This is a genomic window from Vreelandella arcis, assembly GCF_900103865.1.
GTDB classification, from domain to species: domain Bacteria; phylum Pseudomonadota; class Gammaproteobacteria; order Pseudomonadales; family Halomonadaceae; genus Vreelandella; species Vreelandella arcis.
Genome location: NZ_FNII01000011.1, coordinates 1 through 57,147, shown reverse-complemented (window position 1 = coordinate 57,147; position 57,147 = coordinate 1). Strand labels below are relative to the sequence as shown.

Below are 57,147 nucleotides of genomic sequence, written 5' to 3'. Positions count from 1 at the left end.
GGCTCTCAGCTGTCGGCGCCTGGGTTAGGCGCACTTCGTGGGGGCGTAGCAAGAGCTCTTCATGGCCGTCGGGCAAATCCACATGTAAATGCGCGTCGCCGCAGGTTAGTACCGCGTTATTTACTTTACCTTCCAGGTGATTAACATCGCCCAGGAATTCAAATACGAAGCGATTCGCGGGTGAGCGGTAGAGCGCATCAGGGGTATCAATCTGCTCAATACGGCCATTGCTCATCACCACCACGCGGTCAGATAACTCCAGCGCTTCTTCCTGGTCGTGGGTGACGAACACGCTAGTGAAATTGAGTTCGTCGTGCAGATGGCGCAGCCAGCGACGCAGCTCCTGGCGCACTTTGGCATCCAGGGCACCAAACGGCTCGTCCAGCAGTAACACCTCCGGCTCCACGGCTAGCGCGCGGGCCAGTGATACGCGCTGTTGTTGACCGCCCGAAAGTTGGGCAGGGTAGCGATTGGCAAACGATTCAAGTTTGACCATTTCGAGCAGGCGATACACTCGGGCGCGAATTTCACCGCTGCTGGGGCGATGCTTGCGCGAGAGTACCGTAAGCCCAAATGCTACGTTGTCGTAAACGCTCATATGCCGAAACAGTGCGTAATTCTGGAACACGAAGCCAATACGGCGATCGCGCACGTGTACGTGGGTGACGTCACGCTCACCGAATAAAATCTTACCCGGCTGGGCGGTGCGGTCGGCATTTTCCAGGCCCGCGATGATCCGCAGCAAGGTGGTTTTGCCCGACCCCGAAGGGCCGAGTAAGCCGACTAGTTCACCTTCGTTAATATCCAGGCTGATCGGTTCTAGGGCCTGGGTATTGCCAAAGTGCTTGGCGATATTGTCTAAGCGAATGCTCATGCAAATGCCTCCCGGCGCGCTGCGCGCCATTCCAGCCCCGCCTTGGCGGCAAGCGTTAGTAGGGCAATCAATGCGAGTAAGGCCGCGCAAGCAAAAGCCCCCACGGCGTTATAATCCTGATAAAGCTGCTCAAGGTGCAGGGGCAACGTGTTGGTTTGGCCGCGAATGGCGCCGGATACTACCGACACAGCGCCAAACTCGCCTACCGCACGGGCGTTGGTCAGGATGATCCCGTAAAGCAGCGCCCAGCGGATGTTGGGTAAGGTGACTCGACGAAACGTCGTCCACCCGGACGCCCCAAGTGTCACGGCGGCTTCTTCTTCACGGGAGCCCTGAGCCTGCATGAGCGGAATGAGCTCGCGGGCCACGAAGGGGCAAGTAACAAAAATGGTCACCATAAGAATGCCTGGCCAGGCAAACATCAGCTGGATGTCGTAGCTATCCAGCCATCCCCCGATCCAACCATTGCGGCCATAGAGCAGCAGGTAAATAAGACCGGCCACAACAGGCGATACCGCAAAGGGGATATCAATCAACGTTTGTAACAGCCGCCGTCCAGGGAAGTCGAAGCGCGTAACCAGCCACGCCAGGGCAACCCCGAAAACCAGGCACACCGGAATGGTTAACAGCGCAATCATCAGCGTTAAGCCAATCGCATGCAGGGTGTAGTAATCGCTTACATTGCTCCAGAACACGCTGACGCCTTGGGAAAATGCCTGGGCGAAGATAGCGACCAAAGGTAGCAGCAGAAAAAGCCCTGATAGCAGCACCGCCGCGGTAATCAGCAGGCGGCGAACGAGGGGCGCGTCTCCTATTCGTTGCATTACGCGTTTCCTCCGTGCAGGCGACGTACGAAACGGCCTTGCCAGATATTGATCGCCAACAGCAACGCGAGGGATACAAATAGAACCACCGATGCAATCGCCGACGCCCCGGCATAGTCATATTCCTGAAGCTTGACGAAAATCATCAGCGCGGTGATCTCGGTTTCGTAAGGCATGTTGCCGGCAATGAAAATAATCGCGCCGAACTCGCCAAGCGAGCGCACGAAGGCCAGGCCCGTTCCTGTCACCAGTGCGGGCCAAAGGTGGGGCATGATGACCCGCCGAAAGGCCACGCCGTCGGTGGCGCCCAGCGACATGGCTGCCTCGTCGACTTCGACGGGCATATCCTCAAGCACCGGCTGTACGGTGCGCACCACAAAGGGAATGCTGGTGAACGCCATGGCCAGGGCAATCCCGACCCAGGTATAGGCCACGTTGATGCCTATAGCCTCTAACCAGCTGCCCATCCAGCCGCTGCCTGCGTAAAGCGTGGCCAGGGTAATCCCGGCCACGGCAGTCGGCAGGGCGAAGGGGAGATCCATCAGCGCGTCGAGCAACCGCTTGCCGGGGAATTCATAGCGCACCAATACCCACGCCAGCAGCAAGCCAAACACTGCGTTAACCAACGCCGCGACAGCCGCCGCGCCGATGGTGACCATGTAGCTGGCAACAACGCGACCTTCGGTGATGATCGCCCAGTACTCGGCAAGGCTAAGCCCCGCAAGCTGGCCGAACAGGCCGGTGATCGGTAATAACAGCACCAGCGAAATAAACAGCACGCTGATACCCATGGAAAGACCGAATCCCGGCAGCACACGTGTGCTGCCGGAACGGCGAAGGGCGAATTGGCTCATAGCTTAACCCGACGGATCAAAGGAATTAACGGCGCTGAAGCTTATCGAGCATGCCGCCGCCTTCAAAGTGGGTCTCCATCGCTTCTGGCCAGCTACCGAACACATCCTCCACCTTGAGCAAGTCTGTGTCGGGGAATTGGTCGGCAAATTCGTCGACCACCGCCTCATGGTGAACGCGGTAGTTGAAGCCGGCGAGCAAGCGCTGGGTATCTTCACGGTAGAGGTATTCCAAATAGCTTTGCGCCAGGTCAGTGTTGCCATTGCGCTCGGCGTTAGGGCTGACCACGGCGACCGGGAACTCCGCGAGGATGCTGGTGGGCGGCACGATTACTTCGTAGTCGTCGCTACCGTATTCACTGCGGATATTGTTGACCTCGGACTCGAAGCTGATCAATACATCGCCAATGCCACGTTCGATAAAGCTGGTGGTAGCGCCACGGCCACCGGTGTCGAATACCACGACGTTAGCCAAGAAGGTGCGCATGAAGTCCTGGATTTGCTCTTCGTCACCGTCAAATTGCTCGTCGGCAAACCCCCAGGCAGCCAGATAAGTGTAGCGGCCGTTACCTGAGGTTTTGGGGTTGGGGAAAACTACCTCGACATCTTCGTTGACTAGGTCGTCCCAGTTTTCAATCCCCTTGGGATTATCCTTACGCACTAGAAACGCCGTAGTGGAATAGTAGGGGGAAGCGTTGTTATCCAGTGCCTGTTGCCAGTCCTCGTCAACCAGACCGGCGTCGGCGAGGACGTTAACATCGGTCACTTGGTTGAAGGTGACAACGTCGGCGCGTAGTCCCTGCATGATGGCGCGTGCCTGGGCCGAGGAGCCGCCGTGGGATTGGCTGACCTCGACTTGCTCGCCGTGCTCTTCCTCCCACCAGGCTTCAAACTTGGGATTGATCTCGGCAAACAGCTCGCGCGCAATATCGTAGGAAGAGTTGAGCAGTTCGCGCTCTTGAGCCACGGCGGGGCTTGAAAGTGTGGCACCAACGGCCAGCGCTAACAGGCTACGACGTAAAACAATAGATAATGGCATCACAAGCTCCTTGAAAAGGCTAAGCCAGCATTGGCAATTTAGTTAGCAAGGTTAAACCTTGGATTATGGAATTACAATTGTGTTTTATATTCTTTTTTAGAATATGAGTTGATGCAATTCACCCCTGTGCCCGGCATGGGTAAGCAACAAAGCGGACGCCACCCTCGGCGCGTGCCTTCTGCTAACATAGGGCCCTTCAAGCCCGCTGACCGCTACTGCCGGGCATTACTGCCGGTCAGTGGTGACCGCTAACTCACTCTTTTTTTTAGTTAATAAGTAGGAAGGCAATATGACCGCTGCGCGTGATTTTTTAATTGCTCCCTCGATTCTCTCCGCTGACTTCGCCCGCCTTGGAGAAGAAGTGGACAACGTTCTTGCGGCGGGCGCGGACATCGTGCATTTCGACGTGATGGATAATCACTACGTACCCAACCTCACCATCGGGCCCATGGTATGTAAGGCCTTACGTCAGCACGGCGTCACGGCGCCCATCGACGTGCATTTGATGGTCAAGCCCGTGGATCGCATGATCAGCGACTTTATTGAAGCAGGGGCGAGCTACATTACTTTTCACCCCGAAGCCTCCGAGCACATCGACCGTTCCCTGCAGCTGATCCGCGATGGTGGTTGCAAGGCCGGGCTGGTGTTTAACCCCGCCACGCCACTGTCTTACCTTGATTATGTGATGGATAAAATCGATATTGTGCTGTTGATGAGCGTCAACCCCGGCTTTGGCGGCCAGTCGTTTATCCCCGGCACGCTGGACAAACTGCGCGACGCCCGCGCGCGTATCGATGCGTCAGGGCGGCCGATTCGGTTGGAAATTGACGGTGGCGTAAAAGCTGACAACATTGCCGATATCGCTGCCGCCGGGGCGGATATGTTCGTTGCCGGTTCGGCGATCTTCAGTGCGCAGGAAGACAGCGACCCGCACGGCTATGATTCAGTCATCCGTCAGCTTCGAGCGTCGTTGGCGAAAGGCGCGGCGGGCTAAACGACCGTTCTAATGGAGCTTCATGCGTGGCTTAAGGTAGCGGTTGAGCTTATCCACCAGCCACGCCAGCGCGGTCTTGGGTGCGCCATGAATCGACAACTGGTGCATGCGGTAAAGCGACGCGTAGGCGCGGCGTGCCAGCCAACCCTCCAAAAATAACCCGCGTGACGCGGAGCTGCGCATCAAGCTGCCCACCGCATCGTAACGGGCCAGCGATACCAGGGAGCCGCGATCCCGATAGCGGAAGTCGGTAAGCGGCTTGTCTTCTAGCAGATTGACTAAGTTCTTGGCCAGCCGTTTAGCCTGCTGGTGAGCGGCTTGGGCACGGGGCGGCACGCTGCTGTCCTCGCCCTGGGGGCATTCGGCGCAGTCGCCGAGGGCGAAGATGGTGGGATCATCGATACTCTGTAGCGTTTTGGCCACCTTGATTTGATTCTTTTTGTTGGTGGAAAGGCCAAGTTCGGCGAGGAACGGCGGCGCCTTGATGCCTGCCGCCCAGACGTTGAGGTCGGTTTCAATGGTTTCATCATCGCCGGTAATCAGGCGGCTAGCATGTGCTTCTTTGACCGCCGTATCGACATGTATCGTTACGCCCATCTTTTCAAGCTCTTGCTGGACGGTTTGGCTGATACGCTCGGATAACCCCGGCAACAGGCGAGGTGCGGCCTCTAACAGGTGCACGCTGATCTGTTGGTGGTCGACCGCCGTAACACCATAGGCGTTGAGCATTCTTGAGGCGTCTAATAGTTCAGCGGCCAGCTCCACACCGGTAGCTCCACCGCCAACAATGCCAATGGTCAGTTGGGTATGCTGACGCATTGATGGGTCGGTGTAGCGTAGAAACGTATTGATCATATCGCGCTGAAAACCCCTGGCTTGCTGGGGCGAATCAATAAAGTGGCAGTGCTCGGCAACACCGGGCGTGCCAAAGTCATTGGACACGCTGCCCAGAGCCATGACCAGATAATCGTAGCTAAGCTCCCGGGCGGGAAAAACTTCAATGCCTTCTTCATCCACAATTGGCGCGAGACGCAGGCGTTTTGCCTCGCGATCGATACCCGAGAGCGAGCCCCGCTGGTAGCGGTAATGATGTGCCGATGAATGGCCACGGTAATCCACTTCATCCATGCTGGAATTCAGCACGCCGGTGGCCAGTTCGTGAAGTAACGGTTTCCAGACGTGGGTGGTGTCGCGGTCGAGCAACACAATATTGGCGCGCTCTGGCTTGCCAAGCGTGCGTCCTAGCTGCGTGGCCAGCGCTAAGCCGCCAGCGCCGCCGCCAACAATCACAATGGTGGGAGGGTTCATGTCTTACTCCTTGACGAAATGATCCTCATCATAGAAGTTTCTTGCGCGACTGACGAATGTGAACCGCGGTTTGACCCAGGTAAACTACTCGCCTGGAAAGCCTAAAAGGATAACCCTGTGCACCCACTACTTCGCGGCAAGCGTATGATTGCTTTTGATCTCGATGGCACGTTGATAGATTCTGTGCCTGACTTGGCGGTTGCGGTCGGCCGAGCCCTGAACGATCAGGGGCTGGCAACGCCCTCGGTAGATAAGGTGCGCGACTGGGTCGGGAACGGCGCGGCGATCCTGGTAGAGCGTGCGTTAACCTGGGCGCAAGGGGAGGCGCCTGACGCAGGGCTTTTTGACCGCGCCTACGCGGCGTTTTTAGACCATTATGCAGCGGCCCCCAACGCGCTAACGACCCTATATCCCGGTGTTTCCCAAGCACTCAACGCCCTTAGCCAAGCAGGCTTTATGCTGGTATTGATTACCAACAAGCCCAAGCGCTTTATCCAGCCTATTTTAGACCACTTCGGCTTGCAGACGTATTTCATGCTGTGCCTCGGCGGTGATTCATTGGCCGAAAAAAAGCCTGCCCCGTTACCACTGCTGCATGCGGCCAGCGTCTGTGGCGTAGTGCCTGCCGAGTGCATGATGGTCGGCGATTCACGCCACGATATCGCCGCTGGCAAAGCTGCGGGATTTGCCACCTTGGCGCTGCCGTACGGCTACAATCACGGTGAGCCGATTGCTAACAGTGCCCCGGATGGGGTGGTGAACGTACTAACCGAACTACTAACGCCCGTCCCTCATGCGACAAGGGCTCTCGACCATGACTCCTGAACACCAGCAGTAACGACGCATTGGCGTTATTCCTCTTCTCTGGCGCCGCCTAGGGTAGCGTGAAGCTTTTCGGCGTTATGGCGCAGCATCGCGTCATAGTTAGAGGCGGGGCCGTCGCTACTACTTAGCGCATCCACGTATAGCGGGCCCGCCAAGGGTAAGTCGGCATAGCGCGCCTGGGAGTCCATGTGTATTTCTGGCGTGGTGCTCTCAAAAAACAGCGCAGGGGGTCGCTCGGCGGTAAGCCGCTCCTGTAGGCGAGCCATGGCGGCGGCACTACCAAGCGTTTCGTGGCTAACCCCCCATAGGGCGTCGTAGGCAAATCCATAAGCATCGGCGAAATAAGCCAGCCCGTCTTCGCTGGTAACCAGCGCGCGGTTGGTCTGGGGAATACCGTCCAGACGCTCCTGGATATCGGCGTGAAGTGCGTCTAACGACTGCTTGAGGTCGCTGGCGCGCTTGTCGAAAGCGTCAGCGTGCTCTGGCGCGTGTTCTGCCAGTGTCTCGGCAATCACCTCCACGTAAGCAGCGGCTCCTTCAGGCGCCATCCATATATGCGGATTAGGATCGCCTTGATAACGACCGGTCGTCAGGGGCAGTGTGGGATAGTCCGCCTGTTCGGCAAGGGCAACCAACGGCAGATCGTTTGCAATAATGGCCTTTACATCGCGTAGCCAGGGCTCTAATGCGAGCCCGTTATAAAACACCAAATCGGTTTCTTCCAGGGCCAGGACATTAGGCGGGGTGAGCTCCCAACGATGCACATCTTCGTCGGCGGGAACGATAACATTGACTTCAACCTCGTCGCCGGCCACTTGTCTGACCAAATCAGCAATTACTGAGAATGAGGCCACCACCCGCAGCGGCGTTTCCGCCAGCGCCGGGGAGCTAACAAGCCAGAGTGCCAGCAAGAGCGTGTTACCTTGTACGATGTTTCTGCGCATCCCACGCTCCTGACGGTTTATAAAAAGCGAACGATAATAAAGACTGTGATACCGCGTTGCTAGTTTCTCCTCGCTGGGCGTTTGCTGGATGATATTCCGCAAACGCCACGTTATCACTATGCTAGAGAGATACAATTAATCAGCATAGCGTGATCCCCCATGTCCCACCGAGCCTCTTTATCGCCTCGACGCCAGCGTGGTCGTGATGTTTCTCCCGTTGCCTTGCTGGCGTTGCGTGCTTTGCTGGGGGATGAACGTGATAACCCAGGACTGCGCCAGCGAAATCTGTTGTTGGAGCACCTGCACGTCCTTCAGGATGCCCACGGCCATCTATCGCTAATAGAGCTGCGCGCGTTGGCCGCCTATATGAATTTGCCCATGGCGGCAGTGTATGAAACCGCCACGTTTTACGCCCACTTTGATGTGGTTCACGATCATCAAACGCCACCCCCTGATACCACTGTTCGCGTGTGCGACTCGCTATCCTGCCAGCTAGCCGGAGCCAGCGCGCTTCACAAGGCGCTCGCGGAACAGGTTGACCCTGACAGCGTGCGGGTCATTCGCGCGCCCTGCATGGGACGCTGCGATAGTGCGCCGGTGGTCGAAGTGGGTCACCATCACGTGCTGTATGCCACTGCCGAGGGCGTGGCAGCCGTGGTCGATACCGGGCACTTTCACCCTGAAGCGATACTTTGGCAGCACTTACCTACCTACCAGCAGGAAGGTGGCTTTGAGCTATGGCGGCATTGCCGCACTGGGCGGGTCAGCGTCGAAGCCCTATGTGCGTTACTTGAGCAGTCGGGGTTACGCGGGCTTGGCGGCGCGGGGTTTCCCACCGTCAAAAAATGGCACGCCGTTCGCCAAGCAGGTGGGCCGCGCTACTGCGTGATCAACGCCGACGAGGGTGAGCCGGGCACCTTCAAAGACCGCTACTACCTGGAAAAAGCCCCCCATCGGTTTTTGGAAGGTGCGCTGGTTAGTGCTTGGGCCGTTGAAGCCGAGCGGTTGTATATTTACCTACGCGACGAATACCCGGGCCTGCACCGGGTGCTTCACGAGGCGGTTGCTGAGCTGGAAAAGGCGAGTCTGGTAGCGCCTGGGTTTATCATCATTCGCCGCGGCGCAGGGGCCTATATATGCGGCGAAGAGTCGGCGCTGATCGAATCCCTGGAAGGTAAACCCGGCAAGCCGCGCAACCGTCCCCCCTATGTTGCGCAAGAGGGGTTATTTGGTTGCCCCACGTTGGTCAATAACGTCGAAACGGTATATTGGATTCCGCTGATATGGCAACGCGGGGCCGAATGGTTTGCCGGGCAGGGGCGCCATGGTCGAAGCGGCTTGAGAAGCTTTTCGCTGTCCGGCCGGGTCAAAAAGCCCGGCGTTTATCTGGCGCCCGCCGGTATTACGCTGCGCGAGTTAATCGATGAGTATGGTGGCGGTATGGCAGCCGGGCACGAACTGGCAGCGTACCTGCCGGGTGGCGCGTCGGGGGGGATTTTACCCGCCAGCAAAGCGGATATTCCGTTGGACTTTGACACCCTGCAGGATCACGGTAGTTTTATCGGCTCGGCGGCGATCATTGTGCTCTCACGGCACGACAACCTGCAGGCCGTCGCGGCCAATCTATTGGCCTTTTTTGCCGATGAATCCTGCGGGCAGTGTACGCCTTGCCGGGTGGGCACCGAAAAAATGCTCACCCTGTTGGAAAGCGACCACTGGGATGTTCAGGCGCTGACGCGTTTGGCGCAGGTTATGCAAGACGCCTCGATTTGCGGGCTGGGTCAGGCAGCGCCTAACCCCGTGCTTGGGCTGTTGAAGGATTTTCGCCCAGCGCTTTCCCAGCAGCAGATTATTGTCAGCGATGCCGAAGGGAGGACGCCATGACCGGTGCGTTTGCGTTAACCCTGGATGGTCATGAAGTGACCGCTTACCCCGGCGAGACCCTATGGCAGGTGGCCAAGCGCGCTGGGGAAACCATTCCCCACCTGTGCTTTAAAGACGCCCCCGATTACCGGGCTGACGGTAACTGCCGTGCCTGTATGGTCGAAGTCGAGGGCGAGCGTGCTTTAACGGCGAGCTGCCTGCGCGAAGCAGCGCCTAATATGGTAGTTCGCAGCACAAGCTCCGAGCGCGCCATCCAAGCCCGCGAAACGGTGCTTGAACTGTTAATGGCTGACCAGCCCCGTCGAGCACAAAGCCCGGATCGCGCCAGCCACTTTTGGGCCATGGCCGATCAGCTAGCGGTGGAAGAAAGCGCCGTTAAGGCGTGGCTGCCGCCGCGCCGCGAAGCCTCGGTATCCCATGCGACGGCAGCAGTTTCCTCTTCCGTCGGTACGCCAGATACCAGCCACCCGGCGATGCACGTCAATTTAGACGCCTGCATCGCGTGTAACCTCTGCGTTCGCGCCTGCCGCGACGTTCAGAGCAACGATGTGATCGGCTTGGCGCACCGTGGCGCGGCGTCCGCCATCGTGTTTGATTTTGATGATCCGATGGGTGACAGCACTTGTGTGGCCTGCGGCGAATGCGTGCAAGCCTGCCCGACAGGGGCGCTGATGCCGACTACGATGGTCAATGATCAAGGCGTCGGCGACTCGTCATCAATAGACAAACAGGTGGACTCCGTTTGCCCTTACTGCGGCGTGGGTTGCCAGCTTACTTACCAGATCAAAAACGACGCTATTGCCTACGTTGAGGGGCGCAACGGCCCGTCCAACCAGAACCGCCTGTGCGTGAAAGGCCGCTTCGGGTTTGATTATGTTCGCCACCCGGCAAGGTTAACCAAGCCGCTACTGCGCAAGCCCGGCGTGCCCAAAGCGCTGGATCCAAGCTTTGACCCGGCTAACCCGCTTAGCCACTTCCGCGAAGCTAGCTGGGATGAAGCCTTGGACGTGGCGGCCAAGGGGCTGATGGATATCAAAGCCCGCTATGGATCTCAGTCACTGGCAGGGTTTGGTAGCGCCAAATGTTCCAATGAAGAAGCCTGGCTGTTTCAAAAGCTGGTGCGCACCGGGTTTGGCAACCATAACGTCGACCATTGCACGAGGCTTTGCCACGCAAGCTCGGTAGCCGCCTTAATGGAATGCTTGGGCTCGGGCGCGGTAACCGCATCGTTTATGCAGGCTTTAGATGCGGACGTCGTGATGCTTACCGGCTGTAACCCAGCCGTAAACCATCCCGTCGCGGCGACGTTTTTTAAGCAGGCGGCCAAGGCAGGCACCGAGATTATTATTCTCGACCCGCGCGGTCAGGCGCTGGATGCTTATGCAAGCTTGAGCGTGCGCTTTTCTCCTGGCACGGACGTGGCGCTGTTCAATGCGATTCTGCAAGTGATTATCGCCGAATCGTTGTACGACGAGGCGTACATCGCCGCGCACACCGAGGGCTTTGAGTCACTTAAACAGAGCGTGGCCGGGAGCACGCCAGAGGCCATGAGCGAGCTCTGTGGCGTTGAGCCCGAACTGATCCGCGATATTGCCCGTCGCTATGCCACCGCCGACAAGGCGATGATTTTCTGGGGCATGGGAATTTCCCAGCACACCCACGGCACCGACAACGCCCGCTGCTTGATTTCGCTGGCGCTGGCTTGCGGCCATACAGGCCGCCCTGGCACCGGCCTACACCCGCTACGCGGCCAAAACAACGTGCAGGGCGCCTCCGACGCCGGGATGATCCCCATGGTATTGCCCGACTACCAGCCGGTAGGCGATGCCCAACTGCGAGCCGCCTTTGAGGAATTGTGGAACACGCCACTTAGCGATCAGCCTGGGCTGACGGTGGTGGAAATCATGGACGCCATCCATGCAGGGAGCGTGCACGGCATGTACATCGTGGGCGAAAATCCCGCCATGTCAGACCCTGACCTCCATCACGCCCGTGCGGCGTTGGGTAAGCTTGAGCATCTGGTGGTGCAGGATTTGTTTGTCACCGAAACCGCGCAGTTCGCCGATGTGATCCTGCCGGCCTCGGCGTGGCCGGAAAAAGACGGCAGTGTCACTAACACCAATCGCCAGGTGCAGCGGGGCCGTGCCGCGCTGCCCTTGCCCGGCGAGGCCAAACCCGACTGGTGGATTATCCAGGAAATCGCCAAGCACTTTGGCTTGGGCTGGCGCTACACGCATCCCCAAGACGTATATGCTGAAATGCAGCAGGGCATGGCATCACTTAACCATATTAGCTGGGAACGGCTGGAACGAGAGGGCTCGGTCACCTATCCGTGCCCCGCCGAGGACGCACCCGGTCAGGATGTGGTGTTTAGCGATGCCTTTCCGCGCGCCGGTGGACGCGCCGCGTTTTCGCCTGCACGGCCTTTACCACCGGATGAGCCCGTGGACGATGACTACCCCACGGTATTGACCACCGGGCGGCAGTTAGAGCATTGGCATACCGGCTCGATGACCCGGCGTAGCCGGGTGCTGGATGCGTTGGAGCCCGATGCGGTTGCCAGCCTGTCGTCGGGCGAGCTGCATCGCCTAGGCGTTGCGCCAGGGGAGAAGCTCACCATCACCACACGGCGGGGTACGATCACCCTGGCTGCTCGGGTCGATTCGAAAATTCCCGACGGCATGGTGTTTGTGCCCTTTGCCTACGCGGAAGCGGCGGCAAATCTGCTCACAAATCCTGCCCTCGACCCCGACGGCAAAATTCCCGAATTTAAGTATGCGGCTTGCCGCCTCACCAAGGAGGCCACTTAACCCCTGCAACGACGTGCCGGGTTGCGGTATGATCGCGTGGTGGCAATTTTGTAATAATAGGCTTACCAAGCGACGGGGCAGGCAGCCAATGGCTCAGGGGCAGGCAACAAGGCGCGTCCTCATGCTGGATAATTACGACAGCTTCACTTTCAATATTGTCCAGTACCTGGGAGAGCTCGGCGCGGACGTCGTGACGCATCGTAATGACGAGATCACCATTGAGCAGATTGAAGCGCTAGCGCCGACGCACGTGATGATCTCGCCGGGACCTTGCACGCCCAACGAAGCGGGCATTTCCATGGCGGTTATCGAGCACTTCGCCGCTCGATTGCCGATACTCGGCGTTTGCTTGGGCCACCAGGCTATTGGTCAGGTCTACGGCGGTAAGGTTGTGCGCGCCCCTCAGGTCATGCACGGTAAAACGTCGGCGGTTCATCACGATAGCCAAGGGGTGTTTGCCGGGCTGGACAACCCCTTGGACGTCACCCGTTATCACTCGCTGGTGGTGGAAAAAGAGAGCCTGCCCGATTGTTTGGACGTGACAGCCTGGACCGGGGATGACGATGTCACCCCTGGGGTAATCATGGGGCTGCGCCACCGGGAGCTTGATATTGAGGGCGTACAATTTCACCCTGAATCCATCCTCACCCGTCAGGGCCATGAGCTATTGGCCAACTTTTTAAAACGCGGCTGATCGCCGGTTTCACACGCTTTAGGGGCTTTCCTGTTCATGCAAATGCGAGATGCAATAAACGCGGTGATGCGCCGCGAAGACCTCTCTTTCGATGCCATGCACGCACTGATGCGCCAAATCATGACCGGTGAGGCATCCGACGCTCAAATCGGTGGCCTGCTGGTGGGTCTCGCGATGAAAGGCGAAAGCGCCGTTGAGATCAGCGCTGCCGCCCAGGTGATGCGCGAGTTGATGAAACGCGTTGAGCTAAATGCCGACAACGTGGTGGATATTGTCGGCACCGGAGGCGATGGCGCGAACCTGTTTAACGTGTCGACCGCGGCAAGCTTTGTAGCGGCGGCAGGGGGCGCGCACGTTGCCAAGCACGGTAACCGCAGCGTTTCTTCCTCGTCGGGTAGCGCTGACCTGTTCGATATTGCCGGGATTTATTTAGATCTTAAGCCCGAGCAAGTGGCGCGCTGTATCGAGCAGGTGGGGGTTGGCTTTATGTTTGCCCCAAATCATCACCCGGCGATGCGCCATGCCATTGGGCCTCGGCGTGAAATGGGCGTGCGTACATTGTTTAATATTCTCGGGCCGCTGACCAACCCGGCCAGTGCGCCGAATCAAGTGCTGGGCGTGTATGCACCTGAATTGGTGCCGCTAATGGCTGAGGTGCTGAATAAACTCGGCAGCCGCCATGTGCTGGTGGTGCACTCTGAGGACGGCCTGGACGAAATTTCCTTGGCTGCGCCCACCCTGGTGGCCGAACTCAAAGACGGCCAGATTAGCCAGTACACCATCACCCCGGAAGCGCTGGGCATTGAGCGCCAGAGCCTCGCTACCCTGAAAGCAAACAGCGCCGAAGACAGCCTTCGCTTGGTAAAAGCATCGCTTGGCGGTGAGGAAGGTGCGGCGGCGGATATGGTGGCCCTCAATGCGGGCGCGGCGCTTTACTGCGCGGGCGTAGCCGATAACTTGAAAGAAGGCGTGACGCTGGCGCTGGATGCCCAGGCCTCCAAACTACCGCTTGAAAAGCTTAAAGAGCTTTCCCTCTTTACCAGCGTTTTTAAACAATAAGAGATCACCATGACTCAACAGGCAACGCCAACGATTTTAACGCGCATTCTGGAACGCAAGAACCAGGAAGTAGCCGAGCGCCGTCAGGCCGTTTCGGAAGCCGATCTGCTGGCGCTTGCAGAAAAGCAAAGTGCTCCCCGGGGATTTATTGACGCGCTTAATACGCGTATCGCCGCCGGTGATCCGGCGATCATTGCCGAGGTAAAAAAAGCCTCGCCGTCAAAAGGCGTGATTCGCGAAGCGTTTCATCCGGCAGATATCGCCAAAAGCTACGCTCAGGGCGGCGCAGCGTGTTTGTCTGTGCTCACCGATGCCGACTTTTTCCAGGGCCATGAAGATTATTTAATTGCCGCGCGCGATGCCTGCCCGCTGCCGGTGATCCGTAAAGACTTCATTACCCACGGCTACCAGGTGTCCGAGGCCCGCGCCATCGGCGCTGACTGTATTTTGCTGATTGTGTCCGCCCTGGACGACGCCCAGCTACGTGACCTGAACCAACAAGCCATGGCGCTCGGCATGGACGTGCTGGTGGAAGTCCACGATGCCGATGAGCTCCTCCGCGCGATGTCACTTGATTTAAAGCTGGTCGGCATTAATAATCGCAATCTGCATACCTTTGAAACCAACTTAAATACCACCTTGGAACTGTTGCCGGGGATCCCTGACGGCGTCACGGTGATTACCGAGTCGGGTATTGATACCCGCGACGATGTCGAACTGATGCGCGACCACGAGATTAACGGCTTTCTGGTCGGCGAAGCCTTTATGCGCGAGAGCGACCCCGGTGAGGCGCTTAAACGCCTGTTCTTTTAAACCGTTTGGCGCTTTGTTCGCCAGCTGAGCACCGCCACGGTAAGCGCCGGTAGAAAGGTAACGGTGACAATCGCCGTGCCGAGTAATCCAAATAGCACGATGGCACCAACGCCGCGATACAGTTCGGTGCCTTCGCCGGGTAAAAACACCAGCGGCGAAAGCCCGCACAGCGTGGTGAGCGTGGTCATCGCGATGGGTCGCAATCGGCTTTCGACCGCGTTGTAAACGGCCTCGCGCACGCCCATTGACGTTTCGCGCAGATTCTCCCGGGCCTGGTGAACCACTAAAATCGGGTTGTTGACCACCGTGCCCATCAGGATCAAAAACCCTAGCATGGTGATCATATCGAACGGCTGGCTAATGGCGTTCAGACCAATACGCGGCAGCACTGCGCCCACGCTATTCATCAGCCATAGCCCGACAATGCCCCCAGCGGCGCCAAGCGGAATGGTCGCCAGAATCAGCAGCGGATACCCCCAGTGGGCAAAAATGGCCACCAGCAATAGATACACAATCGCCAGGGCAATTAGACCGTTGCCGGTTAACGCCTGGCGGGTGGCGTCTAATTGATCACCCGCGCCCGTGACCGTCACGTCAATATCGCCCGGCAGCTCTCCTGAATCGCGCATCGGCTCGATCACCTCACGCTGCATCCGTTCGATACCCGCTTCAAGCGCCACGCTGCGCGGTGGAATGACGTTCAGCGTCACGCTGCGGCGGCCATCGACCCGGCGTATGGTGGCGGTGCCGACGGTCTCTTGGATATTGGCGACATCATTGAGTGGAACGGTAAACCCAGCCGGTGTGTGGAGGGGCAGGCTTGCCAGGCGATCGAGTTCAATATCGCCTGCTTCCGGGCCATAGCCGTAGAGATCGATCTTTTCGTCGTCAAGATAAAAGTCATCCAGGTAAGCACCGTTGCTAAGTACGGCAATCGCCGTGCCCAGGGCGTCGGTGTCAAAGCCTAGCTCGGCGGCGCGTTCCCAGTCGGGGTAAATCTCAATCAGTGGCTGGCCCAAATCCAGGGCTGAAGGCCGTGACTGTATACGCGGGTTGTCGAACGTGGCTTGAGCGCGTTGATAAATACGGTTGGCCGTGGCGTAGAGCGTTTCCAGGTCGTTGCCGGCAATGTCCAGCGTGATACTGCGCGTGCCGCCGTCATTGCTGGAGATAATCGAGCCGCGGGCGGCAAAGGCGCGCATGTCCGGGTAGGTCTCGTAGCGTTGGGTGAGCGCATCCATCAAGGCGTCAATATGGTTAGGGTCGATGGTTTCGGCAATAATGCGCAGGCTTTGCGCTTCGGCCTGAATGCCCATGGTGCGAATAGGAGGCACATCAGTGTCGCCGCGCTCAAAGCGGTCGGGAGCAGCGCCCACATGCGGTTCAAGCTCGCGCTGGAGCGTTTGGGCAATGGCATCCATGGTCGCCAGGTTATAGCTGGCGGGCGCGTTCATGCTGGCGAAGGTTTTGGCTTCTTCGCCCTCGGGTAGGTACTCCGCCGGCGGCGTCAGCCAGACAAAAATTGCCACCCCGCCAGCCACGCCCAACACGATAGCGGCCACGCGGCGCCCAGCGCTTTGGATCATGCTGTTAACCACCCACAGGCAGGCGCGCACCCAGTGTGGGCGGGTGCTGCTGCCGTTGTCGCGGCCACGAAAATCGATATGCGCGCCCAGCGTCGGAATCACAGTGATGGCGACGACCATCGAGATAAAGATGGATGTAGAGATCGCCACAGCAATGTCGGAATACAGTTGGCCGGCTTCCTGCTCGATAAAGAAAATCGGCACAAATACCAGAATGGTGGTCAGCGTCGAGGCGAGCACCGCCGACCAGACCTGCTTGACGCCTTCCAGCGCGGCTTGAAAGCGAGCGAGCCCGCGGCGACGTTGGGTTTCAATGCTCTCAAGCACCACAATGGTGTTATCAATGGTCATGCCAATGGCAAAGGCCACCCCCGCCAAGGAGATAACATTGAGCGTGCGGCCCGCCAGCAGCAGGCCAAGAAATGCGGCGATGGTACAGATCGGGATGCCGATAATGCCCGCAAAGGTGGCCCGTGCCGAGCGTAAAAAAGCGTACATCACCAGCGTGGCAAACAGCGCCCCAAGGCCCAGGTTGACCCAGACGTTGGCAATCGACGACTCGACGTAGCGCACATCGTCGCTCGAGAGGGTCATGCGCATGCCCTGTTCGGCCAAAAGCCCTTCATTCAAGGCATCGACTTCTTCGAGCATGGCACGCTTGATGTCGATGACGTTGGCTCCCGCCTCGCGGCGTACCTGGACACTGAGCACCGGCTGGCCATCGCTGCTATACGACCGCGATGTTAGCTCCGCATAGGACTGCCTTACCTCGCCGACATCGCCAAGCCGAGTGACCTCATCGCCCTGACGTTTGAGGATTAACGCTTCGAGGCTTTGAACGTCTTCAAAACGCCCTACGGTGCGCAGTAAGTAGCGGCGCTTGCCGCTTTCCAGGTGGCCGCCGGAAACGTCTTGGTTGCGTGCTTGCAGGGCGTTTTGAATATCGCTGATGCTCAGATCGCGGGCGGCGAGGGCGTCGGGGTTGAGCAGCAGTTGCATCTGTCGCTCGGCACCGCCCGACACCGTGACTTCCGACACGCCAGTGACGCTTTCCATGCGTGGCCGCACGTTATCTTCCAGATAATCGCGCATGGCCGGCATGTCTAACTCGCGGGGGTTGCCCGCGCGCGGCCTGACGTTGAAATACATAAACGCATTGGCTGAAAACGAGTTAGCCACAATGCGCGGCTGGTCAACGTTGGTCGGGTAGGAGGGCACTTGGCTGAGGGCGTTGTTTACCCGAATCAGGGTTTCGGTGAGGTCAACGCCAAACGGAAACTCTAGTTCGACCTCAGCGCTGCCGCTGCTGGCGGTTGATTCCATGCGCTGCAGGTTGGGCACGTTGCGTAAATATTCTTCCTGCTCGATGAGGATGTCTTTCTCGATATCCTGCGGGGTGGCACCGGCCCACTGGGTTTCGACGCCGATCACCCGGGTTTCCAGGTCGGGGATCATTTGCACGGGAATCCGCCAAATGGCGGCGATGCCCAAAATAAGCAGAATCAGGGTGACGACACTGACTAAAATGCCGTGACGAATGATGGCGGCAAACATGCGCGAAGGCGCTCCTTTTAGTCGTCAATGAGAGACACTGACTGCCCCTCTTCCAGGCGTTCGTTGCCTACCACAATGACGCGATCACCCACTTCGATACCGTCAAGGATAGCGACATTGCCGTCGTGGCCGCTGCCAATCTCCACGCGTTGTTCATAGGCCCGCCATGCGTCGTCTTCTTGGCGAGCCAACCAAACGCTCACGCTGCCATCCGGGCGGCGGATCAACGCACCCCGGGGGACGCTGGGGCCAATGTCGCCCTCAAGCCGCAATCGCCCCTCAACGGCCATGCCCGGCAGCATGGTGAGGGTATCGGTGGGTTCGGCACGCAATAGGAATTGGCGGCTGCTGGCGTCTTGTGGAACCCGCGTTTGGGTACGGGCGGTATACCACTGCGGGTCGCCTTCCAGCCGGATGTCTAGCGTTGCATTATCCATTTGTGCGTAGGCCGAAAAGGGCACCGAGAAATCCAACCTTAGCGAGGTGACATCCACCAGTGTCATCAGCGTGTCACCGGGCGTGACCCATTCGCCGGGTTGGCTTTCTCGCCGGGTGATGAACGCATCAAAGGGGGCGGTCACTTCGTGGCGGGATAAGCGTAATTCCCATAGCGCTAGTTCGGCTTGTTGGGCGTCTAGCGTTGCTTCGGCGGCTGCCAGGGTCGTTTGCCGCTGGCGCTGTTCGCTGGCGGCGATATTCTGCTGAGCCGAGAGCTGGTTGGCTTCGTTAAGTCGCCGCTGGGCATCGTCGCGCTCGGCGCGGGCCTGGGCAATATTGGCTTGGGCGCGTTGGCGCTCGATCTCGGCTTCTCGGATGTCCAGGGTTAATAAGCGCTCACCTTGGCGTACCTGATCGCCTAGATCGACATGCAGCGCTGCGACCTGACCCGCTTCAGCGGTTGATAGCAGGGAAGTGCGCGGGGCGCTAACGCTGCCGGTTAAGCGAAGCGTCTCGATGCGCGGTGTTTCCTCAACCTGCTGGGTTTCCACCCGCGTTGCCTGGGCAGCTGCCGGCCCTGGCAGGCTCAGTAACAAGACAGCCCCCACAGTGACGAGCAAAGTGGAGGCACGTGAGAGAGGTGAGAATTGTAACAAGGGCGCTCCCCAGCGTTATTAATGCGCCCAGCATGCCAGAATCAAACGGTCGGTTGGCGTTGGTGAGATCAACGCTAACTGCGTTTGAGAGCGGTCAGTAGCGCTTGCAGCGGGTGAGGCAACACCTCGCCTGAGTAGCGCTTAACCTGGCTACGGCAGGAGTAGCCGGTGGCCAGCAGCTTGCCCGCGTTTTCGTTGGCTTCCACCTGGGGTTGCCAGGACTGCGCGTAGATGGTTCTCGACGTTGCCACATTGCGGGTTTCATGCCCGTAAGTGCCGGACATACCGCAGCAGCCGGTGCTGACCAGTTCAAGCTCAAGCCCAAACGCCGCAAACACCTGCTGCCACGCCTTGGGGCTGCCCGGCGCATTGGTGCTTTCGGTGCAGTGGGAGAGCAGCTTATAGCCCGGGTCGCTAAGTTCGAGCGGGCGCACAGCGAGGGTGTTGAGCCGGGTCGCTAGCCATTCTTGAAGCATCAGCACCTCGGGCACTGCTTTACCGCCCAGTGCTTTCACATATTCCTGGCGGTAGGTAAGCGTCATGGCGGGGTCGATGCCCACTAGAGGGATGTCAAAGTGCGCTAGCGTCCGCAGGCGTTGGGCCTGCTTTTGCGCGGTGCGCTCGAAGGCGCCTAAAAAGCCCTGCACGTGCAGCGGCTTGCCGTTGGCTGAGAAAGGCATCACGAACACTCGCAGGTTCAGCCGCGATAACAATTCGACGATGTCCATCACCAGCTTGGCTTCAAAGTGGCTGGTAAAGGCGTCCTGCACGATAATCACGCTGTTGGCGCGCTGCTGCTCGGTGAGCAGCGCAAGCGAGGTGGGCGTCGCCTCGGCAACGCCCCAGGCGCGCAGCTTCTTTTTCAGATTAGCGCGGGAAAGCGCAGGGGAGTCGCTAATGCCGACGACTTTGCGCATCAGTTGCTCGACCCAGGGCTGGCCCATAATGGCATTGTAAGCCGGGGTGATCTTGGCAAAGGCGGGCAGCATGAACTCGGTGCCGCCGACCACGTAGTCGCGTAGCGGGCGTAGGTAGCGGCCGTGGTAAACCTCCAAGAACTGCGAACGGAACTGCGGCACGTTGACCTTTACCGGGCACTGCCCGGCGCAGGATTTGCACGCCAGACAGCCCGCCATGGCATCGTAAACCTCATGGGAATAGTCGTGGTGTTGCTTGCGGCTCAGGGTATTGGCCAAGCGCAGCGGGAAGGACTTAATAAAGCCCCAGCCGCCTTCGGCTTTCTTCTTGCGTGACTCTTCCACCACGTCGATGCCCGCTTTGGACTGCAAGCGCAGCCACTCACGGATCAGGCTGGCGCGGCCCTTGGGCGAGTGGCGGCGGTCCCGCGTGGCCTTCCAGGAAGGGCACATGGGGTCGTCGACGTCGTAGTTGTAGCAGGCGCCGTTGCCGTTGCAGTACACCGCGGCGTCGTAGGCCTGCCAGGCGCGCTCGTCGATGGTGCGGTCGAATTGGCCGCGCATCGGCACACCGTCGATGGTGAGCAGCTCCGGATCGTGTTCCCGGGCAATCAACTCGCCCTTGTCCGAAGGCGAGGCAATTTTGCCGGGGTTGAGCTGGTTATAGGGGTCAAAGGCGGCCTTGACCCGCTGCAGGCTGGGGTAGAGCTTGCCGAAAAATTGGGGGCCGTACTCAGAGCGTACGCCCTTACCGTGTTCGCCCCATAGCAGCCCGCCGTAGCGCTGGGTCAGCGCCGCTACCTCGTCGGAAATCTCCCGGATCAGTGCTTCCTGCGCGGGGTCTTTCATATCCAGCGCTGGGCGCACGTGCAATACCCCGGCATCCACATGGCCGAACATGCCGTAGGAAAGCCCGCGGGCATCCAGCGCTGCGCGGAACTCGGCAATATAGTCCGCCAGGTGCTCGGGCGGCACGGCGGTGTCCTCGACGAACGGCAACGGGCGCTTTTCGCCCTGTACGTTGCCCAGCAGGCCCACCGATCGCTTGCGCATCCCGTAAACTTTTTGAATCTGTGGGCGGCCTTCTGCCAGCGTATAGCCCAGCCGCTCAACCGTGGCATCCTGACTTAGATGATCGGTAAACGCCCGCACGCGCTCGGCAAGGGCATCCGGGTCGTCGTCGTTGAACTCGATCAGGTTAATGCCGCGAATGGGGGTGTCGCCAGCCGGGAAAAACTCGGCCACGCTATCCCAGACGAAATCCTCCATTGCCAGCTGCAACACCGTGTCGTCGATGGTTTCGATGGACGTGGGGCGGGCGCTCGACGCCATCAGCGCCTTGGCATCCCGCAGTGCCTCCATAAAACCGGCGTAGCGAACGTTCACTAACGTTGAGTGCTTGGGGATCGGCAGTACATTGAGCACGGCCTCGTTGAGAAACCCGAGCGAGCCTTCCGCGCCGCATAGCAGGCTGTTGAGGTTGAGCTGGCCGCTATCGTCCCGCAGGTGGGCCAGGTCGTAGCCGGTCAGGCAGCGGTTGAGCGGCGGAAAGGTGGCGTCGATCAGTTCGCGCTGCTGGTCGATGATATCGGCGGCGGTGGTGTGCACGCGGCCGACAATGCCGTCCTGCTGGCAGGCCTGGTGCTCTTCATCGGCGCTGAGCGGATGGCTATGTAAGTGCTTACCGCCCAGCAGAATGGTGTCGAGCGCCAGGACGTGGTCTCGGGTTTTACCGTATTCACAGCTGCCCTGGCCGCTGGCGTCGGTGGCAATCATGCCGCCGATCGTGGCGCGGTTGGAGGTGGACAGTTCCGGGGCAAAAAATAGCCCGTGAGGTTTCAGCGCGGCGTTTAGCTGGTCTTTGACCACGCCCGCCTGGACGCGTACCCGACGATGCTCAACGTCGATCTCGACAATCTGGTTCATGTGACGGGAGACATCCACCACGATGCCGTCGGTCAACGACTGACCGTTGGTGCCGGTGCCGCCCCCGCGGGGGGTGAGCACGATATCGCGGTGGGGGACTTCGCCGGCCAGCTTGGCTAGCCGTTCCAGGTCTTCGGCGTGCTTGGGGAATACCGCGGCCTGGGGCAGGCGCTGGTAAATCGAGTTATCCGTCGCCAGCACCGTGCGGTTCGCATAGTCCGGCGCGATTTCGCCTTCGAAGCCGCGGGTTTTGAGGGCTTCAAGAAAGCGCACATAGTGAGTGCCCAGGCGTTCAAATGGCGCGGTGCGCGAATCCAGAGATGCAATCATAATTGATCAAGCCGTCACTGCCGAAAGCGGAAAAAAATAAGACCGCTACTTTACCGCAGCGACGCCGCCGGTGCATCAGGGCGGCGGCGTTATGCCTCGCTCAAGGCTTCTTTAACCAAGGCCGCGGAAGAAGCCGACATGGGCAGCGCTAACGCCAACTCGTGGGCACGCGGCGACATTTTACGCCAGGTCATCTGCACGATACGCACCATGTGGTCGTGTTCTACCTTGCGCGAGAAATCGGCAAAGTAGTTTTCCAGAAACACCAGGCAGGCACAGTCTTCCAACGCCTGTACCTCGGGATCGCGGCCCAGGCCTTTCTTGCCGATCATCGCCGCGACACGTTTGGCATCCTCGGCGCTGTAACCGGCTTCCTGCATTAATTGGGCAGTGGTTTCGCCTGCCCGCTTGCCCTGGTCGCGCCGCCAGGTCAAATAGCCCACCCGGCCTTTTTCATATTCTTCGCGGGGTACCTGCCAGCGCTGCAAATGTTGGGCGCGCACTGCCAGTTGCAACAGTTCGCTGGGCGCATTAAAAACAGGTTCCAGCCACTTGCTCATGCGCTGGGCATAAGCCAGTTCTTGCGGCATCGAGGTGCCGTCCTCAAGCGTGGTCGAGCGCGGGTCTTGTGCGTGCAGCGCATCGATGGCGGCAAGGGTTTGTTCAAAAGCGGGAGTCATTTAAAGCTCGCTTGGCTAATCAGGGTCGATACGCTTATGTTAGCAGCGCTGCGCATGGCAGGATAACCCCATAGCCCCCTGCCGCGCTTTTGCCTACAATAGACGCCTTTGTCATCGGCGTTGTACGCCGTGTTTTACTGATTTCAGGCCAAGGGATACCTCTGATGCTCGATCCAAAACTGCTGCGCGGCGACCTTGATGCGTTGGCGCAACAACTCGCCCAGCGGGGCTTCGTGTTGGATAAAGAAGGGCTGCAGGCGTTGGAGTCGCGCCGCCGCGAGCTGCAAACGCAAACCGAACAGCTGCAGAACGAGCGTAATCAGCGCTCCAAAGCCATCGGTAAGGCGAAGGCCAGTGGTGAGGATATTCAGCCGCTGCTGGATGAGGTCAGTGATCTTGGCGACCGCCTGGATGCGGCAAAGCAGCAGTTGGCCGAGGTGCAGGCCGAATGGGACGACGCGGTTAGCGGGATTCCCAATCTTGCCCACGAGAGCGTGCCGGTAGGCGAAAAAGAAGCCGATAACGTCGAGCTGCACCGCTGGGGTACGCCCCGTGAATTTGATTTCGAGGTGCTGGATCATGTTGATCTGGGCAAGAAATCGGGCTATCTCGATTTTGACCTGGCCTCGAAGCTCACTGGCGCGCGCTTTGCGGTGATGCGCGGCCCGGTGGCGCGCCTGCACCGTGCGCTGACGCAGTTTATGCTGGATACCCAAACCGAGCAGCACGGCTACGAAGAGTGCTACGTGCCGTACATGGTCAACCGCAGCTCGCTGATTGGTACCGGTCAGTTGCCCAAGTTTGGCGAGGATTTATTCCGACTGGACGACGAGCGTGAGTACCACCTGATTCCCACCGCAGAAGTACCGCTAACCAACTTCGTGCGCGACGAAATTGTCGACCAGTCTGCATTGCCGATGAAGCTTACCGCGCATACGCCTTGCTTCCGCTCTGAGGCGGGCTCCCACGGACGCGATACCCGCGGCATGATCCGCCAGCATCAGTTCGATAAGGTCGAGATGGTGCAAATCGTCGAGCCGGAGAAAAGCTATGCGGCGCTGGAAGAGATGCGTGGCCATGCCGAGGCGATTTTGCAGGCGCTCGCGCTGCCGTATCGCGTGGTCACGCTATGCACCGGCGATATGGGCTTTGGCGCGGCCAAAACTTATGACTTAGAGGTATGGTTGCCGAGTCAGGATACTTACCGCGAGATTTCGTCGATTTCCAACTGCGAGGATTTCCAGGCGCGGCGCATGCAGGCCCGCTACCGCCATCCGGACATGAAAAAGCCCCAGCTGTTGCATACCCTGAACGGCTCGGGCCTGGCAGTGGGGCGTTGCCTGCTGGCGGTATTGGAAAATCACCAGCAGGCGGACGGCTCGGTGGTTATTCCTGAGCCGCTGCGTCGCTATCTGGGTGGTCTGGAGCGTCTGGCCCTTTAAGCGTCCAGGTCACGTTCACGCCCGCTTCGATGCGCAGGGTGCCGGGGCGGTATTCGTTGGCGGTACCACTGCCGGCATCGGCGCTGGCGCTGCTCTCGGCGCGCATCGACATCATGCGCGGCTGGAAGATGGGCGACTGGGTTTCTTCTATGTGCTGAACGTGGCCGATATCGGCGCCCAGGGTGTCGGCCATCAGCTGTGCCTTGTGCTGGGCTTTTTCAAGCGCCTTGACCAGCGCTTCATCGGTGGCCGCATCGCGGTTCTGCACGTCGAACTGAACGCCATCCAGGGCATTCACGCCGGCGCCCATCAGCGCGTCAAGCACCTCGCCGAGCTGGTCCAGGTCGGTGAGCTCGACGGTCACGGGGCGTTCAAGCCGGGTGCGTTGCAGGATTTCGCCATCACCGCTGTCGCTGCGCGCCCCCTGGACCTGCTCGGGATAGATGTTCAACGAGCCTGCGCTGATTGCCTCGCGCTCAAGGCCGCTGTCTTCCATGGTGTTAATCAATTCGCTGACCCGGCGCTCTAAACGCTCGCGCGCGGCGGTTAATTCGTCACCGTCTGTGTCTTCCAGTGTGGAATGGGCAGGCGTCTTTTCCCATAAACGGGCATTCAGTGTGGCTTTGTCGGGGGCCACCTCAACCGTCGACTGGGCCTGAACGTGCAAGCTTGGCGGCGCTGGGGCTGCTTGTGCAGCGGGTAGGCTGATTAAAGTGAGCAGCGCGCCGGCGGCGATGCTACGGTGCAGGCGTGTTACGGATAGAAAGTTTGGTTTCATCAATATGTCTCCCTTTGATGAGCGTCCGCCGAGGCATATGGCGGAGTAGGTGCAGTAAGACTAGACTCTGCTTGGAATCCAGCCAACTTGTGAAAGTTCAGCCGTATGGTAGTTGTGTGAGACAAATGCTAAAAGTTTGCACGCTTGGTGCGAAATTACCGTTGCCGCTTTAATAGGAAGGCAACATCGCTTAGGGATGGAGGGGTATGTCGAATTTATCGGATGAAGATTATCGCAGCGTTCCATTACATGCCACGCTGGCACTGGCCGCTTTGGTGGTCATCATCGGTGGCATGAAAATGGGGGCGGATCTGCTGGTTCCGCTTTTGCTGGCTATCTTCATTGCCGTGGTGTGTACGTCGCCGGTGCAGTGGCTGAACCGTTGTGGGTTGAGTTTGCGGGTGTCGGCCTTGCTCACGCTGTTTTTTATGTTGGCGTTTTTGTTGCTGATTGGCCTTCTGGTGGTGAACAGCTTCAGTACCTTTGTTCAGGCCTTACCTAATATTGAAGCACGCCTCTATGAACATTATTGGGACATATTGAACGCCTTGGCTTCACGTGGGTTGGCGATTGATCCAGACCAACTAAGTTCTATGTTGGAAATGGATGGTGAAGGGTCTTGGGTGCCAGCGTTATTGGGCGAGCTTGGCAACCTGTTCATGCAGAGCGCCATCGTCGCGTTGCTGGTTATTTTCATGTTATTCGAGACGCTGAACTTTCGCGATAAAGTGTCGGTGGCTCTGGAAAACCCTGCGCCGAGCTTAAAGCGTTTTAGTGAGTTCAGCCTGACGTTGAAACGCTATCTCGCCGTTAAGACGATGATTAGTTTGGCCACCGGTATTCTCGTGTGGCTGTCGTGCTTGATGGTGGGCGTTGAGTTTCCTTTGCTTTGGGGGGTGCTCGCGTTTGCGCTTAACTTTATTCCCAATATTGGTTCCGCCATTGCGGCGATTCCACCGGTATTGCTACTGCTGGTGGCCCAGGATGGTGGGGTATGGCAGGCATTACTGCTGGCGTCAGCGTACTTGGCGATCAATTTTGTGCTGGGGAACTTGATTGAGCCACGGATTATGGGGCGGGCGTTAGGGCTTTCGACCTTTGTGGCGTTTCTGTCATTGGTGGTATGGGGGTGGGTGTTTGGCGCTGCGGGGATGCTGCTCTCGGTGGTACTGACCATGACACTTAAGATTGCGTTGGACAGCCATCCGCAAACCCGCTGGATTGCCTATCTACTCGGCCCTGGGCGGCGGCGAGGCGAGTCTAAGAGTCGAAAAGAAGGGCGACGCCCACCGTGGCTAAGACGCCAATAAGGTAAGCGAGGCTCTATCGAGCTAAGCGTGGGTTAGCGTTTTCAGAAATGCGCACCATAACCGCCGATCAAGGTCGGCGGTTATGCGTTCGTTAGGCGTTTTGGTCAATAAACTGCGTTAGCTGCGATTTAGACTGCGCGCCAACCAGCGATGCCACCTTGGTGCCCGCTTTGAAAAGCATAACAGTGGGAACGCCGCGCACGCCTTGTTCAGCGGCAATTTCAGGGGCGTCGTCAACGTTAACACTCACGACTTTCAGATTGTCACCGCGCTCGCCAGCGACTTCATCGACCACCGGGGCCATGACTTTGCAGGGGCCGCACCAGGGCGCCCAGAATTTCAGCAGGACTGGCTGTTCGGCGTTGAGGACTTCCTGCTCAAAATTGGCGTTGGTGACATCAACATTAGTAGCCATTTGTTTCTCCCGTTTGCGTTGCTCTTACTGTTTCGTTGCCTCAAATGGAGCAACGGTCATTACGCGATTGCGTAGCATATTTCATCGCGCCAAGTCGGCAAATGTTAGCGGGCGAAGCGGGACCTGGCAAATACGATCTGCATCAAATCGATAAAATAGTAAAAAGTAATAGGTGCTGATAAGCCGGTTTTTTTATACTATAAAGGCATTATAGTGCTATTTTTTATTCTAATAATGCCGCGCGGCTATATGAGCAAGGTGCCAAAGGCAGCGCAGTGGCTTTTGACCGCCATCATCCGCGCATTGATCGTTAGGTGACATCATGAAACTGCAGCAGCTTCGCTACATTTGGGAAGTTAATCGGCACAATTTAAACGTTTCGGCCACCGCGCAGAGTCTATTTACCTCACAGCCTGGTATCTCCAAGCAAATCCGCTTGTTGGAAGACGAGCTAGGCGTTGAGATATTTGCCCGCAGCGGCAAACACCTCACTCGGGTGACGCCGGCCGGTCAGTCGATTATTAACCTGGCGGGCCAGGTGCTACGCACAACCGAAAACATCAAGCACGTCGCGCAGGAACACAGCGACGAGCGGCGTGGGAGCCTGGCGATTGCCACCACCCACACCCAGGCGCGCTATGCGCTGCCGCCCGTTATCAGCGCCTTTACCCAAAAATACCCCGATGTGGCGCTGCACATGCAGCAGGGCACCCCCAAGCAAATCGCTCAAATGGTCAGCGAAGGCCAGGCAGATTTTGCCATTGCCACCGAGTCGCTAGAGCTGTTTACCGACCTTATTTTGCTGCCCTGTTATCGCTGGAACCGTTGTGTCTTGGTACCCAAAGATCATCCGCTGGCGAACCTTGACGGCCCTTTAACCTTAGAAGCGCTGGCTGAGCACCCGTTGGTGACCTATGTGTTTGGTTTCACTGGGCGTTCTCAGCTAGACGATGCGTTTAAAGCCAAAGGGCTAACGCCCAATGTGGTGCTGACCGCAGCGGATGCCGACGTCATTAAAACCTACGTGCGTCTTGGCATGGGCGTGGGCATTGTGGCGCACATGGCCGTTGATCCTGCTTTGGATGAAGACTTGGTCGCCTTAGATGCACGCCATTTATTCGCAAGCTCAACGACCAAAATTGGCATCCGTCGTGGAACCTTCATGCGTGGGTATATGTACGACTTTTTAACCCGCTTTGCGCCTCACCTGACCCGAGACCGGGTAGAAGAGGCGCTGACCGCAGGCCCACGCCACGAGCAGATGTTGTTTGATGAAATAGATCTGCCCGAGTATTAGGTGATGCCTAGGCGTATTGATGTGAGATTAGTGCTGTAAATGCAGCCCGCATTCGCGCTTTTCCTCGACCTTGGTAGGGTCGAAGTAATCGAAGTTGTTGGGCAGGCCATGGGCTTCCAAGTATTGGTACATGTCTTTGGCGCTCCAGTGTAGCAGTGGCGCCACCTTGAGCAGGCCATCGTCGTTGCGGCTAACGGGCTGCATTTTGGCTCGCTCGGGGGTGTCTTCCGCGCGCAGGGCGGTAAACCAAACGTCCGGCTGCATTTCACGCAGGGCGCGTTCGAAGGGTTCGATTTTGACTTCTTGGGTAAACGCCGCATGGCGCGGATCATCGATGCCGGGCATCGGGCCTTCCAGCGCTTCACGATGGGCGCGAGTCCGTTTGGGCAAGAAACTCACGATATTGAGATTAAGCTGTTTGATTACCTCATCGGCAAACTGGTAGGTCGCCTCGGTATTGTAGCCGCTGTCCATCCATACAATGGGAATATCAGGGTCTACTTGGGTCACCATGTGCAGAATCACCGCTTCAAACGGGCGGAAGTTGGTCGTGCAAATCGGCCGTTGGCCTTGCTTAAAGGCCCACTCGATCAACCCCTGAGGGTTGTTGGCGAAATCGCTGTTAATGGTGTCTAGTGCTGAGGACATGCTGCCTCCTTATCATCGGAAAGATTATGCCACTAGGCTACCAAAGGGCAGGCGGTTCGCCCCAATACCGTTTGGTTTGGCTTTTATATTTCTTTTTGATTTAAAACCTGCTTTTCTTATTCCAGCGCATCGATAAGGTGACGAATTTTGTCGAGTGTCTCGGTGTATTCCTCGTCGGCTTTGGAGTCGGCGACCAAACCGCCGCCGCCCCATACATGAAGCCTGCCGGCATCCGCCATCATGGTGCGGATGGCAATCGAGGTGTCCATACTTCCCCGCACGTCGACATAGCCCATGCTTCCGCAATATACGCTGCGCTGGCAGGGCTCTAGCTCGTCAATAATCTGCATGGCGCGAATCTTTGGCGCGCCGGTAATCGAGCCGCCGGGAAACGCGGCGGCCAGCAGGGCAAGCGCCGCGCGCGGGTCGGGAAGCTGGCCCTGGATCACGCTGACCAGGTGATGCACGTTGGGGTAGCTTTCCAAATGACAGAGTTGCGGCACGCGAATTGAGCCGGGTTGGCAGACGCGCCCCAGGTCATTGCGCAGCAGATCGACAATCATTACGTTTTCCGCGCGGTCTTTGGTGCTGTTAATTAGCTGTTCGGCGAGGGCTTTGTCCTCATTGGGCGTTGCTCCTCGAGGGCGTGTCCCTTTTATCGGGCGGGTTTCTACCTGTCCCTCATAGCAGCGAATAAAGCGCTCGGGCGAGAGCGAGAGCACGGCTTTGTCCTGCCAGGCCATAAAACCCGAAAACGGCGTGGGAGTGGCATGACGAAGGCGTAAATACGCCTGCCATTCATCCCCTTGGTAAGGCGCTGAGAAGCGCTGGGCAAGGTTGATCTGGTAGCAGTCGCCGGCGCGAATATAGTTTTGCACCGCACGAAAACGCTGGTCGTAATCCTCGCGGTTTAGTTCGGCCTGGAAAGGTTCGGTCAGACAAAAACGCGCCTGCGTTGGCGCTTCCTGGCTAAGCCAGCGCATAACCTGTTCCCGGCGGGCCGACGAGGCAACCAACCAAGCCTGTTGCGTGTGGTGATCGAAGGTGATGCACCAGTCGTAAAGACCGATGCGGGCTTGAGGCAAGGCGTTAACGCGCGGTTGTTGACTGGCGATGGACTGTTGTTCACGGCCCAGGTCGTAGCTCCAGTAACCGATCAGCCCGCCAGCGAAGGGCAGCTCGCCCATGTGCTCCACTGGGGAAGGTAACTGCTCAAGCAGCCACTGCTGGGGAGCAAAGACATCCGCCCAGCGGTTAGGCGGGTTCAACTTTTCAGACACAAGCTTTGGTGTGCCGTTGGCATCGACTTCCAATGTCGCCAAGGGATCACTGCTGAGGATATCAAACCGGCCGTTGGCCACCGGGCGTCCGCTATCAAGCAATACTGCGCCAGGGCGCTTGCGTAGCTGCGCGAACGTCGTAAGCGGGTCTGGTAGATAGGGCAGTGCCGTAAGTGTCAACGCTGATGTCATGAAGCAAACGCCTGACCGAGTAAAGGCGAAGTATTCTAGAGGGCGTTAAACAATGACACCAGTTGATCCTCTCGACGTCTTTCTCACGGTACACATTTTGTGAAAGAGCAGCGTGCAACAGGCTATAGGATGATAAAGATTGTCGACAGTAGTCGTAAAGCATGCCCTAAGTCGTACGACAAAAGGCGTATCTTATCTTGTAGTGGGCATGGTTGACGGCAGTTTGGCTGAGGACTAAAGTTGTTCTACCATTTAATTGTCGACAATTACCCATGACGCTACTTGCAACCACTCACCCAAAAAATTCCCCCGGCGATGAGGCGGCTGCTCCAGAAGTGCGCACGCTGGCCGAGCGCGTTTTTCATCAGCTTCAGGATGCCATCGTGCGTGGCGAGCTAGCCCCCGGTAGCAAAATTACCGAGCCAGGCTTGTCGAAGACCTACGGTATCTCCCGTGGTCCGCTGCGCGAAGCGATGCGTCGCTTGGAAGCGCACCGGCTGATTGAGCGTGTTCCCCATGTGGGCGCTCGGGTAGTCAAACTGTCGATGAAAGAGCTGCTTGAATTGTTCGACGTGCGCGAAGCGTTAGAAAGCATGGCGGCGCGTTTAGCCGCTGAGTTTATGTCGCCTCAGGAAATTCAAGGGCTACGCGACGTGCTGGCGCTGCACGAGGGGCAAGCCGACTTAAAACGTGGCGAAGCTTATTACCAGCGAGAGGGCGATCTCGATTTTCACTATCGCATTGTCCAGGGCAGCCATAACAAAATGCTGATGAACCTGCTGTGCGACGACCTCTATTACCTGGTGCGCTTATACCGCACTCAATTCAGCGCGAGCGGCGCGCGCCCGCAGCGTGCTTTTGTAGAGCACCATCGCATTGTCGATGCCATTGAAGCCGGCGATGCCGAGCTCGCCGAACTGTTGATGCGCCGCCACGTCAGTGCTTCCCGCGCCAACGTGGCCGACCGTTACGCCACTATTCTTGAACAACCCTCTTCGACATCGACGGACTAATGTCCATTAATCCCGTGTCGGATGAAAAAAGGAGTCAACGTCCATGTCTCAGTCTTCATCTGCCTCCAGGCTCACCCCTGGCGCGCGGTTTCGTGCGGCGCTAGATGCCAGCCGCCCGCTGCCGATTCTCGGTACCATTAATGCCTATACGGCAATGATGGCCGAGCGGGTAGGGCACCAGGCGATTTATCTGTCGGGTGGTGGCGTGGCGAATGCTTCATTTGGCCTGCCGGATCTGGGCATGACCACCATGAATGACGTGGTGGAAGACGCTCACCGTATTTGCGGTGCCACCGACGTACCGTTGCTGGTCGATATCGATACCGGCTGGGGCGGCGCTTTTAATATCGCGCGCACCGTGAAAGAAATGCAGCGGGCGGGGGTGGCCGCGGTTCACCTGGAAGATCAGGTGGCTCAGAAGCGCTGCGGGCATCGCCCCAACAAAGCGATTGTGTCTCAGCAGGAAATGGTTGATCGCATTAAGGCCGCATCGGATGCGAAGCTCGACCCTGAGTTTTATCTGATTGCCCGCACCGACGCCTTCCAAAAAGAAGGGTTAGACGCGGCTATTGAACGTGCCAATGCCTGTGTCGAGGCGGGTGCCGATGCCATCTTTGCCGAAGCGGTGCATACCCTGGATGACTACAAAGCCTTCTGCGAGCGGGTCAATGCACCGATTCTTGCCAATATTACCGAGTTTGGTGCAACGCCGCTGTTTACTCAGCAGGAATTGGGTGACGTCGGCTGCCGCATGGTGCTGTATCCGCTATCTGCCTTCCGCGCTATGAACGCCGCCGCGCTGCATGTTTACCAAAGCATTCTGGATAACGGCCACCAGAAAGACGTGGTGGACACCATGCAGACCCGCGATGAGCTTTACGACTTTTTGAACTACCACGATTTCGAGCAAAAGCTCGATGCGCTATTTGCCGATCAGAAAGACGCTTAATAGCCGTTAACCCATATAAAAGCTGACAACTTATAAAAATCGCGACAGGAGACACAGCATGGCTGATAAACCGCAAAACAGCGCAGGACTACGTGGCCAAAGTGCCGGGACGACCGCCCTGTGTACCGTGGGTAAAACCGGCTCAGGGCTCACTTACCGCGGCTTTGATATCAAAGAGCTTGCCGAAAAAGCCAAGTTTGAAGAAGTTGCGTACCTGTTGCTTAAAGGCAAACTGCCCAATCAAGATGAGCTGGATCATTACATTGCCAAGCTGAAAAGCCTGCGCGGTTTACCCAGCGCTTTGAAAAACGTGCTGGAAGAGATTCCCAAAGACGCGCACCCCATGGATGTGATGCGTACGGGTGCTTCCATGCTGGGTAACCTGGAAACCGAGGAAAGCTTTGGCGAGCAGGAAGACGTGGCCGACCGCCTGTTGGCCGTGCTGCCGTCGATCATTTGCTACTGGTACCGCTTCAGCCACGATGGCGTACGCATCAATACCGAAACCGACGATGCTTCGGTAGGTGGTCACTTTCTGCATATGCTGCGCGACAAACCCGCTTCCGAGCTGCACGCTCGGGTGATGAACGTGTCGCTGATTCTATACGCCGAGCACGAGTTCAACGCCTCCACGTTCACCGCTCGTGTATGCGCCTCAACGCTCTCCGACATGCACTCGTGTGTGACCGGGGCGATTGGCTCGCTGCGTGGGCCGCTGCACGGTGGCGCCAATGAAGCGGCGATGGCGATGATCGAAAACTGGACCTCGCCGGAAGAAGCCGAGCGCGAAATGCTCGGCATGCTGAAGCGCAAAGAAAAAATCATGGGCTTTGGTCACGCGATTTACCGTGATTCAGATCCGCGTAATGCCATCATCAAGCACTGGTCGAAAAAACTCGCTGACGATGTGGGCGACAGCGTGCTTTACCCCGTGTCTGAGCGTTGCGAAGAGGTCATGTGGCGGGAGAAGAAGCTGTTCTGCAACGCGGATTTCTTCCACGCCAGCGCTTACCACTTCATGGACATTCCCACCAAGCTGTTCACGCCGATTTTCGTGATGTCGCGGCTTACCGGCTGGGCAGCTCACGTGTTTGAGCAGCGTGAAAACAACCGCATTATTCGCCCCAGCGCCGACTACACCGGCCCTGAAAAGAGCGAGTGGGTGCCCATCGAAGCCCGTGATTAAGCGAGAGTGACTATGAATACGAATTATCGCAAGCCGCTGCCGGGCGTAACGGTGGAGGGGGTGGAGGTCGATTTCTTCGATGCCCGCCAGGCCGTTGAGGATATCCAGCCCGGTGCCTACGCGACCCTGCCTTACACCTCGCGGGTATTGGCCGAGCAACTGGTGCGCCGCTGCGACCCAGGCCTGCTTACCGACGCACTCAAGCAGTTGATTGAACGCAAGCGCGACCTGGATTTCCCTTGGTATCCGGCGCGGGTCGTTTGCCACGATATTTTAGGCCAGACCGCGCTTGTCGACCTGGCCGGCCTGCGCGATGCGATTGCCGATAAAGGTGGCGACCCCGCAAAGGTCAACCCAGTGGTGCCGACGCAGCTGATTGTCGATCACTCGCTGGCTGTTGAGCACGCCGGCTTTGAAAAAGACGCCTTCGAAAAGAACCGCCAGGTAGAAGACCGCCGCAACGATGATCGCTTTCACTTTATTAACTGGACGAAGGTGGCCTTCGAGAATGTCGATGTCATTCCGCCAGGCAACGGCATCATGCACCAGATCAACCTGGAGAAAATGTCGCCGGTGGTGCAGACCCAGCAGGGAGTGGCTTTTCCTGATACCTGTGTGGGCACCGATAGCCATACCCCAATGACCGATGCCTTGGGCGTGATTTCGGTGGGCGTGGGTGGCCTTGAAGCCGAGAGTGTCATGCTTGGGCGTGCCTCGATGATGCGCCTGCCGGATATTGTCGGTGTCGAGCTGACTGGAAAAATGCAGCCGGGTATAACCGGTACCGACATGGTGCTGGCGATTACCGAGTTTTTACGCAAAGAGCGTGTGGTTGGCGCCTATCTGGAGTTTTACGGTGAAGGTGCCGATGCGCTGACCGTAGGCGATCGCGCGACGATCTCCAACATGACGCCGGAATACGGCGCGACGGCAGCAATGTTTTATATCGATGGCCAAACCATCGATTATCTTAAGCTTACCGGGCGCGAAGACGAGCAAGTGGCGCTGGTTGAAGCCTACGCTAAGCATACCGGTCTGTGGGCCGATAGCCTGACCACGGCCGAGTACGAGCGGGTGCTGACCTTTGATTTGTCTAGTGTGACGCGCACCCTGGCAGGGCCTTCCAACCCCCATGCCCACTTACCGACTTCTGAGCTTGCCAAGCACGGCATCGCGGTGGATATGGATAAAGCGCGGGCAGAAGAGAAGGCGGGCAGAATGCCGGATGGCGCGGTAATCATCGCCGCGATTACCAGCTGCACCAATACCTCCAATCCGCGCAATATGGTGGCGGCCGGGTTGATTGCGCGTAACGCTAACAAGCTGGGCTTAACCCGCAAACCGTGGGTTAAGTCATCGCTGGCCCCTGGGTCGAAAACCGTGAAGATGTACCTGGAAGAAGCCGACTTGATGGGCGAGCTGGAAGACCTGGGCTTTGGCGTGGTGGCCTACGCGTGCACCACCTGCAACGGGATGTCCGGTGCGCTTGATCCGCGCATAGAGCAGGAGATTGTTGACCGCGATCTATACGCCACGGCGGTGCTGTCGGGTAATCGTAATTTTGACGGGCGTATTCACCCACACGCCAAGCAGGCGTTTCTGGCCTCGCCGCCGCTGGTGGTGGCTTACGCCATCGCCGGCACGATTCGTTTTGACATTGAAAAGGATGTGCTGGGTCACGATGCGGAAGGCAATCCCGTGACGCTTAAAGATATCTGGCCTGATGACAGCGAAATTGATGCCATTGTGAAGTCGGCGGTGAAACCCGAGCAGTTCCGTGACACCTATATCCCGATGTTTGATCTGGATAAGAGCGCACGCACCCAGGTGAGCCCGCTGTATGAGTGGCGGCCCCAAAGCACCTATATTCGTCGCCCGCCCTATTGGGAAGGCAATATGGCGAAGGAGCGTGGTTTGAAGGGTATGCGGCCGCTGGCAATTCTGCCGGACAACATCACTACCGACCATTTGTCGCCCTCTAACGCCATCATGTTGGACAGCGCTGCCGGGGAATACCTGGACAAAATGGGGTTGCCAGAGGAGGACTTTAACTCTTACGCAACCCACCGCGGTGATCACTTAACGGCGCAGCGGGCCACGTTAGCCAATCCCAAGCTGTTCAACGAAATGGTTCACGACGAGCAGGGCAAGGTCGTGCAGGGCTCACTTGCGCGTATTGAGCCCGAAGGCAAGGTCACCCGGATGTGGGAGGCCATTGAAACGTACATGGCCCGCAAGCAGCCGTTAATTATTATTGCCGGTGCCGACTATGGCCAGGGGTCTTCCCGCGATTGGGCGGCCAAAGGCGTCGCGCTGGCCGGGGTCGAGACGATTGTGGCCGAGGGCTTTGAGCGCATTCACCGCACGAATCTGGTCGGTATGGGCGTTATGCCGCTGCAGTTTGAAGCGGGGACGACGCGTCATACCCTGGGGTTGGATGGCACCGAAATTTACGATGTGGAAGGAGCGCCTCAGCCGGGCGCCAAGCTCACCCTGGTGATTCATCGCCAGAGTGGCAGCACTGAGCGCGTACCGGTGATTTGCCGCATCGATACTGCCGAAGAGGTGGCCATATACACGGCCGGTGGCGTGTTGCAGCGGTTCGCACAGGACTTTCTTGAATCGACAGTGGCGTAGCCGGAGATAACGTTAATGCCCCATGCACCACAACTAAAAATTCCCGCCACCTACATGCGTGGCGGTACCAGCAAAGGCGTGTTCTTTACTCTGAGCGATTTACCTGCGTCCGCCCAGCAGCCGGGAGAGGCGCGGGATAAGCTGCTGCTTCGCGTTATCGGTAGCCCCGACCCCTACGAAAAACAAATCGATGGAATGGGCGGGGCGACCTCTAGCACCAGTAAAACGGTGATTCTGTCCAAAAGTGAGTCGCCGGAACACGACGTCGACTATTTGTTTGGCCAGGTCTCCATAGATAAGCCGTTTGTGGATTGGAGCGGCAACTGCGGCAACCTCTCTGCAGCGGTCGGGCCTTACGCGATTGCTAACGGTTTGGTGGATCCCGCCAAGGTGCCCGACAACGGCATGGCCGAAGTGCGAATCTGGCAGGTCAATATCGGCAAAACGATTGTCGCTCAGGTGCCTATGACCCATGGTCAGGTGCAGGAAACCGGCGATTTTGAGCTCGACGGGGTGACCTTTCCCGCGGCTGAAATCCCGGTGGCCTTTATGGATCCGGCCGACGGTGAAGGGGCGATTTTCCCCACCGGTAACCTGGTCGATGATCTGGACGTGCCTGGCGTGGGCGTATTGCAGGCGACCCTGATCAACGCGGGTATCCCCACGGTGTTTATCAACGCCCAGGCGGTGGGTTATACCGGCCAGGAACTGCAAGACGCCATCAATGGCGATGCCAAGGCACTTGCGATGTTTGAAACGATCCGCGCTCACGGCGCGCTGCGGATGGGGCTGATTGCGCATGTCGACGAAGCCGCCAATCGCCAGCATACGCCGAAAGTGGCGTTTGTCGCCCCACCTGCAAGCTATACTGCCTCCAGTGGCAAAGCGGTGAACGCTGAAGATATCGATTTGCTGGTCAGGGCGCTGTCGATGGGTAAGCTGCATCACGCCATGATGGGAACCGCCGCCGTCGCCATTGCTGCGGCCGCCTCGATTAAAGGCACACTGGTCAACGAAGCCGCAGGCGGTGGTGAACGCGACGCGGTGACGTTCGGCCATCCTTCAGGCGCTTTGCGCGTGGGTGCCCAGGCAAGCTTGGTGGAAGGCCGCTGGCAAATTGATAAAGCCATAATGAGCCGCAGTGCCCGGGTACTGATGGAAGGAACTGTTCGCGTGCCGGGTTAATACGCTGATCGCTAGGAGGGAAAACGATGGTAACCGCCGACGTTAATAATCGCCCTGATTATGATCCAGAGCTGCAAGCGCTGGCCGATTACGTTCTAAACTTTCGAGCGCCCTCCGATGAAGCGCTGACCACGGCGCGCTACTGTTTAATGGACACGCTGGGTTGTGGGTTGCTCGCACTGCGTTTCCCCGAGTGTACCAAGCACCTGGGGCCGCTGGTTGAAGGAACTGTGGTGCCCCACGGCGCCCGCGTGCCTGGCACCTCGCTGCGCCTGGATCCGGTAAAAGCGGCCTGGGACATCGGTGCCATTGTGCGCTGGCTGGATTACAACGATACGTGGCTTGCTGCTGAATGGGGGCATCCCTCTGATAACCTCGGGGCTATCTTAGCCGTTGCCGATCATCTCTCTCAAAAGCGGGTCGCCGAAGGGGATGCGCCTTTGACGATGGGCGATATCCTGAACGCCATGATCATGGCCCACGAAATTCAGGGGATTCTGGCGCTGGAAAACAGCTTTAACCGCGTTGGCCTTGATCATGTGGTGCTGGTTAAAGTGGCCTCGACAGCGGTCGTGGCTCACTTGATGGGCGCTGATCGGGAACAGCTGCTGTCGGCGCTTTCCCACGCCTGGGTCGACGGCCAAAGTTTGCGCACCTATCGTCACGCGCCCAATGCGGGCTCGCGGAAAAGCTGGGCGGCAGGCGATGCGACTTCCCGCGCTGTTCGCCTGGCGGATATGGCGATGCGTGGCGAAATGGGCATACCCAGTGCCTTAACGGCACCGCAATGGGGCTTTTACGACGTCACCTTTAGCCACACCAATAAAGACCTTAGCCTTAAGCCTGAGGGTGAGCGTCGTCTTCGCTTGCCGCGTGAGCTGGGCTGCTACGTGATGGAAAATATTTTATTCAAAGTGGCCTTTCCCGCTGAATTCCATGCTCAAACTGCCTGTGAGGCGGCGGTGACTCTGCATCCGCAGGTTAAAGACCGTCTGGCGTCTATCGAGCGTATTGTGCTTACTACCCACGAGGCGGCCATCCGGATTATTTCTAAAACGGGCAAACTCGCTAACCCCGCCGATCGCGATCACTGCTTGCAGTACATGGTCGCTGTGCCGTTGATGCAGGGAACGTTGACCGCGGATCACTACGAGGATGGCTTCCACGCGTCGCATCCGCTCATCGATCAGCTACGCGACAAGATGGTGGTGGAAGAAGATACTGACTATTCCCACGCCTATTACGCCCCCGATAAGCGCTCGATTGCCAATGCGGTACAGGTGTTTTTTGATGACGGATCGTCGACCGACAAGGTCGAGGTAGAATACCCGTTGGGGCATCGGCGACGTCGTGATGAAGGTATGCCGTTGCTACTGGAGAAATTTCAGCGCCACCTCGCGACGCGTTTCCCTGCGCGCCGCTGTGAGCACATTATGCAGGTCTGCGAGGATCATAAATCGCTTACGGCCATGCCGGTTGACCGTTTTATGGCGCTGTGGGAAATGACCCCTTAAAGCAAACCGCCCGATGCGACTGCGCGGATCGGGCGGTATTGATGGCCAAGATTGTCTCGGGATTATTCCTCGAATTTGACCTGATCGCGCATGCGATCAACGGTGGCGGGCCCAATGCCGCTTACCCGGGTCAGATCATCGGCGCTTTTGAAGTTACCATTGGCTTCACGCTCTTCGATGATCGCTTCGGCCCGGCTTGGGCCGATACCCGGCAGCTCATCAAGTAACTCTGGATCAGCACTATTGATGTTAATCGGCGCGATGTCTTGTGCCATGCCGCTGCTGGCAATGCCGATACCGGTGCTGAAAAGTAGCGCTGCGAGTAATCCTTTCATAGATAGCTTCATGCCGAGTCCCTCAGTCGTTATCTGTCGTTTCGTAATAGTGTCGTGACGGGGAATTGCGCCCCGCATTGTTACCCTAGCGAGGACATTAACCAGATGCTGTCGGAAATTAGCGATAGTTCATGTAATCCTAATGCGACACATGTATGGCAAAAGGCTTACATAGCCAACCGGGAGGGCTGATATAATGGACAAAACATTGAGGGGGCTTGCATGCACGTAACAGAATCGCCGCTGATTATCGCATTGGATTATCCTTCGCTAGACGCTGCGTTATGTATGGCCGATCAGCTTGATCCTGCCCGCTGTCGGCTTAAAGTTGGCAAAGAACTCTTTACCCGTAGCGGCCCGGCGGTGATAGAGGCCCTGCATGGGCGGGGATTTGAGGTATTTTTAGACCTTAAATTCCACGATATTCCAAATACCGTCGCCAGTGCGGTCGAAGCGGCAGCAGAGCAGGGCGTATGGATGGTTAATCTACATGCCAGCGGTGGTCGGGCGATGATGGAAGCCGCGGCTAATCGCCTAGTGCAACAACGTCTCGATACCCGCTTGATTGCCGTCACCGTGCTAACCAGTATGCAGTCTAGCGATCTTGTTGAGGTGGGTGTGTCATCGTCGCTTGACGAACAAGTGTCCCGCTTGGCTCAGTTGTCCAAGCAAAGTGGTTTGCACGGCGTGGTGTGTTCCGCCCAGGAAGCGACCAGCATTACTTCACTGTGCGGTGAAGATTTCTTAAAAGTGACCCCAGGCATTCGGCCCGCTTTCGCAGCGGCGAATGACCAACAGCGGATTATGACCCCAAGTAATGCGATACGGGCAGGTAGCACCCATTTAGTGGTGGGGCGGCCGGTCACTCAGGCAGAAAACCCGATGGAAGCGCTGGCGGCGATCGAGGCGGAATTGGGCATAAAGGCCTGAGGCGCTCTGCCCAATGCTAGGTGGGTTACTCGCCCTCTACCCCGATAATCGGTTTGATCGTGCCCCAATAGCGGCAGGTGGGGCACTGCCACTGTAGGGCGTCGCTGGTAAACCCACAGCGTAGGCAGCGATGCCGGGGGCGGTTCTTCAGCAGCGCCTCGGTGTGGTATTTGAGTAGCATTAGGCGCGTATCGGGAGAAGACCTGCCTTGCAGGCGCTGACTTTCGATATAGAGGTCAACCAGGTAATTCAGCCCCCGCAAGCTGGGAGCTTGGCTGAGCAAATCACCGGTGACGCTAATGGCGGGGTCGACCCCGTCACGCCGATGGACGAGTTCGCCGAGTTCGATAATTAAGCTGGTATAGGGCGAGATCTCAATCAACTGCCGCAGATGCCTCTCAAGGCCGGCTTCATCATCATTGCGCAGATAGGCGCGCTTTAACGCGGGAACCATGGTCGTGAGGTGGGCGTTGTCTTGATCGACAATGCGCGCTAAGCGATCGATCGCCCGTGAGTAGCGAGCGTTATCCATTTCCAGATCGGCGAATAGCAGATTGGCGCGGACGCAGTGGGGGTCAAGCTGCAGGGCTTTTTTTAAATGGCGCTTGGCCAACGCGCGGCTGGCATTCTCCATGTTATTTTCCGCTAGCTCGCATTGCCAATGCGCTGCTGCGCGGCGAATATTGGGATATTGCTTAAATAACGGAGCGGCGGTGTCAAAGGCGCTTTGCCAGTCTTTTTCTCGCTCTAATAAATCGATCAGCAGGCGTTTGGCGGGGTAGCGTAAATCGCTATCGTGGTCTTGGTCGAGGAGCGTTCTAAGCAGTCGCTGAGCTCGGTCGTGCACCCCAAGCGCGACAAAGTCACGTGCTAACTCCAATTGCACCTTGGCATTGGTAGCATCGGATAACGCCGGACGTGCCAGCAAGTTTTGGTGGATGCTAACCGCTTTGTCGGCTTCGCCCCGTGAGCGAAATAGCTTGCCCAGGGTGATATGCGTCTCAACCGTGTCGCTGTTAACGTCCAAGGTGTTGATGAACGTATTGATTGCTTCGTCGGGCTGTTCATTGAGTAGGTAGTTAAGCCCGACAAAGTAGTCGCGGGAGAGGCCGCTGCTAGTGGGCGTTACACGTTCGTCTGAGCGGCGGGACGCCTGACGAAAACCAAGCCCGTAGCCAATCGCAATAGCGACGAATAAAACGCCCAGCAGCGTGATATCCAGCATTTAAGCCAGTTCCTTGAACTCCTGAGTGCGAAGCTGATCCAGTTCCTTGCGTTGTTGTCTGCTATGGCGTTCGCTGCGCGCCAGCTTAGCTTTAAGGCGGATATAAACCCCCATCATAGCAATCATGCCGACCAGCACGCCCAGCGTAAGCGTCGCCAGTAGCCAGACAGAGAGCGAGATGGCAGGTAGCTCCAGCCAAATCAGGTTTAACGCAATGGTTTGCTGGTTATTCACCGCAAACAAAATGCCCACCAGCAGCACTACCAGCAAAATAACGGCCAGAATCAGGCCTTTAATCCAACGCATGAGAAGTTCCTAGTCAGTAGCTTTCACGGTAGTACCATTGTGTACGAGTCGTCGCTTGGCGTCATCCCGTTGATGGTATGAAAGCTATTTTTCCGAAAGTTATGTGTCTGAAAATTAGCTGTCCGAAATCCAGGTTCCGAAAAACACACTTTCTGGAAAGCAGATTAATCGTTAGCGCACGCTGATCACGTCTTAAGAAGCATTAATAACCCAGTGCGCGGCTGGCATCGACCTGTTCGCGTAACTCTTTACCCGGTTTGAAATGGGGGACATGTTTCCCTTCAAGCTCAACGGGGTCGCCGGTTTTCGGGTTGCGACCGACACGCGGCTCGCGGTAGTGAAGCGAGAAGCTGCCAAAGCCGCGAATTTCTACCCGCCCGCCATTGGCCAGAGCGTCGGTCATATCGTCGAGAATGATACGAACCGCTGTCTCAACCTCTTTGACCGATAAGTCGGGCTGGTGCATGGCAATTTGTTCGATTAATTCAGATTTGGTCATCGGTTAGCTCCCTGCGGACGTTGAAGGTCGATCAATACGGCCTTTCTGTCACCTACCTCAGCATACTGTGCAATAGGGGATAAAACAATTTAGATAAAACAAGGTACTACATTCGATAATAGCATAGGACAAGCTGAGCGCTGGCGCGACCCTGTCGCTTAGGTATACTGGTGCCTTATTCCATTTATTTACGCTAGAGAGGCCAACGTTGAGCGACGACGCATCCCCAACCGCTATCGCCCGGAAGCGGCTTTATTGGCACTCACGTCGAGGTATGTGGGAGCTGGATTTATTGTTAATTCCTTTCTTAGAGCAGCGCTACGACCAGTTGGAAGCGCAAGATCAGCGTGCATTTCAGCAATTGATTGACGAAGAAGATCAAGATTTATTTGTCTGGCTGATGCGCCGTGAGTGGCCTACAGATCCTGTGCTGCGCCGAATGGTGAAGATGATCGTTGAGCATGCCGAAAACACCGATAATTCTGCCTATCGCACGCTCTAATATTTGGTGCGGTTTACAGAGCAGCCTGCTGCTTGGGGTTGCCTTGATGTGCTGGGCCATCGTGGGTTGGTATGCCGGTGTCCTGGTGATCTTAGGCGGTAGTGTGGGGTTATGGTGCAGTGTCAAGCACTTGCGCTGCGGCACTCTCTATCTGCTGCCTAGGGCAGAAGAGCCCCTCGGGCGCTGGCTTTTGCCCCAAGGCGATCTCGATGAAGCGCTGGCGGTGCGCTGCGATTACCTTACCCCGTGGTTGGTTGGCCTACAGGTAGGCCGGCAGCGCATATGGTTATGGCCGGACAGCGTGCCTCCCGATGCGCACCGAGCGGTGCGACGGGTATTTCACTCGCCTGGTCGCTAGCTTTAAGGCTTAGGTAGATCGTGTCGGGTTAAGCGCGATGGTTGACTATTTTGGGCGTGATCGGGCCAATCCGTGGAGTAGTGTAGCCCTCTTGACTCATGGCGCTGCTGGGCAGCCTTCACAGTTAACCGTGCTAGGTTGACTAACTGCTGCAGACGCAGTGCTTGAACCGTCATTTGCTGCTCGGTCAAAGCAGCAAGCGTGGCGGCGATCTGGGCGAGCGATTGGCTGGCCGTCTTAAGTCCTGCGCTACTTCTAACGATGGCGACATGTTGGCTCATGGTGGTGCGTAATTGCTTGCGCAGCGCCATAACCTGCTGGTCTATAACGCCGTTGGCGGCAGGTAATGCAGGCCAGGTAAATTCTTCATGTTGGCTGGTGGGTGCGACCGTCTGAATGGCCTGTGCGCAGCTGCGAGCAAATACTAAACACTCGAGAAGCGAGTTACTGGCCATTCGGTTGGCGCCATGTAGTCCGGTGCAAGCGGTTTCGCCAATTGCGAAAAGTCCAGGCACGCCGGTCGCCCCCGTTAGGTCGGTGGCGATACCCCCGCAGCTGTAGTGAGCCGCCGGCACTACCGGAATTGGTTGCTGAGTCAGATCGATGCCGCGTGAGAGGCAATGCGCCTGGATGGTAGGGAAGTGATGGTGAATGGCGTCGGCGCCTAAATGGCGCACGTCTAGCCATACGTGAGGCAGCGTTTGTCGTTGGATCTCGGCGTCAATAGCCCGTGCCACCACATCTCGGGGGGCGAGCTCAGCTCTAGCGTCCAGCGCAGGCATAAAACGCTCACCCGCTGCATTGAGTAAGTGGCCGCCTTCTCCCCGCACAGCTTCGCTGATCAGAAAAGCCGGGCCGTCGGGGTCGTAAAAGCAGGTGGGATGAAACTGCTGAAACTCCAAATTCATCAGCGTCGCCCCCAATTCAGCCGCCATTATCATCCCTTCACCGCTGCTTGGGGACGGCGTGGTGGTGTGCTGGTAGAGGCCGCTAGCGCCGCCGGTGGCGAGTACCGTGTGGCGGGCGGTTAACGCGTGCCACTGCTGTTGCTCGTCAATCGCGTAAGCGCCCAGGCATGCGCCCTGAGTATCTTGCAGTAACCCCATCACGCTAAGCTGGTGGTGCTGGGTGATGTTGGGATGCGCCATGACCCGTTGCAGAAGTGTGTCGACCACGGCTCGCCCGGTGGCGTCGTCAGCGTGAATAATTCGCCGCGCATTGTGGCCGCCTTCCCGCGTCAAGTGAAAAGGGTAGCGCGCGTTATCAGTATGATCGGGGGTGAAAGGCACGCCGCTATCAATGAGCCAGTTAATGGCCTCGGGGCCGTGTTCAACCGTAAAGCGGACGGCACGTTCATCGCACAAGCCGTCACCGGCGACCAGGGTGTCGCTAACGTGGGCATCCACATGATCATCGGGCGAGAGAACGGCGGCAATGCCGCCCTGTGCCCATCGGCTAGCGCCTTGGTCGTCCTGGGCTGGGCGGATTAATGCGACGCTGTGCGTATCGGCAATGCTTAGCGCAAGGGTTAAGCCGGCAACGCCGCCACCGATGATCAAAATATCTGAGGTGGGCGTTGTCATGGGCATCTCCTAAGCAGCGTAACCTGATCACCAATAGAATGAGCGGTCGCGGATAACCATTGTGGTGACGGAAGGCATGATAGCGCGAAGACGCGCCGATGGCGATGACAGGGCGCCGAGATGTTTAAGGATATTAACAACGTACAGGGAGGTGATGCTGGGGGAGGTATGAAGTCGTAAAGATGGTGCGGGTGGCCGGACTCGAACCGGCACGGCCATAAGCCTCAAGATTTTAAGTCTTGTGTGTCTACCTATTCCACCACACCCGCAGGGTGCTACATATAAACTACATATTTTCTTTACGGATATGGCAAGTAGCTGTTTTAAAAAACTTGAGCTATTTAAGCAGGGATTTTAAGTCTCTTGCTTCTGCCAGTTTCGCTATCCGGGCAGCGCAACGATGGGAATCGGTGCACTTGAAAGTGGAGGCTGGAGTCGGAATCGAACCGGCGTACACGGAGTTGCAGTCCGCTGCATAACCACTCTGCCATCCAGCCTCAATGAGTCGTTGGAGCGGGAAAGGAGATTCGAACTCCCGACCCTCGCCTTGGCAAGGCGATGCTCTACCACTGAGCTATTCCCGCTCGACTCGAGGGCGAATTATACGCAACGCATTTAGCTTGTCAATCAAACATTTCCGTTGCCGCGCCGCTTTTAAGAATCAGCCATTTACATGGAGCGGCTGAGGTGTGGCCAGGCCGACTTGAGATACTGAATCATTGACCATAGCGTTAAAATTGCCGCTGCGTAAAGGATCACGACACCTAGAAATGCCAGGGGATGCTCGGGTGAAAACGCCAGCAAAACCAGCAGGGCGACCATCTGCAGGGTCGTTTTAAGCTTGCCGATCCATGACACTGCCACCATGCCGCGTTTACCCATTTCCGCCATCCATTCGCGTAACGCTGAAATGACAATTTCGCGTCCGACAATGACCAGTGCAGGAAGGGTTAGTACCCAGGTGTCAAAGCGTTCGATAAGCAGCGCCAGCGCAACCACCACCATCAACTTGTCGGCGACCGGATCAAGGAATGCGCCGAACGGGGTGGACTGATCCCAGCGGCGGGCCAGGTAGCCGTCCAGCCAGTCGGTTAAGGACGCTAGCGCGAATAAGCCCGCGGCGATGGGCATGCTCCAGCTGAAGGGCAGATAAAATAGCACTACCAGCAGTGGGATAAACGCGATTCTAGCGAGCGTTAGGATGTTAGGTATATTCATCGCGAACTGCGATCCTTGCGGTGGCGTCATGGAAACGAATCATTTAGGCGCTATTCTATCTGCCTTGGCGGGTAGCATCCATGCTCAGGAGGCGTTTATCCGTGCAATGCGCGATAAATACTTTCAGCTAACGCTTCGCTAATGCCGGGAACACGGGCCAGCTCAGCGCGGCTGGCTTTTTGTACGCCCTGCAGGCCACCAAAAAAGCGCAACAATTCTCGCCGCCGTTTGGGGCCGACGCTGGGAATCTCCTGCAGCGTTGATGTGCGTCGTGCTTTGTCGCGCTGGGCACGGTGGCCGGCGATGGCAAACCGGTGGGATTCGTCGCGAATGTGCTGAATAAGATGCAGCGCCGGCGATGCGGGGTCGAGTGGAACCGGCGTCTCCGGTGTATCAAGAAACACACTTTCCAGGCCGGCTTTACGGGTAGTGCCTTTGGCAACACCGAGCAGCGTAATCGAGTTGATTTCCAGCGTGCTTAACACCTCTCGTGCCATGTTCAACTGCCCCTTGCCACCGTCGACAATTAAAACGTCTGGCGGTATGGCTTCGCCATTTTTAATCCGCTTGAGGCGACGTGTTAGGGCTTGTTGCATAGCGGCGTAATCGTCGCCAGCGGCGACACCCTCGATGCGAAAATGGCGATAGTCGCTCTTGCGTGGCCCTTGTTGATCAAACACGACGCACGAGGCAACGGTGGCTTCACCATGGCTGTGGCTGATATCGAAGCATTCCAGGCGCTGAGGCGTTTCATCGAGCCCTAACGCTTGCTGCAACGCGCTGAAACGTTCGCTCAACTGACTCTGGTTAGCCAGCTGTGAGGCTAGCTGCTGCTCGGCATTAGTCATGGCCAAGTGCTGCCATTGGGCGCGGTGGCCGCGAACTTGGCTGGTGACCCGAATACGTTTACCCGCGTGCTGCGATAGCGCGTCCGCGAGCAAGTCGGCGTCTTCAAGCGGGTGGCTGGTGATCACCTCGTTGGGAATATTGTGCGGCTGGCCGAGGTAGTACTGACTGACGACCTCGGTGAGCAGTAGCTCCGGCGTCAGGTCGAGGTCGTTCTTGGGCATGTGATGGCGTGCGCCGAGTAAGCGGCCATCGCGGACGCTAAGCACTGAAATACCCAATGCGCCGGGGCGCTGAGCCAGGGCGAAGATGTCCGCATTGCCGCTTTCGGTATCCACAAATTGGCGCTGCTGGAGCTGGCGCAGCTGTTGTATCTGGTCGCGAAAGCGTGCGGCTTCTTCAAAATCAAGCGCCTGGCTTGCGGCCTCCATTGAGGCGGTTAATTCCTGAGTGACGTGTTCGCTTTTGCCTTCCAGGCACATGACGGCGTGCTCAACGTCGCGCTGATAATCCTCGGCGGAAATGTAGTCAACGCAAGGAGCGCTGCAACGCTGGATCTGATATTGCAGGCAGGGGCGAGAGCGGTGAGCAAAGACGCTGTCTTCGCAGTTGCGAATGCGGAAGATTTTCTGCATCAGCGCCAGGCTTTCACGCACCGCGCCGCTGCTAGGATAAGGGCCCAAGTAACGTCCATCGCCACGCCGTTGACGTGCGCGCTTATACTCCAGCGCCGGGTAAGGGTGTCGGTCGCTGACAAAGATGAACGGGTATGATTTATCGTCGCGCAGCAGGATGTTATAGGGCGGGCGCAGTTCTTTAATCAGCGTTTGTTCGAGCAGTAGCGCTTCTGTTTCACTGCGCGTGACGGTGACTTGAACGTCCGCAATGCGCCCGACCATGGCCTGGGTCTTGGCATTGAGCTGGCCACGGAAATAGCTGGCTAAGCGGGCTTTTAATCGCTTAGCCTTGCCGACATAGAGGGTGTCGCCCGATGCGTCTAGCATGCGGTAGACGCCAGGTGACGTACTGACCGTGCTTAAGAACTGTTTTGCATCAAAGGTCATAGTTAAACGTTGCTGCCTTTATAACCGCTGAGTGGCTAACGGGATGATTAACCTTCTGCCCGATCAAAGCCTTCGACCAAACCATGGCGCAGTGCTAGATGCGTTAGCTCAACATCGGTGGCTACTTGAAGCTTTTCAAACAGTCGGTATCGGTAGGTGTTGACCGTTTTAGGGCTCAGGTGCAATCGGTCGGAAATATCCTGGACGCGCTGGCAGTTAACAATCATCAGCGCTATTTGCAGCTCACGGTGCGAGAGTTGGGTAAAGGGGCTGTCTTCGGTATGAAAGTGTAGCATGGCAAGACGCTGGGCGATCTCTTGGCTGATATAGCGCCGGCCGTGGAACACTTCGCGAATAGCATTGACCATTTCGGCCGCATCGGTTCCTTTGCTCAAAAATCCCGAGGCGCCGGCCTCTAGCATGCGACGAGCGACGTTATCCTCTAAATGGCCGGTGAGAATCAATACCTTGATATCTCCCATGCCACGATGAATGCGCCGGGTAGCTTCCAGGCCGCCAATTCCCGGCATGCGAATATCCATTAGCACGATATCGGGTCTTAGTTGGCGACACTTGGAGACAGCGCTTTCGCCATCTTCTACCTCACCTACGATATTGATATCACTCTCATCGTTAAGAAGATGGGCAATGCTTGTTCTCACCAAGTGGTGATCGTCGGCGATTAAAACGTTAATCAAAGGACAAGCTCCTGCATTGAGACGTCACAATACGCATGTGGTGGGTTCCAGAAGCCGGGTCGGTGTCGCGTACGCGCTAATATGACCCCGTTGACGCCTATAGAGTGCCACAGCTATCAAAAAAGGAGAATTAGTAATCGGTGAAATACGTAAAACCTTGACCCTAGACAGTTGACGTCGTACGATGCGCCCCGCTGTTGCAACGACAGCGCGTGGGGCCTTAGCTCAGCTGGGAGAGCGCAACACTGGCAGTGTTGAGGTCAGCGGTTCGATCCCGCTAGGCTCCACCATGATTATTAAAAACGCCCTGTCGGTTCATTCTCCGACAGGGCGTTTTTTGTGCTCACGTGTCCAGCGTTTAGGCGGGCAGTGTCGAACTGGCTACGAACTCACTTTACCCAATAGTAAAAATTCGATTAGTGCCTTTTGCGCGTGGAGGCGATTGCCAGCTTCTTGCCATACCACGGCGCGCGGATCATCGAGCAGCGTGTGGCTTATCTCTTCGCCGCGATGGGCTGGTAGGCAGTGGAGAAATAGCACGTCGTGCTTGGCTTTATCTAGCAGGGCTTCGGTGACTTGAAAGCCTGCGAAGTCCGCCTCGCGCTTAGCTTGTTCTTCCTCTTGCCCCATAGACGCCCAAACATCCGTGGTGATCAGGTCAGCCCCGTCAGCCGCTGCTTGCGGGTCGTGAAGTATAGTGACCTGATCGCCAGCGGCGGCGGTGATGTCAGCATTTGGCTCGTAGCCTTTGGGGCAACAAACCCTGAGCTGGAAGCCAAATTGACGTGCCGCATTGATCCAGGAGTGACACATGTTATTGCCATCGCCAATCCACACGGCGGTACGGCCTTTAACGCTACCCCGCAGCTCGGTCCAGGTCATCACATCGGCAAGCAGTTGGCAGGGGTGGTAGTCGTCACTCAGTGCGTTGATGACCGGCACGTCACTGGCGTTGGCGAAGGTTTCAAGCCCGGCATGCGAAAAGGTGCGGATCATCACGGCGTCGACCATTTCAGCCAGTACGCGGGCGGTGTCTTCAATAGGCTCGCCGCGACCTAATTGCGTATCGCGGGGAGATAAAAACAGCGCATGGCCGCCAAACTGTGCCATGGCGGTCTCGAACGACACGCGTGTACGCGTCGACGACTTCTCAAAGATCATCGCCAGCGTACGGTTGGGCAGTGGCGTATAGCGTGGCCCTTGTGCTTTGAGGTTGCTCTTAATGGTGATGGCACGCTGAATTAAATAGTGTAATTCGTCGGGCGTTAAGTCGAGTAACGTCAGGAAATGGCGTGTCGCCATGAAGGTAGTCTCCGCGCAAAAACACTATCCTAGCGATGCCCTGGGGGATGCGCAACGTGGTTGGCACGCGTAGAATAGCCAGTACCGTATAAGGTTGAGCGGTATGCTCAGGTATTATGGGGCTGCGCCCAACGCATGCTGCGTCATGAATTAATCGCCTTGAGGCAAGACGGCGGTGCGCCGCTGTATTGCCCATCGAGGCCTATCCCGATGAGGAGACTGTATGAGCACCACAGCCGAAAACATTGAGCGTCAAATCAGTGAAAACGCCATTCTGATTTACATGAAAGGCACTCCCCAACTGCCCCAGTGCGGCTTTTCTGCGCAAACCGTTCAAGCCCTAATGAGCTGCGGCGAGCGTTTCGCGTTCGTTAACGTGCTCGATAATCCCGATATTCGCGCCGAGCTGCCGAAAATTGCCAACTGGCCAACATTCCCACAGCTGTGGGTTGAGGGTGAGTTGGTCGGTGGCTGCGATATCGTCATCGAAATGCATCAAAATGGTGAGCTGGAAAAGCTGGTAAAAGAGGCGGGCCAACGCGCCGCAGCCAATGAAAGCGGTGATAATGCCTAACGGTTTTGCCTGGCCCGTCGGTGTGACGGTTGGCGGGCTATAGTGCAGTCGCTAGAATAACGTTTTGTCTTAGTTCTGGGTCGTCGCTTTGACGGCTCAGAACTATTTAGAGACAAGCCACCCCGCCGAAGGATGTCATGCTCGATGAGCTATCAGGTTCTGGCCCGTAAATGGCGGCCGCGTACATTCCACGAGCTTGTAGGCCAGGCCCACGTTCAACGCGCCCTGGTGAACGCTCTGGATCAAGGGCGTTTGCACCACGCCTATCTATTCACCGGTACGCGAGGCGTGGGCAAAACCACCTTGGCGCGTATTTTGGCCAAGTGCCTAAACTGCACCGCCAATGGACGCGGTGATGACGGCATAACCTCCGTCCCCTGCGGTCAATGTGATAGCTGCCAAGCTATCGATGAAGGGCGGTTTGTTGACTTAATTGAGGTGGACGCGGCCTCGCGCACCAAAGTCGAGGATACCCGGGAGCTGCTCGATAACGTTCAGTACGCACCCACCCAAGGGCGCTATAAGGTGTATCTCATCGATGAGGTGCACATGCTCTCGACGAGCAGCTTCAACGCGTTGCTCAAAACCCTTGAAGAGCCACCGCCCCACGTTAAGTTTCTGCTGGCAACAACCGACCCGCAAAAGCTTCCCGCGACGGTGTTGTCGCGCTGTCTGCAATTTACCCTCAAACACATGCCCCCAGAGCGCGTGGTTGCGCACTTAACGCACGTGCTGACCAGTGAGGGCGTAGCATTTGACGAAAGCGCGCTTTGGCTCTTGGGGAAAGCCGCTGAAGGGTCGATGCGCGATGCCATGAGCCTGACCGATCAGGCGATTGCCTTTGGCCAAGGGGCCGTGCGGCACGTGGACGTAGCGGCCATGCTGGGAACCTTGGATCACCGCCATGTGATCGCACTGATGGAGTCGCTGGCAGAGGTCAACGTGCCTCGCTTATTAGAGGAGGTGGCTCAGTTAGCGGAACAAAGCCCTGATTTTGCCGCCGTGTTAGATGATGTCACCGGTGTGTTGCACCGCTTGGCGGTGGCGCAAATGGTTCCTGACGCGGTGGATAATAGCCACGGCGACCGTGAGGTGATCCTGCAGTTAGCGTCGCGTTTCAGCGCTGAGGATATTCAGCTGTACTACCAAATTGGTATTCAGGGGCGGGGAGATATGCAGCACGCCCCCGATTTGCGCAGTGCGCTGGAAATGACACTGCTGAGGATGCTGGCGTTTCGCCCTCAGGGGGTGCCTAAGCCGCCGACCACCGCGCTGCCATTGCAACCTGAACCCTCCACCCAGGCAACTGAAACGTCGACGGCCAAACCTGACGCGCCGGTTGAGGCACCCGAAACAGTCGTCCCAGAAAAACAGCCTGAAAGAGCACCTGAACAAGACACGCCGCCTTCGCCACCGCCATCTTCGTCGGTTTCAAACGATCCAGCGGCCTCGGCACCGCCATGGTCGCTTGACGAGCCTCAAGATAGCCCCACGCTAACCTCAGAGCCAGAGCCAGAGCCAGAGCCAGAGCCAGAGCCAGAGCCAGAGCCAGAGCCAGAGCCAGAGCCAGAGCCAGAGCCAGAGCCAGAGCCAGAGCCAGAGCCAGAGCCAGAGCCAGAGCCAGAATTGCCTCAATCTAGCGCCACCGCGCCGTTGGCAGAGCAGTGGGATCATGCGCAGTGGCTTGCTCAGTTCGATGCCCTGGGGCTTGGCGGCCTGACACGCAACCTGGCTGCCAACTGTCTGCTTGAGAGTGACGATGGTCATACGCTGACGCTGCGTCTGGCGCCTAGTCAGGCGGCGATGCAAGCCGAGGTTCACCAGACGCGCATCGAAAACGCCCTATCTGAGCTGGGTGTCTCACGTCGCGTAGTGTTTTTTGTTGAAGAGCTTCCTGAAACACTGGAAACGCCTCGCCAGCGTGAAGTGAGGTGCCAAGCAGAGCGTCATGCCCAGGCAGTTGATCTCTTGCAGCGCGATCCCCATATAGTAGAGTTAAAGCAGGCCTTCGGCGCACAGCTTGTCGAAACCAGTGTCAAACCCGTTGATGAGCCACGCTAACGCGGTACGTTCAACCGATGATTGGAGATTCCTACCATGATGAAAGGCGGCATGGGCAACTTGATGAAGCAAGCCCAAGAGATGCAAGAAAAAATGCAGCGTGCCCAAGAAGAAGTGGCCGATGCAGAAGTACTGGGCGAAGCCGGGGCCGGCATGGTTAAAGTCACCATGAATGGCCGTCACGACGTGATTTCGGTGGATATTGATCCAAGCGTTATGGAAGAAGACAAAGAGCTGCTTGAAGACCTGCTCGCCGCAGCGGTAAATGATGCGGTGCGCAAAGTCGAGGTCAATTCTAAAGCCAAAATGGAAGAAGCCACCGCCGGGCTTGACCTGCCCCCCGGCTTCAAAATGCCCTTTTAAATGATGCGGTTTTCCCCGCTTGTTGAGCAGTTAATGGAGGCTTTTCGCGTCTTGCCGGGCGTCGGGCCGAAAACCGCACAACGTATGGCAATGCATTTGCTGGAGCGTGAGCGACCGGGAGGCCAGCGACTGGCCTCCACCATCCAGCAAGCGATCGACGAAGTCGGCTACTGTCAGCGTTGCCGAACGCTGACAGAGGCCGATGTTTGCGCTTTGTGTGAAAGCCCGCGCCGCCACGATCACCTGCTTTGCGTGGTGGAATCCCCGGCCGATCAATTGGCGATTGAAGAGGCCGGTGGCTTCCAAGGGCGGTATTTTGTGCTCCATGGCCATTTGTCGCCCCTCGACGGTATTGGCCCTGATGCGATCGGCTTAGACGTGCTAGAAGCGCGGGTCGCCGAAGGCCAAATCACCGAAGTGGTTCTCGCCACCAACCCAACGGTGGAAGGCGAAGCCACTGCACATTACATTGCGTCGTTGCTCGCGGATTACGGCGTGACGCTTTCGCGGCTCGCTTACGGCGTGCCGATGGGAGGAGAGCTTGAGTACGTAGACGGCGGTACACTAAGCCGTGCCTTCAACGGCCGCCAACCGTTCAGCAGCGAATAATTTATTTCAAGCAAGCGCTAAGGCGGTTGTGTTAACTGGGAAGTATACTTTTGGCCTCATCTCAACCTGCTGATATTAGCTGGATTGCCTCACCGCAAGCGCTCGACGATGCCTGCCAACAGGTAGCCGATGCGCCTGTCATCGCGCTGGATACCGAGTTTTTCCGTGAAAACACGTTTTTTCCGGTACCGGCGCTTATTCAGTTTAGCGCAGGAGAGCACGCGTTCCTGATCGACCCGCTGGCAACGCCATGCACCGATGCCTTTCGTGGCCTGTTGCAAAATAAAGCGGTCAAGTTGCTGCATGCCTGCAGTGAAGACCTAGAGGTTTTTCAGATCTGGGCGGGCGTACTGCCGAGCCCTTTGATCGACACCCAGGTGGCGCAGGGGTTTCTCGGCGATAATCCCAGCATGGGCTATCAAAAATTGGTTGAGGCCTGGGTAGGCAAAACGTTACCCAAAGAAGAGACCCGCTCCAACTGGCTAGAACGTCCGTTAACCGACTCCCAGTGCGAATATGCGGCGTTAGACGTTATTTATCTGCTGGATGTATGGGCGAAACAGCGTGAGCAATTGCTTACGCTTGATCGTTTATCCTGGCTGGAGAAAGATTGTCGCCAACTGATTGATCAGGCAGGACGTAGTGATGATAACGACACCCAGTGGTATACCCGCCAGCGTCAGTTGTGGCGACTTACAGCACCCCAGTTAGAAGCGTATCAGCTGATGACGACCTGGCGGGAGGGCGAAACGCGGCGTCGCGATTTGCCCCGTAACTGGCTAATTAGCGACAAACGCCTAATGGCCGTTGCCGAGGCCATGCCGACCAATCGTTATGAGCTTGGACGTGTTGAAGGTTTGACGCCGCCGCTAATCAAAAAGGAGGGCGATGCTTTGCTTGGGTTCGTCAAGCAGGCGCTGCATACCCCCGCCGAAGCGCTGCCGACTCCTTGGCCTGACCCCATGCAGCCAGCCTTCAAGCGTCGCTTTAAGGCGCTCAAGAAAGTAATCACCGGCCACGCGTCCGAGCTAGGGGTGGCCCCTGAAATGCTGCTGCGCCGCCGTGACGTTGAAGCGTTGGTTATGCAGGCGCTGGCTTATAAGCCACTTACACTGCCCACCGGGTGGCGCGGTGAGCGGCTTAATCGTGATTTAGTTACCGCGCTGGAGGCGCAGGCAGAGTGAGCGATAAACTGCTGTGTGAAATTTTCAAAAGTACGCGTAAAGATGAAATGTATACAGCGCACAGATAGATAACCTGCTGAATTAAATAGATAAATCAGTTCTGTTGATCCTCGTGATACACAAAGGTGATACAGAACATGGCTTACATTTGCAAAGATCGACACGGTACTTACTATTTAAGAATAGTTCTCAATGACGAGCAGAGAAAGGTTTATCGCAAAGGGGAATTACGCAGGTCACTAGGAACCAAGCTCAAAAGGGAAGCCCTCAGAAGGCAGCCTGAAGCTTATCTCGACGCTATGGCAGTCCTTGGAAAGGTTAGGAAGCCTGCGCCTACAAAGGAGCCTGTAGGTTTATTCTTGTCATACCTTCTAAAAAAGTATGCAAGCTATCAAAAACTAACAGGTGTATTACCTGAGACTATCGCTAAAAAAGCATATTCTGTACAGCTTTTAATAAGGCTTGTTAAAGATAAGCCTGTTGACGCTTACACGAAGGAAGATGCAAGACTCTTCAGGGACAAAGCTATAAAACTCCCTAAAAAAGGGTGCAAGAATTCTACAATATCTATTACTACTTTCAATAACTATACTTCTGAGATTATTTCTTTCTTTAATTGGTGTGAAAGGGAAGGATATATTGATGATAATGTTTTTAATGGAATAAAGATAAAACAGAAACAACTTCAGTCATCTTACAGGGGAATATTTAACCCTGAAGACCTTAAAAAGATATTTGATAGTATTGAAAGAACACCTAATATACGAGCTGATAGGTACTGGGCACCATATATTGCGTTTTATACAGGCTGTAGGATTAATGAGGCTTGCATGCTCAGTAAAGACGATATTTATATAAAAGATGATGTTTGGTGTATTCATATCAGAGCGGGTAAAGATTACCAACGTTTAAAAAATGCACATTCAGAACGTATTATCCCAATACACAGTGAACTAATTAAATTAGGATTCATTGAATACGTTAATAGCGTTGAGGATAGGTTGTTTCCCATGCTATCTATCACAAAAAGTAATTCATTATCAGCACAAGTATCACAGTGGTTTGGTAAGCTACTTAAAAAACTTGATATAGGCCCTAAAAAATCTTTCCATAGTTTTCGCCATACATTTACAAATATCCTGAAACAGAATGGAGTAGATGTATCTATTACAGCATCCATACTAGGGCATAGCACCAGAACTATTAGCTATGACAGGTATGGTAAATCTCTATCACCTAAAACAGTGATTGATGTAATAGAGCAAATTAAATTATAATTTAAAAAATGTTTTATTCAATTGTTATTAAGCGGATTAAAAAGGAAAAAAGGTGTCCATAATAAACTGTATGGAATGTGGAGAGCAGGTTAGCACTACAGCTAAAGCGTGTCCTCACTGCGGTGCTAAAGATTATAAACAAGATGCATCTATTAGAATGCTTAATGGTTTAGTAATGTATGTTGCTGAGCATGGTGTAAAGTATTTACCTTTGTCAGTAGTAAAAGCTATAATTTCTTTAATAATTGCTCTCTATTTAATAGGGTTTTTAAATTTACCCCTGATAATTGGTTATGGAATTTTGACGCTTGATGAATACACAGAAGTTCCTAACCTAATATTAAGATGGTCAAATTGGGCAGTGGATGCATATCTAGATTTTTACTTACAAGTGTTTATTTTAATAAAAAGCATGTTTTAAAATCGGTGATAAATACCCGTGCCGAATTTGATGGTGGGTTATGTAGCACCTTTATTTTAAATAGCCTATTAAGTGTTTAATAGTACTCTGTAGTATCTGCCGTTAGGCACGCAATACAGAGGGGATATTAAGCACTAATAGGTTTTATTATTAAGTAGAAGGGATGAATGATGACACAAGGAATCCCGTACTACTGGTGATCTTGTTAAAGAATCAATCTTTCTTGTGTAAAGACTTGGCTGCAAGCCAAATACTACACAGTGATTATTGAAGATTAATAGCACGTTTGAAAGGTCTTTATATTTGGCGGGTGTTGTCACTTGTTTCCCGCCTTTTATAAATAACCGTGTTAAGACTTGCTAATAATCTTTGTTAAGATATGTCGTTAGACCAAAGATTAACAAGTGTTTTACAAGTCTCTAACAGTCTATTTAGAAGCTTAAAATATATTCCCTTATAGGGATGTACCATTTTTAAATATTTCTTTATAGTGCGCAAATAAGCGACTGATTATAAATGGTTTTCTGCTAATATGTTTTTTTATATCTGCTATCTAGGCTGCTTACCAAATTCCAGATGTACCATTTTTGAGGATCGTGTGTGTAGTGGTGCTTAATTAAAGATTGACATAATCCCGCCTTATTCATGAGGCAGGCCTGAAAACGAAGATAGCGGATGGTTTCTCTTGTAGAATCAAACTGTTCCGGGAAGAACACGATTCAAGAGGCCATCCGCTATGGGTGAAAGAATATCCCCCTGGATTCCGTCCTGCAACGGGTCCATCCGCGTTGAGCTTGATGGGCAGCGCACCACCAGCGACAGCGGCGCCCTGCTGCTGCGCGAGGCCCTCGACAACAGCGGTGTGATAGACGCACTTGAAGACCACCTGGTCGACCGGCGTGACCCGCAGCGCGTCCGTCATTCGCTGGCCAGTCAGCTG

50 protein-coding genes, 4 tRNA genes and 1 pseudogene (1 of these 55 only partly in view) are annotated in these 57,147 nt (G+C 56.6%); 29 read left to right on the top strand and 26 right to left on the bottom strand.

The window, feature by feature from the left end:
• The 4 genes in view from BLR97_RS13760 to cysP are tightly spaced (at most 25 nt apart) and all read right to left on the bottom strand, a layout consistent with a single transcriptional unit that may run on beyond the window.
• Positions 1-874: the 5' portion of a sulfate/molybdate ABC transporter ATP-binding protein gene (locus BLR97_RS13760; RefSeq protein WP_089707103.1), read on the bottom strand. 221 nt of this gene lie to the left of the window's left edge; 874 of the gene's 1,095 nt are visible here — the first part of the coding sequence; it begins with the start codon at positions 872-874; its stop codon lies off the left edge, out of view.
• On the bottom strand, positions 871-1,698 hold the full coding sequence (gene cysW / locus BLR97_RS13755; protein ID WP_089707102.1) for a sulfate ABC transporter permease subunit CysW: 828 nt from the start codon (positions 1,696-1,698) through the stop codon (positions 871-873). The genes BLR97_RS13760 and cysW overlap by 4 nt, the downstream gene beginning before the upstream one ends.
• On the bottom strand, positions 1,698-2,552 hold the full coding sequence (cysT, locus tag BLR97_RS13750; RefSeq protein ID WP_089707101.1) for a sulfate ABC transporter permease subunit CysT: 855 nt from the start codon (positions 2,550-2,552) through the stop codon (positions 1,698-1,700). The genes cysW and cysT overlap by 1 nt, the downstream gene beginning before the upstream one ends.
• 25 nt (positions 2,553-2,577) lie before the next feature.
• On the bottom strand, positions 2,578-3,588 hold the full coding sequence (gene cysP, locus BLR97_RS13745; protein ID WP_089707100.1) for a thiosulfate ABC transporter substrate-binding protein CysP: 1,011 nt from the start codon (positions 3,586-3,588) through the stop codon (positions 2,578-2,580).
• Between the two features lie 111 nt (positions 3,589-3,699).
• Between cysP and BLR97_RS19750 the strand changes: the two genes are divergently transcribed.
• Both BLR97_RS19750 and rpe read left to right on the top strand, forming a co-directional pair.
• Complete coding sequence (locus BLR97_RS19750) at positions 3,700-3,840, top strand: hypothetical protein (protein WP_170833033.1); 141 nt, start codon at positions 3,700-3,702, stop codon at positions 3,838-3,840.
• A gap of 37 nt (positions 3,841-3,877) precedes the next feature.
• Positions 3,878-4,582 carry a ribulose-phosphate 3-epimerase gene (rpe, locus tag BLR97_RS13740; RefSeq protein WP_089707099.1) on the top strand — a complete coding sequence of 235 codons (705 nt, stop codon included), beginning with the start codon at positions 3,878-3,880 and terminating at the stop codon, positions 4,580-4,582.
• Between the two features lie 9 nt (positions 4,583-4,591).
• On the opposite strand, the gene BLR97_RS13735 is transcribed toward rpe, so the two are convergent.
• Positions 4,592-5,890, bottom strand: coding sequence for an NAD(P)/FAD-dependent oxidoreductase (locus BLR97_RS13735; protein ID WP_089707098.1), 1,299 nt, complete (start codon positions 5,888-5,890; stop codon positions 4,592-4,594).
• Between the two features lie 117 nt (positions 5,891-6,007).
• On the opposite strand from BLR97_RS13735, the gene BLR97_RS13730 reads away from it, so the two are divergent.
• Positions 6,008-6,715: a phosphoglycolate phosphatase gene (locus BLR97_RS13730; RefSeq protein ID WP_244511312.1), complete on the top strand. Its 708-nt coding sequence runs from the start codon at positions 6,008-6,010 to the stop codon at positions 6,713-6,715.
• A 26-nt stretch (positions 6,716-6,741) separates the two neighbouring features.
• Here the strand turns inward: BLR97_RS13730 and BLR97_RS13725 are convergent, their stop codons facing one another.
• Positions 6,742-7,659, bottom strand: a complete 918-nt coding sequence (locus BLR97_RS13725) for a metal ABC transporter solute-binding protein, Zn/Mn family (RefSeq protein ID WP_089707097.1) — start codon at positions 7,657-7,659, stop codon at positions 6,742-6,744.
• Positions 7,660-7,818: 159 nt separating this feature from the next.
• Between BLR97_RS13725 and BLR97_RS13720 the strand changes: the two genes are divergently transcribed.
• From BLR97_RS13720 to trpC, 5 genes are all read left to right on the top strand, one after another.
• Positions 7,819-9,543, top strand: coding sequence for an NADH-ubiquinone oxidoreductase-F iron-sulfur binding region domain-containing protein (locus BLR97_RS13720; protein ID WP_089707096.1), 1,725 nt, complete (start codon positions 7,819-7,821; stop codon positions 9,541-9,543).
• Positions 9,540-12,353, top strand: a complete 2,814-nt coding sequence (fdhF, locus tag BLR97_RS13715) for a formate dehydrogenase subunit alpha (RefSeq protein ID WP_089707095.1) — start codon at positions 9,540-9,542, stop codon at positions 12,351-12,353. The genes BLR97_RS13720 and fdhF overlap by 4 nt, the downstream gene beginning before the upstream one ends.
• 88 nt (positions 12,354-12,441) lie before the next feature.
• Complete coding sequence (locus BLR97_RS13710) at positions 12,442-13,047, top strand: anthranilate synthase component II (protein WP_089707094.1); 606 nt, start codon at positions 12,442-12,444, stop codon at positions 13,045-13,047.
• Between the two features lie 36 nt (positions 13,048-13,083).
• The gene (gene trpD / locus BLR97_RS13705) at positions 13,084-14,106 is read left to right on the top strand and encodes an anthranilate phosphoribosyltransferase (RefSeq protein ID WP_089707093.1); all 1,023 of its coding nucleotides are present in this window, start codon (positions 13,084-13,086) and stop codon (positions 14,104-14,106) included.
• Between the two features lie 9 nt (positions 14,107-14,115).
• Positions 14,116-14,919 carry an indole-3-glycerol phosphate synthase TrpC gene (gene trpC / locus BLR97_RS13700; protein ID WP_089707092.1) on the top strand — a complete coding sequence of 268 codons (804 nt, stop codon included), beginning with the start codon at positions 14,116-14,118 and terminating at the stop codon, positions 14,917-14,919.
• Here trpC and BLR97_RS13695 read toward each other — a convergent pair.
• The 4 genes from BLR97_RS13695 to BLR97_RS13680 form a co-directional block, all read right to left on the bottom strand.
• Positions 14,916-18,059, bottom strand: coding sequence for an efflux RND transporter permease subunit (locus BLR97_RS13695; RefSeq protein ID WP_089707091.1), 3,144 nt, complete (start codon positions 18,057-18,059; stop codon positions 14,916-14,918). The genes trpC and BLR97_RS13695 overlap by 4 nt on opposite strands.
• A gap of 17 nt (positions 18,060-18,076) precedes the next feature.
• A complete protein-coding gene (locus BLR97_RS13690) occupies positions 18,077-19,153 on the bottom strand; it encodes an efflux RND transporter periplasmic adaptor subunit (RefSeq protein WP_244511311.1) in 1,077 nt (358 codons plus the stop codon).
• Between the two features lie 74 nt (positions 19,154-19,227).
• Positions 19,228-22,326, bottom strand: coding sequence for a D-2-hydroxyglutarate dehydrogenase YdiJ (gene ydiJ / locus BLR97_RS13685; protein ID WP_089707090.1), 3,099 nt, complete (start codon positions 22,324-22,326; stop codon positions 19,228-19,230).
• Positions 22,327-22,415: 89 nt separating this feature from the next.
• Positions 22,416-23,006, bottom strand: a complete 591-nt coding sequence (locus tag BLR97_RS13680; protein WP_089707089.1) for a DUF4202 domain-containing protein — start codon at positions 23,004-23,006, stop codon at positions 22,416-22,418.
• Positions 23,007-23,170: 164 nt separating this feature from the next.
• Between BLR97_RS13680 and serS the strand changes: the two genes are divergently transcribed.
• Complete coding sequence (gene serS / locus BLR97_RS13675; protein WP_089707088.1) at positions 23,171-24,448, top strand: serine--tRNA ligase; 1,278 nt, start codon at positions 23,171-23,173, stop codon at positions 24,446-24,448.
• Here serS and BLR97_RS13670 read toward each other — a convergent pair.
• Positions 24,393-25,226: an SIMPL domain-containing protein gene (locus tag BLR97_RS13670; protein WP_089707087.1), complete on the bottom strand. Its 834-nt coding sequence runs from the start codon at positions 25,224-25,226 to the stop codon at positions 24,393-24,395. The genes serS and BLR97_RS13670 overlap by 56 nt on opposite strands.
• A 206-nt stretch (positions 25,227-25,432) precedes the next feature.
• Here BLR97_RS13670 and BLR97_RS13665 point away from each other — a divergent pair, with 206 nt between their 5' ends.
• Positions 25,433-26,536, top strand: a complete 1,104-nt coding sequence (locus BLR97_RS13665; protein WP_089707086.1) for an AI-2E family transporter — start codon at positions 25,433-25,435, stop codon at positions 26,534-26,536.
• 91 nt (positions 26,537-26,627) lie between these two features.
• Here the strand turns inward: BLR97_RS13665 and trxA are convergent, their stop codons facing one another.
• On the bottom strand, positions 26,628-26,951 hold the full coding sequence (trxA, locus tag BLR97_RS13660) for a thioredoxin (protein WP_089707085.1): 324 nt from the start codon (positions 26,949-26,951) through the stop codon (positions 26,628-26,630).
• Positions 26,952-27,273: 322 nt separating this feature from the next.
• Between trxA and cysB the strand changes: the two genes are divergently transcribed.
• Positions 27,274-28,248 carry an HTH-type transcriptional regulator CysB gene (cysB, locus tag BLR97_RS13655; protein WP_089707084.1) on the top strand — a complete coding sequence of 325 codons (975 nt, stop codon included), beginning with the start codon at positions 27,274-27,276 and terminating at the stop codon, positions 28,246-28,248.
• A gap of 27 nt (positions 28,249-28,275) precedes the next feature.
• Here cysB and BLR97_RS13650 read toward each other — a convergent pair whose 3' ends face one another.
• Both BLR97_RS13650 and pabB read right to left on the bottom strand, forming a co-directional pair.
• On the bottom strand, positions 28,276-28,896 hold the full coding sequence (locus BLR97_RS13650) for a phosphoadenosine phosphosulfate reductase domain-containing protein (RefSeq protein ID WP_089707083.1): 621 nt from the start codon (positions 28,894-28,896) through the stop codon (positions 28,276-28,278).
• A 116-nt stretch (positions 28,897-29,012) separates the two neighbouring features.
• Entirely contained in the window at positions 29,013-30,368 is a 1,356-nt protein-coding gene (gene pabB, locus BLR97_RS13645) for an aminodeoxychorismate synthase component I (RefSeq protein ID WP_089707082.1), read from the bottom strand.
• Positions 30,369-30,640: 272 nt separating this feature from the next.
• Here pabB and BLR97_RS13640 point away from each other — a divergent pair, with 272 nt between their 5' ends.
• From BLR97_RS13640 to prpD, 6 genes are read left to right on the top strand one after another with little or no spacing between them, the layout of a single operon-like run.
• Positions 30,641-31,381, top strand: coding sequence for a GntR family transcriptional regulator (locus BLR97_RS13640; RefSeq protein ID WP_089707081.1), 741 nt, complete (start codon positions 30,641-30,643; stop codon positions 31,379-31,381).
• Positions 31,382-31,424: 43 nt separating this feature from the next.
• A complete protein-coding gene (gene prpB / locus BLR97_RS13635; protein WP_089707080.1) occupies positions 31,425-32,330 on the top strand; it encodes a methylisocitrate lyase in 906 nt (301 codons plus the stop codon).
• Positions 32,331-32,388: 58 nt separating this feature from the next.
• A complete protein-coding gene (gene prpC, locus BLR97_RS13630; protein ID WP_089707079.1) occupies positions 32,389-33,516 on the top strand; it encodes a bifunctional 2-methylcitrate synthase/citrate synthase in 1,128 nt (375 codons plus the stop codon).
• Between the two features lie 12 nt (positions 33,517-33,528).
• Positions 33,529-36,153, top strand: coding sequence for a Fe/S-dependent 2-methylisocitrate dehydratase AcnD (gene acnD / locus BLR97_RS13625; RefSeq protein WP_089707078.1), 2,625 nt, complete (start codon positions 33,529-33,531; stop codon positions 36,151-36,153).
• A 15-nt stretch (positions 36,154-36,168) separates the two neighbouring features.
• A complete protein-coding gene (gene prpF, locus BLR97_RS13620; RefSeq protein WP_089707077.1) occupies positions 36,169-37,338 on the top strand; it encodes a 2-methylaconitate cis-trans isomerase PrpF in 1,170 nt (389 codons plus the stop codon).
• A 26-nt stretch (positions 37,339-37,364) separates the two neighbouring features.
• Entirely contained in the window at positions 37,365-38,852 is a 1,488-nt protein-coding gene (gene prpD, locus BLR97_RS13615) for a 2-methylcitrate dehydratase (RefSeq protein ID WP_089707076.1), read from the top strand.
• A gap of 62 nt (positions 38,853-38,914) precedes the next feature.
• On the opposite strand, the gene BLR97_RS13610 is transcribed toward prpD, so the two are convergent.
• Entirely contained in the window at positions 38,915-39,199 is a 285-nt protein-coding gene (locus BLR97_RS13610; protein ID WP_089707075.1) for a ComEA family DNA-binding protein, read from the bottom strand.
• Between the two features lie 210 nt (positions 39,200-39,409).
• On the opposite strand from BLR97_RS13610, the gene pyrF reads away from it, so the two are divergent.
• Positions 39,410-40,117 (top strand): orotidine-5'-phosphate decarboxylase, encoded by a 708-nt coding sequence (gene pyrF, locus BLR97_RS13605; RefSeq protein ID WP_089707074.1) that lies wholly within the window; start codon positions 39,410-39,412, stop codon positions 40,115-40,117.
• A 25-nt stretch (positions 40,118-40,142) separates the two neighbouring features.
• Here pyrF and lapB read toward each other — a convergent pair whose 3' ends face one another.
• From lapB to BLR97_RS13590, 3 genes are all read right to left on the bottom strand, one after another.
• Positions 40,143-41,342: a lipopolysaccharide assembly protein LapB gene (gene lapB, locus BLR97_RS13600; RefSeq protein WP_089707073.1), complete on the bottom strand. Its 1,200-nt coding sequence runs from the start codon at positions 41,340-41,342 to the stop codon at positions 40,143-40,145.
• Positions 41,343-41,648, bottom strand: a complete 306-nt coding sequence (locus tag BLR97_RS13595; RefSeq protein WP_089707072.1) for a lipopolysaccharide assembly protein LapA domain-containing protein — start codon at positions 41,646-41,648, stop codon at positions 41,343-41,345.
• A gap of 202 nt (positions 41,649-41,850) precedes the next feature.
• Positions 41,851-42,147, bottom strand: coding sequence for an integration host factor subunit beta (locus BLR97_RS13590; protein ID WP_089707071.1), 297 nt, complete (start codon positions 42,145-42,147; stop codon positions 41,851-41,853).
• 208 nt (positions 42,148-42,355) lie between these two features.
• Between BLR97_RS13590 and BLR97_RS13585 the strand changes: the two genes are divergently transcribed.
• Both BLR97_RS13585 and BLR97_RS13580 read left to right on the top strand, forming a co-directional pair.
• Positions 42,356-42,649 (top strand): FAD assembly factor SdhE, encoded by a 294-nt coding sequence (locus BLR97_RS13585; protein WP_089707070.1) that lies wholly within the window; start codon positions 42,356-42,358, stop codon positions 42,647-42,649.
• Positions 42,650-42,695: 46 nt separating this feature from the next.
• Positions 42,696-43,007, top strand: coding sequence for a hypothetical protein (locus BLR97_RS13580; RefSeq protein ID WP_089707069.1), 312 nt, complete (start codon positions 42,696-42,698; stop codon positions 43,005-43,007).
• Positions 43,008-43,009: 2 nt separating this feature from the next.
• On the opposite strand, the gene nadB is transcribed toward BLR97_RS13580, so the two are convergent.
• The 7 genes from nadB to uvrY all read right to left on the bottom strand — a co-directional run bounded on the left by nadB (position 43,010) and on the right by uvrY (position 48,416).
• Entirely contained in the window at positions 43,010-44,590 is a 1,581-nt protein-coding gene (gene nadB / locus BLR97_RS13575) for an L-aspartate oxidase (protein ID WP_089707068.1), read from the bottom strand.
• Positions 44,591-44,773: 183 nt separating this feature from the next.
• Positions 44,774-44,859: transfer RNA gene (locus tag BLR97_RS13570), tRNA-Leu, on the bottom strand.
• A gap of 154 nt (positions 44,860-45,013) precedes the next feature.
• Positions 45,014-45,087, bottom strand: a tRNA-Cys gene (locus BLR97_RS13565).
• 12 nt (positions 45,088-45,099) lie between these two features.
• Positions 45,100-45,174, bottom strand: a tRNA-Gly gene (locus tag BLR97_RS13560).
• An 85-nt stretch (positions 45,175-45,259) separates the two neighbouring features.
• Entirely contained in the window at positions 45,260-45,808 is a 549-nt protein-coding gene (gene pgsA / locus BLR97_RS13555; RefSeq protein ID WP_089707067.1) for a CDP-diacylglycerol--glycerol-3-phosphate 3-phosphatidyltransferase, read from the bottom strand.
• A 95-nt stretch (positions 45,809-45,903) separates the two neighbouring features.
• Positions 45,904-47,718, bottom strand: coding sequence for an excinuclease ABC subunit UvrC (gene uvrC / locus BLR97_RS13550; RefSeq protein ID WP_089707066.1), 1,815 nt, complete (start codon positions 47,716-47,718; stop codon positions 45,904-45,906).
• 47 nt (positions 47,719-47,765) lie between these two features.
• Entirely contained in the window at positions 47,766-48,416 is a 651-nt protein-coding gene (uvrY, locus tag BLR97_RS13545) for a UvrY/SirA/GacA family response regulator transcription factor (RefSeq protein ID WP_089707065.1), read from the bottom strand.
• Between the two features lie 214 nt (positions 48,417-48,630).
• Here uvrY and BLR97_RS13540 point away from each other — a divergent pair.
• A tRNA-Ala gene (locus BLR97_RS13540) sits at positions 48,631-48,706 on the top strand.
• A 91-nt stretch (positions 48,707-48,797) separates the two neighbouring features.
• On the opposite strand, the gene argF is transcribed toward BLR97_RS13540, so the two are convergent.
• Positions 48,798-49,718 (bottom strand): ornithine carbamoyltransferase, encoded by a 921-nt coding sequence (gene argF / locus BLR97_RS13535; RefSeq protein ID WP_089707064.1) that lies wholly within the window; start codon positions 49,716-49,718, stop codon positions 48,798-48,800.
• A gap of 223 nt (positions 49,719-49,941) precedes the next feature.
• On the opposite strand from argF, the gene grxD reads away from it, so the two are divergent.
• From grxD to BLR97_RS13500, 8 genes and pseudogenes are all read left to right on the top strand, one after another.
• Positions 49,942-50,292 carry a Grx4 family monothiol glutaredoxin gene (gene grxD, locus BLR97_RS13530; RefSeq protein WP_089707063.1) on the top strand — a complete coding sequence of 117 codons (351 nt, stop codon included), beginning with the start codon at positions 49,942-49,944 and terminating at the stop codon, positions 50,290-50,292.
• Between the two features lie 144 nt (positions 50,293-50,436).
• Positions 50,437-52,353 (top strand): DNA polymerase III subunit gamma/tau, encoded by a 1,917-nt coding sequence (dnaX, locus tag BLR97_RS13525; RefSeq protein ID WP_089707062.1) that lies wholly within the window; start codon positions 50,437-50,439, stop codon positions 52,351-52,353.
• A gap of 36 nt (positions 52,354-52,389) precedes the next feature.
• The gene (locus BLR97_RS13520) at positions 52,390-52,716 is read left to right on the top strand and encodes a YbaB/EbfC family nucleoid-associated protein (protein ID WP_089707061.1); all 327 of its coding nucleotides are present in this window, start codon (positions 52,390-52,392) and stop codon (positions 52,714-52,716) included.
• 3 nt (positions 52,717-52,719) lie between these two features.
• Positions 52,720-53,325: a recombination mediator RecR gene (gene recR / locus BLR97_RS13515; RefSeq protein WP_089707178.1), complete on the top strand. Its 606-nt coding sequence runs from the start codon at positions 52,720-52,722 to the stop codon at positions 53,323-53,325.
• Positions 53,326-53,375: 50 nt separating this feature from the next.
• Positions 53,376-54,509, top strand: coding sequence for a ribonuclease D (rnd, locus tag BLR97_RS13510; RefSeq protein WP_089707060.1), 1,134 nt, complete (start codon positions 53,376-53,378; stop codon positions 54,507-54,509).
• A 137-nt stretch (positions 54,510-54,646) separates the two neighbouring features.
• Positions 54,647-55,786, top strand: a complete 1,140-nt coding sequence (locus tag BLR97_RS13505) for a site-specific integrase (RefSeq protein ID WP_089707059.1) — start codon at positions 54,647-54,649, stop codon at positions 55,784-55,786.
• 52 nt (positions 55,787-55,838) lie between these two features.
• Positions 55,839-56,207, top strand: coding sequence for a zinc ribbon domain-containing protein (locus tag BLR97_RS19825; protein ID WP_211605158.1), 369 nt, complete (start codon positions 55,839-55,841; stop codon positions 56,205-56,207).
• Between the two features lie 698 nt (positions 56,208-56,905).
• Positions 56,906-57,147, top strand: a pseudogene (locus BLR97_RS13500) (transposase); the annotation flags it as partial.

Excerpts from the sequence above, each read along its gene's own strand:
- cysW (WP_089707102.1), bottom strand. The coding sequence starts at position 1,698 with ATGCAACGAATAGGAGACGCGCCCCTCGTTCGCCGCCTGCTGATTACC.
- cysT (WP_089707101.1), bottom strand. The coding sequence starts at position 2,552 with ATGAGCCAATTCGCCCTTCGCCGTTCCGGCAGCACACGTGTGCTGCCG.
- cysP (WP_089707100.1), bottom strand. The coding sequence starts at position 3,588 with ATGCCATTATCTATTGTTTTACGTCGTAGCCTGTTAGCGCTGGCCGTT.
- BLR97_RS19750 (WP_170833033.1), top strand. The coding sequence starts at position 3,700 with ATGCAATTCACCCCTGTGCCCGGCATGGGTAAGCAACAAAGCGGACGC.
- rpe (WP_089707099.1), top strand. The coding sequence starts at position 3,878 with ATGACCGCTGCGCGTGATTTTTTAATTGCTCCCTCGATTCTCTCCGCT.
- BLR97_RS13735 (WP_089707098.1), bottom strand. The coding sequence starts at position 5,890 with ATGAACCCTCCCACCATTGTGATTGTTGGCGGCGGCGCTGGCGGCTTA.
- BLR97_RS13725 (WP_089707097.1), bottom strand. The coding sequence starts at position 7,659 with ATGCGCAGAAACATCGTACAAGGTAACACGCTCTTGCTGGCACTCTGG.
- BLR97_RS13720 (WP_089707096.1), top strand. The coding sequence starts at position 7,819 with ATGTCCCACCGAGCCTCTTTATCGCCTCGACGCCAGCGTGGTCGTGAT.
- fdhF (WP_089707095.1), top strand. The coding sequence starts at position 9,540 with ATGACCGGTGCGTTTGCGTTAACCCTGGATGGTCATGAAGTGACCGCT.
- BLR97_RS13710 (WP_089707094.1), top strand. The coding sequence starts at position 12,442 with ATGGCTCAGGGGCAGGCAACAAGGCGCGTCCTCATGCTGGATAATTAC.
- trpD (WP_089707093.1), top strand. The coding sequence starts at position 13,084 with ATGCAAATGCGAGATGCAATAAACGCGGTGATGCGCCGCGAAGACCTC.
- trpC (WP_089707092.1), top strand. The coding sequence starts at position 14,116 with ATGACTCAACAGGCAACGCCAACGATTTTAACGCGCATTCTGGAACGC.
- BLR97_RS13695 (WP_089707091.1), bottom strand. The coding sequence starts at position 18,059 with ATGTTTGCCGCCATCATTCGTCACGGCATTTTAGTCAGTGTCGTCACC.
- ydiJ (WP_089707090.1), bottom strand. The coding sequence starts at position 22,326 with ATGATTGCATCTCTGGATTCGCGCACCGCGCCATTTGAACGCCTGGGC.
- BLR97_RS13680 (WP_089707089.1), bottom strand. The coding sequence starts at position 23,006 with ATGACTCCCGCTTTTGAACAAACCCTTGCCGCCATCGATGCGCTGCAC.
- serS (WP_089707088.1), top strand. The coding sequence starts at position 23,171 with ATGCTCGATCCAAAACTGCTGCGCGGCGACCTTGATGCGTTGGCGCAA.
- BLR97_RS13670 (WP_089707087.1), bottom strand. The coding sequence starts at position 25,226 with ATGAAACCAAACTTTCTATCCGTAACACGCCTGCACCGTAGCATCGCC.
- BLR97_RS13665 (WP_089707086.1), top strand. The coding sequence starts at position 25,433 with ATGTCGAATTTATCGGATGAAGATTATCGCAGCGTTCCATTACATGCC.
- trxA (WP_089707085.1), bottom strand. The coding sequence starts at position 26,951 with ATGGCTACTAATGTTGATGTCACCAACGCCAATTTTGAGCAGGAAGTC.
- cysB (WP_089707084.1), top strand. The coding sequence starts at position 27,274 with ATGAAACTGCAGCAGCTTCGCTACATTTGGGAAGTTAATCGGCACAAT.
- BLR97_RS13650 (WP_089707083.1), bottom strand. The coding sequence starts at position 28,896 with ATGTCCTCAGCACTAGACACCATTAACAGCGATTTCGCCAACAACCCT.
- pabB (WP_089707082.1), bottom strand. The coding sequence starts at position 30,368 with ATGACATCAGCGTTGACACTTACGGCACTGCCCTATCTACCAGACCCG.
- BLR97_RS13640 (WP_089707081.1), top strand. The coding sequence starts at position 30,641 with ATGACGCTACTTGCAACCACTCACCCAAAAAATTCCCCCGGCGATGAG.
- prpB (WP_089707080.1), top strand. The coding sequence starts at position 31,425 with ATGTCTCAGTCTTCATCTGCCTCCAGGCTCACCCCTGGCGCGCGGTTT.
- prpC (WP_089707079.1), top strand. The coding sequence starts at position 32,389 with ATGGCTGATAAACCGCAAAACAGCGCAGGACTACGTGGCCAAAGTGCC.
- acnD (WP_089707078.1), top strand. The coding sequence starts at position 33,529 with ATGAATACGAATTATCGCAAGCCGCTGCCGGGCGTAACGGTGGAGGGG.
- prpF (WP_089707077.1), top strand. The coding sequence starts at position 36,169 with ATGCCCCATGCACCACAACTAAAAATTCCCGCCACCTACATGCGTGGC.
- prpD (WP_089707076.1), top strand. The coding sequence starts at position 37,365 with ATGGTAACCGCCGACGTTAATAATCGCCCTGATTATGATCCAGAGCTG.
- BLR97_RS13610 (WP_089707075.1), bottom strand. The coding sequence starts at position 39,199 with ATGAAGCTATCTATGAAAGGATTACTCGCAGCGCTACTTTTCAGCACC.
- pyrF (WP_089707074.1), top strand. The coding sequence starts at position 39,410 with ATGCACGTAACAGAATCGCCGCTGATTATCGCATTGGATTATCCTTCG.
- lapB (WP_089707073.1), bottom strand. The coding sequence starts at position 41,342 with ATGCTGGATATCACGCTGCTGGGCGTTTTATTCGTCGCTATTGCGATT.
- BLR97_RS13595 (WP_089707072.1), bottom strand. The coding sequence starts at position 41,648 with ATGCGTTGGATTAAAGGCCTGATTCTGGCCGTTATTTTGCTGGTAGTG.
- BLR97_RS13590 (WP_089707071.1), bottom strand. The coding sequence starts at position 42,147 with ATGACCAAATCTGAATTAATCGAACAAATTGCCATGCACCAGCCCGAC.
- BLR97_RS13580 (WP_089707069.1), top strand. The coding sequence starts at position 42,696 with ATGTGCTGGGCCATCGTGGGTTGGTATGCCGGTGTCCTGGTGATCTTA.
- nadB (WP_089707068.1), bottom strand. The coding sequence starts at position 44,590 with ATGACAACGCCCACCTCAGATATTTTGATCATCGGTGGCGGCGTTGCC.
- pgsA (WP_089707067.1), bottom strand. The coding sequence starts at position 45,808 with ATGAATATACCTAACATCCTAACGCTCGCTAGAATCGCGTTTATCCCA.
- uvrC (WP_089707066.1), bottom strand. The coding sequence starts at position 47,718 with ATGACCTTTGATGCAAAACAGTTCTTAAGCACGGTCAGTACGTCACCT.
- argF (WP_089707064.1), bottom strand. The coding sequence starts at position 49,718 with ATGGCGACACGCCATTTCCTGACGTTACTCGACTTAACGCCCGACGAA.
- grxD (WP_089707063.1), top strand. The coding sequence starts at position 49,942 with ATGAGCACCACAGCCGAAAACATTGAGCGTCAAATCAGTGAAAACGCC.
- dnaX (WP_089707062.1), top strand. The coding sequence starts at position 50,437 with ATGAGCTATCAGGTTCTGGCCCGTAAATGGCGGCCGCGTACATTCCAC.
- BLR97_RS13520 (WP_089707061.1), top strand. The coding sequence starts at position 52,390 with ATGATGAAAGGCGGCATGGGCAACTTGATGAAGCAAGCCCAAGAGATG.
- recR (WP_089707178.1), top strand. The coding sequence starts at position 52,720 with ATGCGGTTTTCCCCGCTTGTTGAGCAGTTAATGGAGGCTTTTCGCGTC.
- BLR97_RS13505 (WP_089707059.1), top strand. The coding sequence starts at position 54,647 with ATGGCTTACATTTGCAAAGATCGACACGGTACTTACTATTTAAGAATA.